This is a genomic window from Terriglobales bacterium, from assembly GCA_035487355.1.
Lineage (GTDB): Bacteria > Acidobacteriota > Terriglobia > Terriglobales > Acidobacteriaceae > QIAW01.
This window is the reverse complement of the sequence record DATHMF010000043.1, coordinates 1-57,671: the sequence shown is the minus strand read 5'-3', so window position 1 is coordinate 57,671 and position 57,671 is coordinate 1. Positions and strand designations below refer to the sequence as shown.

Sequence of the window (57,671 nt, the reverse complement as noted above, 5' to 3'; positions counted from 1 at the left end):
GTGAAGATTGATGGTTCTGCAGTCTTTCGGCTGGCGCACCACCGTTCCCGGTCGGCCGAGTCTTACTGGGCCGAGAGCCGCGCGGCCATCAGCCGCGACGGCCACTATGTGGTATTCGACAGCAACATGAACATCGGTAACACAGGTTTATCCGATTATGCCGATGTCTACCTGATCAAAGTGCAATAATCGCCGGGAATGCCCGTAAATGCTCGTATCCGGATTGCACCGGCGATACTGCATATCTTCAATTCTTATACCTTTAGCCTGCGCACAGAAAACGGTATCAATGCGGCATCAAAAGCTTCATTTTTTGGTAACGGTAAGTCATCATTGAAGAGCGGGTGAGCGTGAATCGAGTGCGCTCAAAGCCAGCATTCCAGAATACAGGTGCCCGTGGGCTCTTTGAAAACTCTAACGACAGTTTGCTGCCGCTTGCCGGAAGCCAATCCTTTCGTTTGTCGAAGTTTACAGTAAAGAAATATCTGAGCACTACTCGAACCACGATCGGCCATCTCCGTATGTCATTGAATTATAGTGATTTATCAATGCTTGGACTACTCCAAGTAATGGGGGGTGGGGGAGTAATACCTTGCAAACGGAGCCCCCACATCCTGCAGACTTGCGCCGCCTCGCTGGGGCTCTTCGCTGCGTCTCCTGGCGCTGGAGATACAGCAAGAACTTAAAAGGTATAGCTGACCCATAATTCGGAAATCTTTCCGAAATGGCGAAACATCCATTTCCACTTTACGTAGTTCTCCTGATCCGAAATGCAGGGTTTTTCTGTACTGCTTCTTCCAAGAAGGAGCATGAACGACTAGCGCTTAAGAGTAAAAAGTTATCCATAGGAACCCGCATTTCACTTTGGAGGATTCCCCGGTCTGGAATGCAGGGGTTCGCTCGTTTCCTGCTTTACGTCTTCATGCTATCTTCTGGCCTGTCATTTGGGAAAGAGCTGCAAATGTGACTCAGAGGGCGGAGCTGTGAGTAGCACCTGCATTTTTCGAAGAAAGAAACCAAAACATAGCACCCGAAAGATTCAACTGGGATAGATTCGAAGGTGAAGCGATGAGTAGCGCCACTCAGACTTTGACTTATGACACTGACACGATACGAAATGAAGCCATTGAACAACCTCACTGGTACGCAGTTCAGACTCGTTCCAGACATGAAAAGAGAGTAGCCGCAGAACTGCAGGAAAAAGGTATTACCACTTACTTGCCGCTGCTGACGCAAGTGCACCGGTGGAGCGATCGGCGCAAGGTGGTTCAGGTCCCGCTGTTCTCCTGTTATGCGTTTTTTTATGCAGCTCTTGTGCCGCAGGTGCATTCAGCAGTCATTCGAATCGGAGGGGTATTGAGCCTCGTGGGGTCGCACAATCAGGGCATTCCGATCCCTGACAGTCAGATTGAAAATATTCGAACCTTGTTGGCCCGTAACGTCGCGCTCACGCCCTACCCGTTTCTTAAAGTCGGTCAGCGAGTTCGCGTTCGGGGAGGAGTTCTGGACGGTATTGAAGGCTTTCTGGTCACCAATGGAGGCCAGCGCCTGGTGATCTCCGTCGAGAGCATCCACCACTCACTCTCCATCAATGTTGAAGGTCATGATGTCGAACCGGTTTAAGAAAGGCACGACGGTATCGGGCCACTCGAAGGGCGCCAACATGAGATCGCACATGAAATTAGCACATCTGATCTTGGCAGTGCTGATTGCCACCGGGATCAACGCCCCGGCATCAGATCAGGCGAAGTCCAAAGTTTCGGACCAAACCAATTCTCAAACCCCGGCCCCGGTCGAAGCAGAAGTGCAACCAGACGGGTATGTAATCGGCGAGGACGATGTGCTCGCAGTGAATGTTTGGAAAGAGCCGGAGATCTCGCGGAGTGTTCCCGTGCGGCCGGATGGCAAAATATCATTACCGCTGATCGGCGATTTACGCGCCAGCGGCCGCACCCCGGTTCAATTGCAAGATGACATCAAGCGGCAGTTGCTTAACTATCTATCGGACCCCGAAGTTAGCGTTATCGTGCAGGAAGCCAAAAGCCAGAAATTTAATATCCTGGGCGAAGTAGAGCGGCCAGGTTCTTACGTACTCAGCCGGTCCATGACGGTACTCGACGCTATTGCCCTGGCCGGTGGCTTTCGGGATTTTGCAAAGACCAGCAAGGTTTATGTCCTCAGGGTGAACGCTGACGGCTCGCGTGCGTGTATTCCATTCAATTACAAGGAAGTCATCCGAGGGCGCAAGCTCTCTCAAAACGTGGAACTTGAAACACACGACACAGTCGTGGTTCCATAAAAGGAATTTAGGACTGTGACAGTCCGATGGCATTTTGGATGTGTGTTCGTTTTGCTGTTTGCTGTGATTGACCCATCAGCCCAAACAGCCCGACCACCGGGGCTGCCCGGTGAGTTGTTCCCGCCAACGCTTGAAGCTGAAGCCCCCAAGACCGATCTGCTGGTGACAGGACTTCGAATTGCCAACGACTTCGACGATAACGCCCTGGATGACAACCATCACAAACAGCCCAACGTTGTGACGGTCATAGAGCCTCACCTGGGCTGGAACCTATCGCATCCTCGATTGGAGTGGAGCCTGGACTACAGCCCGGGTTTTTCCATCAGTCGCCCGTTGCAAAATTATGATTCACGCTCGCACCTGCTCGATACAGTACTGCGGTTAAGGCTGACCAAACGGTTTGAAATCAGCCTCCGTAACAGTTTTCTAACAAGCAAGAATCCCTTTGATCGTCTGCGCCAGTCCGAACTTATGCCGGGTTTCGGCATCCTTGATCGCCCCAGCGATTCCATCCTAGCGCCGACGGCCCGAAGAACCAGCGATCAAGCAGGCTTGGACTTAACCTACGCCTTAGACCGGCACACTATCATCGGCGCAAGCGGCTCGTTCTTCAGTGTCAAGTACAGTTCAGCGGCAGGAACACAGTTACCCCTCCAATTTTTAGAGGACACGAGTTCGATGAATGGACATGCTTTCTATTCTCATCATCTAACGCCCAGTACCTGGGTTGGCTTCGACTACAACGTGCAGAGGCTGATTGTTAGAAGCAGTCAATCACGAGCGCTTGTACAAAGTGTTTTCTATACTGACACCGTTTCGTTCACGCCAAACATAACGGTCTCAGTTTTTGCTGGTCCTGAGCGCTCAGCCACCCACGACGACTTTCCTCTTTTGGTTCTGCCGCTGGAAGGCGAACGTATATCGCGGTCAAACTGGCATTGGGCGGGGGGAGCGACTTACAACTGGAGTGGGGCACACACGGGCATAGTTGCGAGCATATACAGGAAGATCGGCGATGGGGGTGGAGTGTTGGGAGTGGCGAAACTCTCGGGCGCCACGCTAGAATTTCGCCGGCAACTCGCGCGACAGTGGACTGTGGATTTGTTGGCCTCGTATGAAGATAACAAAGCGCTCTCTGGGACTTCTCGAGCACTCACCTACGTTTCGGCCACTGGCGGGTTGACCCGCATGTTGAGTCAGAGCACGTCCCTTGAATTTCGGTATTGGCGAGTACACCTGTCTAGCAATAGCGCTCAAGTGGGGACTTATTTAGCTGATCACAACCGCGTCTCTATGTCGTTGATATACGACCTCAAGCATCCGCTGGGAAGATAAATTAAGGAGATAAAGTGGATCATCATTATCAGGCGAAACCTTCGCGAACATTGGAAGATTACTGGGCGATAGCGCGCCGCCGGCGGTGGTGGCTCATCCTTCCTTTATTCCTGGGTTGGGCATTCGTGGTTGTAGCCGGCCGATTTATTCCCCCGAAGTACCGCTCCGAGACTGTCATCATCGTCGAACAGCAGGGAGTTTCGGAGCGCTACGTACTTGCTAACGTTGCCGTGGATGTTCAGCAGTGGTTGCAGAGCATGACCCAACAAATCCTGAGCCGAACAAGACTGCAAGAAATCATCGGCCATTTCCATCTCTACGGGGAAGATAAGGGACCGGTGGATTCGGACGCCTTGGTAGAGAGGATGCGGCGCGACATCAAAATTGATCTGGTTCAAGCTCCGGGGCGTCCGGGAGAACTATCGGCATTCAAAATCTCTTATTCCGCACCCAGTCCGACGCTGGCCCAGCAGGTCACGAATGAACTGACATCGTTGTTTATTGACGAAAACCTGCGTGACCGGCAGCGCTTGTCGGAAAATACGACCCAATTCCTTGCAAGCCAATTGGAGGATGCCCGGCGTGATTTGACCCAACAAGAAGAGCGCCTTCGCGACTTTAAATCCAAAAATTTGGGAGAATTGCCGGAGCAGTGGCAAAGCACTGAACAAATACTCTCAGGGCTGCAGACCCGTTTGCAGTCCGCAGAAGAGGCGCTCGACGAGGCCAATCAACAAGAGCTCTACTTGGAATCACTGATTCCGCAATATCAAAGCCTGCGGGGCCAAATTGGGAATCAAGATAGTGAAGTGGTCAGTCCGGCAGCTCTGGAAGAGCAGCTTGACAGGCTTAATGCTGAACTCGCTGATCTCAGCACGCGTTACACGGCAAATCACCCTGATGTACGGCGAGTCAAAGAAAAAATTGCAGCCACAGAAAAGTTGAAAAAGCAGCTAGAGACGCAGGCTCAATCTCACGAACCAGCGAAGCCTATTGACGGCAATCGGAGTGTAAGTGATCCGGCGGAGCCTCGAACTTCCTCTTCAATGTTGCCGATTGATGGCCAGCTTAGGGCGAATAAGGTCAAAATTGCGCATCGCGAGCAGGAAGTAAGAAAGCTGGAAAACCAGATCGAGGAGTACCAAAGCCGCCTGAATTTGATGCCTGTAAGAGAGCAACAATTGGCAGACATCACTCGGGACCACGAGCAATCACGCACCAATTATGAATCGCTTTTGGCCAAGAAGACCCAGTCGGAAATGGCCACTAACCTTGAGAAACATCAACAGGGGGAATTATTCAGCATTATTGATCCTCCCAATCTTCCGCTGAAGCCTTATTGGCCCGACCGATTCAAATTGAGCCTGTTGGGTCTGGCTATGGGAGCGTTCCTGGCGCTTGGGATCACCGCTTTGCTTGAGACTCTCGACCCACGCATCTGTCGCGATGAAGACCTGCGCGATCTGGTGACTGCACCTATTCTGGCGAGGATCCCCGTTCTGCAAACAGCGAATGAACAAAGAAAGCTGCTCTGGCATCGCCGGCTGGAAGCGATAGCCGGCTTGGCACTCATAGCCGTTATTCCAGCAATTACTTTGTTCGCTTACTACCGAGGTTGATCAATGGATAGAAACTTTTATGGTTTGACCCGCAATTCGACAGCAGCATATTCACGGGTGACGCAAGACATGGATAGCGATCTGGAAGGACTGAATCCGCTCCCTGAGTTTTCTGTCGCTGTGCCTCCAAATCCTCGTCTGGTGGCCATGATGGAGAAAGAAGGTGTGGGTGCTGAAAAGTTCCGAATGCTGGCCGCCCGTCTAGAGTATTTGCGGAAGCAACGGCAACTCAAGAAACTTGTGATTACCAGCACCCTCAAGGGCGAGGGGAAAAGTGTGATCTCAGCCAACTTGGCCCTCACTTTGGCTCGACGCCAAAGAACACTACTCATTGACGGTGATTTACGCCAGTCAGGATTAAGAGATCTTTTCGGAAATCACGATCTGCTTGGTCTTACCGACTGGTGGGAGGAGGCCGCAGACATCACAGACTTTCTACGGCGCGTCAATGAATTCCCGCTTTGGTACTTGCCACCCGGCGAAGCCACGGGAGAACCACTCGAGATTTTACAGTCTCAGCGAATGTCGGAAATGCTGACTCAAGTCGCGGAATGGTTCGAGTGGGTCATTATTGATTCGCCCCCGCTGGCGGCAGTAGCAGATCCCAATGTTTGGGCCACTCAGGCAGACGGCACACTGTTGGTCGTCGAACAAGCAAAGACACCTAAGAAGCTGCTGGGAAAAACCTTGGAAGGCATTGAGAATTTGAAAGTGATCGGCGTCGTGGTGAATGGATCTCAAGATACGAGTCATCAGTATTACGGGCAGTACTACAAGAATCCCCGAAAATAGCAGAGCAAAGGCTGTGCGCTTCGCGTTTATTGAACGGACTGCGTAGATATGTCTCAAACCGCTGATCACATCTTCTGCAAAACAAACAGCGAGGGTCTATGTGTGGAATAGCCGGTATTGTTGGCGCCCAGCATGACTATTTGGCCGATGCTGCAGACGTTCGCCGTATGTGCGGAACAATTGTGCACCGCGGGCCAGATGATGAAGGGATTTACGTATCGGGCCGCGTTGGACTGGGCATGCGACGATTGAGTATCATTGATTTATCCACCGGCCACCAACCCATCCACAACGAAGACCGGACCATCTGGGTAGTATTCAACGGCGAAATCTATAATTTCCCGGAATTGCGCCCGCAACTGGAAGCTCGCGGCCACCGTTTTTATACGAACTCCGATACGGAGGTGATTGTTCACTTATATGAAGACTACGGGGCCGATTGCGTGCACAGCTTGCGTGGAATGTTTGCATTTGCACTCTGGGATGAAAAACAGCAGCGCCTGTTGCTTGCACGTGATCGCTTTGGCAAGAAGCCGCTACATTACGGGCTAAGCGAAGGGCGGCTGCTGTTTGGCTCTGAAATCAAGGCGTTGCTGGCTGGCGCTCCCGAACTTGTTGACCTTAATCCGCAAGGATTGCTCAACTTTTTCTACTTTGGCTATATCCCAGATCCTCTGACTGCTTTTACTCAAATCCAGAAGCTGCCTCCAGGGCATCTGCTTGAATTTGCTGACGGCGAAATCAGAGTGCGCCAGTATTGGAACTTACCCGCTTATGGCACCTATGAGCCCAAATCGGAAGAGCAATGCCTGGAAGAACTCGAGCATCGGCTCAATGAGGCAGTGCGGATTCGTCTGATGAGCGATGTGCCTCTGGGCGCATTGCTCAGTGGAGGCGTGGATTCTTCAACTGTCGTCGCCATGATGGCCCGCGCGAGTTCGCGCAGAGTCAAGACATTTTCGATTGGCTTTTCCAGTCAGGACTTCAACGAAGCAGACCATGCCCGCACGGTCGCGCGACACTTTGACACCGAACACCATGAATTGTTTGTCGAGCCCAATATCGAACAGACTCTTAATGAGTTAACGCGCTTGCTTGAAGAGCCCTTTGGTGATTCTTCAATCGTCCCTACTTATCACGTTTGCCGCATGGCCCGGCAGCATGTGACCGTCGCCCTGGCGGGAGACGGTGGTGACGAACTTTTTGCAGGCTATGACCGCTATGAGTCCTATCTTCGACGCAGGCGGCTTGGCGTCTTTCCTCCGGGGATGGGCCGTTGGTACCGCAATCGCATTCATCCGCTAGTTCCTACCGGATGGCTCGGTCGCAGGTTCCTGTTCAACCTTTCTCTACCGCTGCGTGATCGTTATTTGGATGAGGTCTCTTTGCTGCCGGCCTGTGTTCGGGAGCGGTCTCTTTTTACGGAGGATTTTATGGATTGGGCTGATACTCAAGTATCGCCATACGATCGCTTCCGACATTATCTGGAAGAAAGACCTGCGTCTGATCCACAGAGTGAAGTCCTTTATCTTGATGCGAAGACCTACTTGCCTGCGGATATTTTGACCAAAGTGGACCGCATGAGTATGGCGACGTCTTTGGAAGTGCGGGCTCCGCTGCTGGACCATTGCTTTGCCGAATGGGCTGCACAATTGTCACCACGCTGGAAGATACGTCTTGGCCAATCGAAATACATTCTCAAAAAACTGGCAGAGCGGCTTGGGGTTCCTCGTGACGTTCTGTATCGCCGGAAACAAGGTTTTTCAATGCCGCTTGTGCATTGGTTCCGGCAGAAACACCAACCAGGTCTCATGGATATTCTGCTCGAACCTAAGACGCTGCAGCGTGGGTATTTCAATGGGAACGAAATAAAACGCCGGCTGCTCGAACATCGGCAGGGAATTCGAGACCGCTCATGGGAGCTTTGGCATTTGCTTATTTTTGAACTTTGGCACCGCAATTTTCTGGAGCCTGCAACCCAGACAAGCGCGACGGCTGCTGTTTGGAACAATCAACATCTGGAACAGAAGCAGCTCCAAACTCCGGTTCTCACCCATTGTTCTACTACGCCAGCAGCCACAGCGCACTGACAACAGCCAACCATGAAGGGTTGGGCTAAGCCCGTGAAAGATTCTCTGTAGTCAGTCTTTCTGACAAAACTGTTTTAAAGCGCACCGATTTTCTAAGCAACTCATGTCCATTACATTCAGCACACGTCCAGCCGTTGTTGCTGCAGACAACGTATTAGCCTTCCCAAGGCCAGCCGATATCCGGCCGACTCTTTCGGTTTCTAAGCAGCCATTGGGTGGCGCCCGCAGACGTGTGCTTTATTTGGTTGATACATTGAACGTGGGCGGTACTGAAACGCAGATGGCGCAAGCCGCGCTTCGCCTGCACTTAGCTGGCCATCATGTGATCGTAGGCTGCCTTCGAGCAGAAGGCCCCTTGCTTGAATTCTTGCAACAGGCGGGTATTTCAATCGTCGAGTTTCGCAAGGCAAAGACGCTTTTGTCGCTCAGCGGGTTTTACCAATTGCTGCGCCTGACCATGTTTCTGCATCGGCAAAAATTTCACGTACTTCACGCGCACGATTTATGGGCAAACCTGCTAGGGGTTCCAGCCGCTTGGCTGGCGCGTACGCCGGTCATCATTTCCAGCCGTCGCTACCTGGCAGATCTGGACTGGCATAGACCTTGGCGCAATAAAGTAATTCGTATGGTCTATCGCCTCTCAACCCGCGTCGTAGTGAATTCCAGCTCTGTGCGTGAACTGCTCACGAGATCGGAGGGCTTGTCTCCAGAAAAAATTCGCGTCATTTACAACGGTGTGGACGTCGAACGATTTGCCCAGACCCGAGGAAGCAGGGAAAAATTGTTGCCGGGTATCGGGAGCCGATCCAAGCTCATCGCTGTTGTAGCCAACATGTACGGTCCGGTCAAAGGCCATACTCATGTGATCTCGGCAGCAAGCAGTGTTTGCCGCGTATTGCCGGAAACGGTTTTTCTTCTGATTGGCGACGGGCAAGAACGATCCAAATTAGAACAGCTTGTAAGAGAAGCAGGACTCGAGAAGAATGTTTTATTTCTTGGCAGTCGCAAAGACATTCCCGAATTGTTGGCGTGTTGTTATCTTTCGGTCTTACCCTCAGAGGCAGAGGCATTGCCAAATGCTCTTCTGGAAGCAATGGCGTCTGGTCTCCCCGTAGTTGCCACTTGTGTAGGCGGAGCCCGTGAAATTATCAACCATGGAATTAACGGTTTGCTGGTTCCACCGCAGAACCCTCAGGCGCTTGCTGCAGCGATTCTACGCATACTCCGAGATCCACTCCTGGCGATGAGGTTAGCGCGGGTTGGGCAAGAGCAAATGCGAACGCGTTTCGGCTTTAGCCGTCTCATTACCGAACTTGAGCAGCTCTATCAGGGTACCCCCACTTGCTAGGTCGTATCGCCCAGTTCATTTCACTATTGAAAGGGAATTATCTCTTATGAAGCGCGTTAGTGTATTCGGCTTGGGATATGTTGGTGCTGTGACTGCAGCTTGCGTGGCACACGCGGGCCACAAGGTGATCGGTATAGATGTTAATCCTGCTAAGGTCAGGATGTTGGAGTCGGGCCAGGCCCCAGTGCTGGAACCGGGACTCGATCAATTGGTTGCAGAGGGCCGCAAGGCCTGCCGATTACATGCGACGACTGACCCAATTTCTGCCGTAGACCAATCAGAAATTTCATTTCTGTGCGTGGGCACACCCAGCTTGCACAATGGCCGTTTGGATTTGAGCAGCGTTGAGCGAAGCTGTGAGGAAGTTGGTAAAGCACTGCGATTTAAAAAAGAATTCCACTGGGTTGTGCTCCGCAGTACCGTGTTACCGGGAACGGCGAAGTCCTTGGTCATTCCGACAATCGAAGCTGCCAGCCGAAAGCGTGCAGGGGCTGATTTTGCCGTATGCGCCAATCCGGAATTTACCCGTGAAGGGTGTGCAGTCTCTGATTTCTTAGATCCCGCAATTACCGTTCTGGGAGCTGACGATCCTGCTCATCTTTTTCCGTTACGGGAGCTTTATCAGGGAATCTCGGGGCAAATTTTTGAGACGTCGTTAGGTGTGGCAGAGATGGTGAAATATGCCTGCAATGCGTTCCACGCCTCGAAAGTCACTTTTGCAAATGAGATCGGAACGTTATGCCAGCAGCTTGATGTAGACGAGCGGGCGGTCATGGAGATTTTCACGTCGGATACAAGACTTAATGTGTCCACGGCCTACCTGAAGCCTGGTTTTGCCTTTGGGGGATCGTGCTTGCCGAAAGATCTTCGTGCACTCACTTACTGCGCGAAGCAACTTGACTTGAATCTGCCTTTGTTGAGAGCCATCATGTTGAGCAATCAGGCCCACCTGGAACGGGCTGTTGAAGCAGTGCTGGCGACGAAACGGAAGAAAATCGGAATTCTCGGCCTCAGTTTCAAACCCGGTACAGATGATCTGCGAGAAAGCCCTTCGGTGCAACTGATCAAACGGCTCCTCGGCGAAGGCCGACAGATTAAAATCTGGGACCGGGATGTTTCTCTTGGACGCCTCGTGGGTTCCAATCGCCAATTCATCGCAGAAGAGATTCCGCACATCGGTGCACTGCTCACCACGGATTTAGAGGAGGTAGTTAAGGGATCGGAAGTTGTCGTCATCGGGACCAAGCCCACAGACGAAATAGAAGAGATTTTGACTGCGCTCGGACCGGATCAGGTCATCATTGATCTAGGTTTTCGTCCCGGTCGTTCCGTAAATACCGATGCCAGGAACGACAAGACAGCCTCGGCCGAGGAATCTTCTTTCCAAGCCGGCCGAGGCCATCTCGAAGTTGCAGTTTCATAAGTGCGACGCCCATGACAGTAAGCTTGCTATTGGGTCTTAACCAAATATACGTCGGTGTAATTCGGTAGTCCGCTGTTTGGAATATCAAAGTTGCTGTCGAATACAACATACTTTCCATCACGACTGATGGAACCACGCGGGATCGCCCAGTAGTATTCCGATGAACGTGAGCGAGTGTGGAACAGGCGATATTTGTTCGTGTTGCCGTTATTGTTGTCAATGCGAACCAGTATGCCTTCTTCCGCGAAATGCACCCAGTTTAAAGTCCAGGAAGGATCTAGACGTGAGAGTGCTGTAGTATCGAAGCAGGAGTACGTTGGGCAGCTTCCCGACTTGAAGAAAGTTACAAAAACCCAGCCTGCGCCGGCGTTGCCATCACGGAAGCTAACTTCGGTATCTGCCCAGTTGGCATCCACCAAACATTGAGGCTTGTGCGATGACATGTTGATTATGTCAATTCCGCCATCCTGGCTTCCCGTCCAGGTAGGACAGGCACCGGCTCCGGTTATTCCTCCTCCCGTATCGGGAATGCGGGCAACAACGCATACTTCATTGCCGCTCAAATCTTTTCCGCAATCGGTGTGGATAGTATTGTCAAACATATGCCAATTGAGCGTGGAATCAGTGTTGTAAATCTCTTGGCCGGCACCAGGACCCGCACCATTGGGGCTCCAGGTCATCAGCATCCGATTCGAGGGCATGATCTGGATCTTGTGCCAACCGTTGCCGCTATCTTTGGTGCCAACGTTCATTGCGGGACCCACGGCGTTCGTGCTGATGGTGTAAAGGAACGCTTTCGTATCGCCAACCAACCAGATGTGGTCGCCATCATCGGAGATATCTTCCTGGTCGGGAATCTGAACACTCGAATACAAACCACTGAAGTTGTGGAGCAGAGTAGAGGTAACGGTGCAATTATGGGCAGAAGCGCAGCCGGGAAGTCCAGTGATATCGGCGCGCTCGATAGACGCACTCGTCGTAAAGTAGAAACGAGTGGGAATCGAGATGTCCCACGGTACTTGCTGAGCGTTATCTTGTGGCATGTTGGGGACAGGAACAATGACCGCGCCGGTGGTATCAACGATTTCCTTGCTGCCGTCCTCCAGGTTAATCATCACGTAAGCATCGTTAGCATTGATGGCGTTGACAGTACCGTAGTTATGATGCGCGGCGGTGCCAAGACGATCGCCCACGGCGTCGGTCAAACGCTCGACGGTGCATCCATACTGAGGGTCAACATACGAGGCTCCCTTGGCAGGCGGCGGAAAGGGATTGTTTCCACAGGGCAGCAGACCGCAACTGTAACTGGGGGGAAGATGAATCAGGCCATCGTCTTGCTGACCGCAGATCTTGCCAGGAGTCGGTGTTACTCCTGTCCCAGACAGGGAAACAGGGGTAGCAGAGATCGAGGCGTCGCTCACGAAGCTAATCTGACCGCTTGGACTTCCGGCGCTAGTGGGTGCAAATACCACAGTAAACGGCATACTTTGTCCTGCTGTAAGCGTCAACGGGAATGTGAGACCGTGCAAAGAATAACCGCTCCCGGTGACGGTTGCGGAAGATACGGTTACACTTCCTCCTGAAGCAGTAATCGTTCCCGGCAAAGTACCCGTAAGTCCGACGGTAACATTTCCAAAGCTAAGTGAACCCGGCGCAGCATTCAGTTGTGTAATGAAGCCTGTACCGGCCATCGAAACTAAAGGATTGTTCGAGGCATTACTGACAAAAGAAATCTGCCCGGAGACGCTGCCTGGTGACGAAGGCGCAAATTTCGCTGTGTAACTTGCGTTTTGTCCCGGAACAAGAGTCAGCGGGGCACTGATGCCGGTGACACTGAATCCGGGACCCGAAGTATTGATGATATTGATCTGCGAAATCGTTATGCTCACATTTCCAGTGTTACTCACCATCCCGGGGTTTGTGCCGTTGGTTCCATCCTTGACGTTGCCGAAGTTCTGGCTTGTTGGGCTCGCAGTGAGTTGTGCCAGTGGTGCGGCGGCGCCTGTGCCGGTCAAAGGTAAGTTATTCGGAGAACCAGAGGCATTGCTGACCAGTGATACGGAGCCTTTAACAGTACCGGTTGTTGATGGTGCAAAATGTACCGTAAATGAAGTGGTTGCTTTAGCCGCTAACGTCAATGGGAGATTGATTCCTGTTACGCTGTAAACCGCGCCGGTTACGTTTGCCTGCGAAATTGTCACACTTGTCCTGGTGTTGTTAACCACCATGACCGATTTTGCCGAGGTAGTACTCACAGCAACGCTCGCAAAATCCAGCGAAGCCGGGCTAAGAAGAAGTCGGCGCGTGCGTGCCCACGGTCTCATGGAAATGGGGGAGTTGGCAGCCGCAATACTAGTGGTGGCCACCAGGGTGCGAGAGAGACCATCGGCACTCTGGGGAGCAACAGCAACGGCCACAGCGGCGCTGAAGCCGGAAGTCGAGTTAAAAGGTAGTGATACTCCGGAAGCACGGCCAGTACTCAGGACAATTACAATCGTGGTAGTAATGGAAAGAACAAAAATAAAGTTGCGTACAAAACATGGATTTCTCAACAGACGGCCTCCCTACATTGGCCTGCTTCTTCCCCAGCTAGTACCCGGCAGTCATTGATCGCCTTTGCGAAGAAACATTGACTACGTTTTCCCAGTTGTTCTTAGTCTTCTCTTGAAGCAATAAAGTACCGGTTTCGGCTATGCCTCAGCCTATTTCGGGAATGCTAAGCATCAACAGAGTGTGTTATCGAGAGATAGTGTATTTCCGAAGAGAAGGAAAAACAGCTGGTCAAAAGCCTTAATGAAGGTCAGGTAGAACTACCTGTCCACAAATCAGGTCTGATTCGGGTAAAAGTAGCTGCTGCTCGACCTATTATCCAAGGCATTACGCCCAACTTTTATCAGGAGGTCTTCCTACGATTAGAAAATATACTGTGCTATCGTTCCATTGAAATGTAGTTTGCCTTTTCTCGGCAAAATCCATGGTGCATCGAGCTGCTCGACAACATAGCTTGAAGGTATGCCTGCTATCGTGGCACCCACTGGTGCTTGGGGAATTCCAACGATTGCTCGCCAAATCCGGGGTTCATCTCAAGACCTATCAACTAGGCCCCCTCGGTGCGACAGAACCGGAGCAAGCACATATTCCGCGGGCAAAAGTATATGTGATTGATGCTCATGCCCCGCGCCCTGCCGCTGAGTCGCTCGTGGCAGCGATTCAGAGACGCTATCCCGAATCGCACTTGCTCGTTGTGGTGGAAAAGTTCGACGAAAACAATGCGTTCGCACTTTTGGCCCTTGGAGTCAAAGGACTATTGCGCTACGCAGACGCCCACGATCAGTTGCCGCGTGCGCTGCAAGCAGTAGCGACGGGAGGCTTCTGGGTGCCCCGGGCGCTGCTCTCGAGTTTTGTAGATTCGATCGTTCGCGCCGGTCACAAAAAACAAACCTCAAACTGGTCTGCACAACTAAGCGCACGCGAGACGCAAGTGCTGGACCGGATGCTCGAGAATTTGTCAAACAAGGAGATCGCCGCCAAACTGGATATCTCCGAGCGCACAGTGAAATTCCATGTTTCTAACGTTCTGACAAAATTCGGCGTTGGCCGCCGCGCCGATCTCATCTTGCTCTGGTATCAGCAACAACGCAGCTAACTGACCCTCTGGATTCTGCGTATCTCAATATGCGCTTAGCCAAAATTGAAGAAGAAGCAGGCCGGCTTCGCAACGACTCGCGGCTCCTCGCTTTGAATACAACTGGGAACTACCCAGATCGCATGATCGAAAGGTGCTCGCGACCGAAGATTCTCCAAGTTGGTAACTATCCACCTCCGGTTTGTGGTTGGGCCATGCAGACAAAGTTACTCGTCGAAGAAATTCGTCGCCGTGGAAACGTTTGTGATGTTCTTAATCTTAATGAAAGCCATACGAAGAAAAGCAGTGAGTATGTAGATGTTCAGAATGGCTTCGATTATTTATATAAGCTCATGCGGTTTGCCTCAAAGGGTTATCGTTTTCAAGTGCACGTCAACGGCCAGTCGAAGACGGGCTATATATTGGCCTTCCTCGCTGCTTTGGTAGGCCGGTTCGCTGACCGCCCTATAGCTCTGAGCTGGCGTGGAGGTTTGAAGCAGAGATACTTTCCTCGATCCGAAGAGTTCTGGCTGCATTGGGCTTATCGGGCGCTCTTTCGATTGTCGGGGCAAATTTCATGCAACAGCCTGCCTGTTAAACAGGCAATTGAGCGCTACGGCATTGACCCGGAACGTGTCGCCGCGATTCCAGGCTTTTCTGCCCAACATCTCGATTTTAAAAGAATGCCGCTTGTCCAAGAAACCGAAGTTTTTCTGAAAACTCACCATCCTGTGTTTTTCTGTTACGTTTCATTTCGTCCGGAGTATCGGCTTCCTATATTGAGGGAGGCAATGTTCCAATTCCGGAAAGCTTATCCTCAGGCAGGATTCATTTGGCTCGGCTTTCCTTCCAAAGAACTACCCGCGGCCAAAGAATTCGTGAACAACTGGCCGGCGGACGAGCGCTCGAGCCTGCTTCTGCTGGGGAACCTGACCCATGACGAGTTCTTGACCTTACTGACGCGAAGCTCAACATATATCCGAACCCCGGTGTGCGATGGTGTCTCCGCCTCTGTACTTGAAGCGCTCGCTCTTGGCGTACCAGTTGTGGCCAGCGAGAACGGCCATCGTCCTCTGAACGTAATTACATACCGTGAAGAGGATGCTGCGGATTTATGCGCAAAGCTTGTTGATGTGACAGAACGGTACAGAGAGCTAAAGGGACAGACACGGCTCCAAGACGCTGAAGATAATATTGCACGAACCGTTGATTGGTTACTTGCGGAATCAATGTGGGAAACAAGAAAAACCAGAAGGGAAGTGGTTCATGCCGGTTAACAATCGCTGGCTCGAGCGCGGCAAGCGACTGGCGGGCATGGGCTGGAAAGAACTACGCGTTCGTTCCTGCCAGGAATTGGCGAAGCGTTACGATCTTGTGTTGAGTCGAATTGGTGTTGATTTCGTCGGGGGCGACTGCAAGCCCTGGCCAGAACGTTCCGGCCGCTTCTTCTTCGAGCGTGAAGAGGTTCCACAGATTGTTGACTACCTTCGTGAACAATGTCCGGAGGTGGTAGAAGAAATCGTCGAACGAACGGAGCGGATCTGCCAGCATCGCTTCGATCTCCTCGGGTACGAAGGCTTGGATTACGGAGAGGAGATTGATTGGCATCTCGATGCCGTGCATGGCAAACGCGCTCCTCGCCTTCCTTGGTTTCAGATCAGCTTTCTCGATTTTAATCAGGTGGGCGATGCCAAGGTCACTTGGGAACTCAATCGGCACCAGCACCTGGTGATGCTTGCCAAAGCCTATCGCTTGACCGGAGAAACTCGGTATGCGCAGGAACTGTTCCGGCAGTGGTATCACTGGCAGGAGCAGAATTCATATGCTATTGGAATCAATTGGGCCAGCAGTCTGGAGGTCGCGTTCCGCAGCCTTTCCTGGCTTTGGGTCTGGCATTTACTCAATGGTTGTTCAGTAGTTCCAAAACGATTCCATGCCGATCTCTGGCGAGCGCTGATGTTGAATGCTCGCCACATCGAACGATTTCTTTCCACTTATTTCTCACCGAATACACACCTGCTGGGTGAAGGAGTAGGACTCTTTTTTATCGGCACTTTGTGTTCCGGGTCTCCATTAGCTCAAGGCTGGCAAGAGCTTGGATGGGAAATTGTCTTAAGCGCAACTGATCGTCAAGTGCGGCCGGATGGCATGCACTTTGAACAATCCATCTATTATCATGTCTACGCTCTTGACTTCTTTCTTCACGCACGAATGCTCGCCCATGCAAATGGGATTTCAATTCCAGCTGCGTTTGACCACACCATTGAAAAAATGCTGGAGGTTCTTTGCGTCCTGGGCAAGGCAGGGCCTCTTCCCCGGCTCGGAGATGATGATGGCGGACGTGTATTTGACCCGCAACGCAACGGTATTGAACATCTGGGTGATCCACTTGCTAGCGGAGCAGTGCTGTTCAATCGCGCGGATTTTAAAACAGTTGCTGGAGGGATTCGCGAAGAAACTGTCTGGTTGCTTGGGGCAGGAAGTGCAAAGCAATTTGAAAAACTGTTATCTCTGCAGCCGGCAGTGACTTCATTTGCTTTGGAATCCAGTGGAATTTACGTGATGTCCAGCTCAAAACCCGCAGCACATCAGCTCATGATTGATGCCGGCCCTCAAGGGGCTGGCCGAGCCGGACACAGTCATGCAGATGCCCTGAGTGTGCAGGTAACTATGGGAGAACAATCATTGTTAACTGATCCTGGAACGTTCGTTTACGTGGATTCTGCTGGCGAGCGAAACCGGTTTCGCGGAACGGCCAGTCACAACACGGTACAGGTTGACGGCTTGAGCCAGACCGAGCCTGCCGGGCCATTTGGATGGCAGGGGCAGCCTGATACGACTGTAAATCGCTGGGTGACCAGGAAGACCTTTGACTTTTTTGCTGGCTCGCACACCGGTTACAGCCGGTTGAAAGAGCCGGTTCAACATCGTCGTTATGTTTTCTACCTGAAGCCGTGTTTCTGGTTAATTCGCGATGTTCTTGAAGGCGCTGGGGTACATCAGCTTGATGTTTCCTGGCACTTTGCGCCAGGCTCACTGTCCACAATTCCGGGAGGCGTCACGTTCTTGGGGAGCAAAAAAGTGGCACTCGCTCTGCTATCCACAGCGAATCAAGATAGTTCACAGGAGATATCCCAGGGTTGGCATTCGCCGGTATACGGAAGGAAAGAATTTTCTCCAGTTCTTCGATTCAGCACTCGAAAGCGTCTGCCTGCAGAGTTCGCAACACTGCTGATCCCCCTTTCGCGGACCAATGCACTTCTGGGTCGCCTCAGTTCATTTGAATCAAGACATAAAGGCGTGTCTGTTCGGGCCTATCAGTACTCAGTGGGCAGTTCCACCGACTACCTGTTTTTCGCGGACGAGGCCGGGAGTTGGCAAGTTGGACGATGGGCAAGCGATGCGCGGTTTTTGTTTTGCTCGACCAGCTCGAGAACCGACCTCTGCCGGTTTGTCATTTGTGATGGAAGTTATTTTGAGATGGATGGCCGGCGGATTCTTACTTCCAAAGTGCCTGTCGTACGGGACGAATGGCTCAACGATGTGCAAGCATCGAGTCTGGCACAGAATGAAATGGCGGCGTTTCAACTAAGATAGTCCGCGATTACCGATGCGATCTGCAAAATATCTAAGAACCTCGCTCTTGGGATTCCGAAACTTGGTTATCGGAGGAAATGCGATGTCACTTCGCTTGCTCTCCAAGCCAAGAGACATGGTGTATTACGCTAGTGAAACCTTGTTCTTATATAAGACTCTCGCAGAAAACAGAAAGCTGCCGCAGAAAAATATCTGGGAAGTACTGCCTTCCAATAACGCAACCCCCTTGGTTCTCGCTGGATTGGCAGAAGATTCGTGGTTTGGCCCAGTTGCTTCATACACCGCTGATATCGTCAGCCTGTGCCTTCTTTGCAGACACCTCAACCCAAAAACAATTTTTGAGATCGGGACGCTTCGAGGATATACCACCTATCATTTAGCGCTTAACTCTGCTGCAGATGCGAAAATCTATACCCTCGACCTTCCTGAGAATCAGATAGATCCACAGTTGCAAACGACTTTAGTGGATGACTGGCACATTGAAGCCTCTCACCGCGACCGCAGATACATTTTTGACGGCACACCGGAAGCACGTAAAATTACACCGTTGTTTCACGATAGCGCATCGTTTGATTTTTCACCTTACCACCAGAAGATTGATTTGTTCTTCATTGATGGCGCGCATTCGTATCAGTATGTCCGCTCCGACACCTTGAATGCGATGCAATGCTGCCACAAGGGAAGCGTAATTGCGTGGCATGATTTTGGCAGAACCGGGGTGAATGGTGTCTCGCGCTGGCTCGTGGAATTTTCAAAAGAACACAGCATCTACGCCATTCCTGGCGGTTCTCTGGCATTCATGATCGTTTGAAGCTGGCTAACGCCAATCCAACTTTTTAATAAATCGAAATTCAGAGAAAAGAAAATAGAACCATGTGCGGTATCTGTGGAATTGTTGATTTACGAGGTCGCAGAGTTCCAGAACAAAACCTGCGGGCGATGTCAAATGTGCTCCGTCACCGCGGGCCTGACGACCAAGGCAGCTTGATCTCTGGTGCGGCGGCGCTGGGGTTCCGCCGGTTGAGCATTGTTGATGTGGCTGGTGGACAACAGCCCATGAGCAATGAAGACGGCACTGTCTGGATTGTCTTTAATGGTGAAATCTATAACTCGCCCGAGCTTCGTCCGATGCTCGAACAGCGCGGCCACCGCTATGCCACCCATAGCGACACAGAAACGATTGTGCACCTGTACGAAGAATATGGAGACCATTGTGTTGATTATTTGCGTGGCATGTTTGCATTTGCAATTTGGGACACACGCCGCAAAAGACTGTTCTGTGCCCGGGACCGCGTGGGGATCAAGCCGTTTTATTATGCAATCGCTGGAGACCGTTTCGCCTTCGCCTCGGAAATCAAGGCGCTCATCGAACTCCCTGGCTTCAAGCCCGAACTCAATCGGCGCGCTCTTCCCGAATTCTTCGCCTTCGGTTACATCTCTTCGGAAGAAACACTGTTCGATGACGTACGCAAACTCTTACCCGGACACCACTTAGTCATTGATCTGGAACGAGGCGATACAGAACCCAGGATCACACAATATTGGGATCTCGATGTATCAGCACCAGAATATCCGCTGAGCGAAGCGGATTATATCGCACAGTTTCGTGACCTGTTTAGCGAGGCAGTTCGGATTCATCTCAGGAGTGATGTTCCGCTGGGGGTCTTCTTGAGCGGAGGGCTCGACTCAAGTTCGATCGCTGCAGAGATGGCGGCTCTTCGAAAGGACTCCATCCAGACATTTTCGGTGGGATATGCTGAAGACCAATATAACGAGCTGCCCTATGCGCGACAGGTTGCGGAACATATCAGGGCAGAACACAACGAAGTAATACTTGGTCCCGAGGATTTCTTTGCCAGCTTGCCACAAGTGATTTGGCACGAAGATGAGCCGGTAGTGTGGCCGTCGAGCATCGCTCTCTTTCACGTTTCTCGTCTTGCCAAAGAGAAAGTCAAAGTTGTGCTCACCGGCGAGGGCGCAGACGAGGTTCTGGCCGGCTACCTGAAATACCGCGTCACGCTCTGGAATCTGCGCAACGGACCGCTTTACAGAAAGTTCGTCCCGCAGCCCATCCGGCAGCTTGCAAAGAATGCACTGGATTCCGGACTTGTTCCCGATTGGGTGCTGCGAAAACTGCGGCACTCTTTTCTCTACTATCCACACACTTTCGAAAAAATCTACTTTGACAATTTTTATTCCGTGTTTCCACAAGACCAACAGCCGCAACTGTTGAGCAGCCAACTCATGAATGAACTCTACGAAGTAGATGCATATGCGAATTCAATGCGGTTCTTTCCGGCCAGGGGATCCAATGGAAATTTGTTGAATCGGCTTCTTTACCTCGATATCAAGACTTATTTGGTCGAACTTCTCATGAAGCAGGACCAGATGAGTATGGCCGCCTCGATTGAAAGCCGCGTCCCATTCTTGGACCACAAGCTTGTGGAGTTTGCATCTCGTATTCCCGCCCGTCACAAGATACGCTCATTTTCGGGGAAGTATTTACTGCGTCGGGTGATGGCCAACCGGCTGCCTGTCGAAGTCCTGCGACGTAACAAGAAAGGCTTTCCCACGCCAATTCGTCCATGGTTGCGGAATCAGTTGTTCGGCAAGCTATCCGCGATTCTCACGGATGGACGGATGGCCGAGCGAGGGCTAATCCAGCCCGCCTATGTGCAGCGTCTACTCAATGCTCATCGGGGTGGCGATTCCGGCGCTACGGAAAGCTGCTGGCGGCTCCTCAATTTTGAACTATGGAGCCGCATCTTTCTCGACCGCGACAGTAGCGTGCTCGGCCCGCAGACACTTGAAGGTAACGAGGCCGTCCTGTGCGCATGAAATTGCGTGATTGAGCTGTGGCCGCTTCTCTAGCATCGTTGATCCCATAAGTGATGAAATTTCTGCTAACACTACCGAGACCGCTTTTTCCGGCGGATACGGGCGGAAAGATACGCTCTCTGAATATCTTTGCACGTTTAGCAAAGAGAGCGGAAATTCACGCTGTTTCTTTTGCCGACCCGGCCTACGATATCGCAGCCATCACAGAAATGAGGCAGATCTTCGCAAGCTACACACCAGTGTTCTGGCGCGAGGCAAAGAAGCACTCGCGAGCGTTCTACACAGAAGTCCTCGCGAACCAATTCAATCCACTGCCGTACTTCCTGGCAAAGTGTAATCGTCCGCACTTTCGTTCGGCAGTGGAAAAGCTGACAGCTTGCCAGCACTTCGATCTGGTTTTCTGCGACTTCCTGCATACGGCCGTACCTCTATTGGAATTCAGCTTCAGGCCGAGGGTGGTATTCGAACACAATGTCGAGTTCTTGTTGCGGAAACGAAAATGGGTGGCGGAAAAACATCCTTTGCGGAAATTGGTATTTGGCACAGAGTGGAGAAAAACGCAAAAAATTGAAGCTAAAGTATGCCGATCGTTTGACCACGTAATCGCAGTATCGAAAGATGATCAGCAAGCCATACAAAATGAATTCGCAGTCAAACGCGTTTCCACGCTTCCAACGGGCGTAGACACAGATTTCTTCCGCCCGGCTGATGACCATCAGCAACATCATCCACAGCCCGGCCGCTTAGTCTTCGTGGGCTCGATGGATTGGGACCCTAATGAAGATGGCATCGTGTGGTTTCTGCGTGAAATATATCCACGAATCCGCCAGGCAGTGCCAAGTGCCAGTCTTGCCATAGTCGGTCGAGGCGCCTCCTCGCGCCTGCGCGCAATCGCTGCCAGGGAGCGTGCCGTAGAAATCACCGGTCTGGTTCCGGATGTTCGCCCTTATCTTTCCCAAGCCGAAGTCGTGGTGGTTCCACTTCGAGTTGGCGGAGGAACACGCATCAAGATTCCGGAAGCAATGGCCATGGCGAAAGCTGTGGTTTCAACGCCGATCGGCGCCGAGGGTCTGCCGTTTCGTGATGGTCGTGAAATTCGCATTGCCGAGCGGCCTAAAGACTTTGCTCAGGCAGTGGTCGAGCTTCTCAAGAGCGTATCTCTTCGAACTTCAATGGGAAAGGCGGCCCGCGAAGAAGTAGTCAGCAAGTATGGTTGGGATGTGGTTGTGGCAAAGATGGAAGAGATCCTGGAGCAAGAGATGTGTTCTCGAAAGCGAACCAGTGTCGCATAGAAAGATAAGGCAACATGCTTGAATCTGTGAGCGAAGAGAGTTTGCTCCCGGTCAACGAATCAGTTTCGAAACAGAACTTCGTTCGTCCACATGTTCGTGGTCAAAGGGCCAAGGCAGGGTTCTTCTTCCTGTGGCTTTTCACGATTTCCGTTTATGCACGGCCTGAGGACATATTTCCATTGTTGGGCCAGCTTCACCTGACGTTCGTTTTCGGTTTGTGCAGCGGCCTGGCATATCTTGGAGCTCTGCTCTCGGGCAATACCCGTCTACTTTGGAGCCGGGAGCTTCAGATTGTCCTTCTACTCACCGGGTGGTATATCGCAGGCATGCCTTTTGCTTTTTGGAGAGGAGGAAGTTTTCAGATCCTCATCAATGTCTGGTTGAAGACGCTCTTCATCTTCTTTCTATTGACCCAGACGCTGGTCACGCTCGAACGAATTCGCAGGGTTCTTTGGGCGATTATCCTTAGTGAACTTTTCGTTACAAGCTTCTCCATCATCCAATCTTCCAGAGTTGTCTGGGTTGGGGGGCGCATGCTCGGAGTCAATCAGGGAATGCTTGGCTGGAATTTCCTCGGCATTGCTGCTGCTATCACGATCCCTTATATCGCCGCAATATTTGTTGTCCACCGTTCTCTTTGGAAGACAGGTTTGCTGGCTGCGACATTTTTTTTGATGTTATGGATGGTAGTGCTGACGGCCTCACGGGGAGGGCTTTTGAATGTCGTGTTGTCCATAGCGTTGACATCACTTCTTGTTTTGCGCGGCAGCTCTCGCGGCAAGATGATTGGAGTTGGAATCGCTTTGACCCTGGTACTTGCTGTCATCCTGGCGCCCCAGGTTTTTTGGCAACGGCTGGGGACTATGTGGAACGGCCCCGATATTTACACAGACCAGGTAGCTGCGTCGGCGGAGGAATCCACAGAAGACCGCTTGGCGGTATTAAGCCGGTCAATTCAGTACACCTTGGAGCATCCAATCTTTGGGTTAGGTCTCGGGAATTTCGAAGTCGCCAGTGGGAACTACCTTGGCCAGCCCAGTGCATGGATGGGGACACATAATACCTTTACCCAGATTTCTTCCGAAGCAGGGATTCCGGCGTTGCTGTTATTTATTGGACTTTTGGCCACTGCTTTACTCAACATGAAAAGAATCAGCGGTGCGTTTTCCAAAGGAAGCGAAGGCCGAGAGCTAAGCCTAATGGCGCGTGCCACGCTCGCGAGCCTGTTGTCATTTGTGTTTGGAGCATTTTTTGCCCATCTTGCCTACGAATACTACATTTTTTATCCCGTAGCCATTGCCGTCGGAACTCAACATGCCGCCCGGACAATGCAGACTTTATCGCTGACGCCGAAAGGCAATTTTGTTTTAGAGTCGCAGGTGCTTGTCGCGCAGGAGAGCTAATAATAATGAAGACACCGATTTGGGAAGTGAGCTTTTGGATCTGCTTGGTCGCGATAGCCTATCACTACGCCGGCTATCCACTCTTGCTCTTCATTCTGTCAGTGCTCTCTCAGGCAAAGTCAGACTTTTTATACTTGATTGGCCGAGGCAACCGCCGTTCTCCGCGTGAGACGGGTACTGCTTCTCGGGTGGCGCTCTTGATATCTGCTTATAACGAAGAAGCCGTGATTCAAGCGAAGGTGAAGAACACCTTGGAAATTGACTATCCAGCAGAACGCCTGGAAGTCCTCGTGGGACTTGATGCGCCCACCGACTCCACCGCCAAGATTTTGGGCGAGATCGAATCCAGCCGGTTGAATGTCTTTCAATTCCGTTCCCGGCGGGGGAAGTTGGCGGTGCTCTGCGACCTTGCGCAGCGTACCTCGGCGGAAGTCCTGGTGTTTACAGACGCCAATACCATGATGGAGCGCAATTGCATTCGCAATCTGGTACGCCACTTTGCTGATCCCAGGGTGGGCGCGGTGAGTGGAGAGGAGATTCGGGTGGTTGCACCCGGCACAGACCCCGGTGCAGAGTCTGTTTATTGGCGATATGAATCAGCCGTGAAGCTCCTCGAAAGCCGGCTGAACTGCTCCCTGGGTGGAAACGGCGGCGTGCTTGCCGTGCGCCGTTCACTGTTCCATCCGAAGAAGCAATCTATCGTTGAAGATTTCCAGATTCCAATGGAAATCCGATTCAAGGGTTATCGTGTTGTATATGATCCGGAAGCAGTCGCGGTTGAGGAGATCGCTCCAACATTCTCGGCCCAATTTGCCCGCAGGGTTCGTATCAGCGCCGGCAACTATCAAACACTGTTTGGAAACCTCGAATACCTCAATCCGTTCAAAGGCTTTTTGGCATTCGCGTTTTTCTCCCATCGAGTGCTTCGCTGGCTTGTTCCGATTTTTCTCCTGGTTGTCTTTTTCTCCAATATTGCGATGATTCCACGGCCCGAATTTGTTACGTTGGCGGCGGCGCAGTGCATCTTCTATTGGATGGCGCTCCTGGGATACTGGTTCAAGAAGCAAGGAAAAAAGCCGGCACGACTGCTCTCCCTGCCTTTGTATTTTTGTTCGATGAATTTTGCCCTGGTTCTCGGATTGTTCGCCTATCTGAGCGGCCGGCAAACTCTTACGTGGAAATCTACTCCTCGTCAGATACAGGCTGAGACGCTCCTGGATAACAGATAGTCCAGCCGAATGCTTCTAGCACTGCAAAATTAAAGGAGACCCTCACAAATGACAAACTCAGAGTCAATAGATGTAGCTGTGCAGCCGCTGCAAGTCAATGCTGCCATCACCAATTTCTACAGCTATTTTGAAAATCATGCGAGTGTTGTTAAGAAATTGCCCTACCACCAGATCGAACAGGTTGCCGATGAACTCTATAGAGCGTACGAGGATGGGCGAAGAGTATTTTTGTTCGGTAATGGAGGCAGTGCCGCATTGGCTTCGCATCTCGCGTGCGATCTTGGCAAGGGAACCACGATAGCAGACAAGCCGCAGCAACGCTTCCGCGTCCTGTCGTTGACTGACAACACGGCACTTATTACTGCCTGGGCCAATGACACTTCTTACGACCAGATATTTGCGGAGCAACTGCGTAACTTTGTGCAATGTGGCGACATCGCCTTTGGCATCAGTGGCAGCGGGTCGTCACCTAATGTACTGCTGGCTCTTAAGGCGGCGCGCGAAGCAGGTGCAATCAATATCGGTTTGACGGGCTTCAAAGGCGGCAAGATGAGAGAGCTCTGCGATCTCTGCATGATCATCCCGTCGGATAACATGCAGATCATAGAAGACTTGCAGTTGAGCATAGCGCACTCCTTGTTCACCGTGATTCACCATCGAATTATGAGTACAGCCGAAACAACCGATGTAGACACGAAAATTCGGAAAGTAACAGCAGCATGAGCTGGTAGTGGTTCCACTGTCCTTTGCTGCCTTTTTGCGCTCTCGGATATTTGTAAACTTCTTCGACGTTCGAACTGGTTTTCATGCTTGCCTCCCGATATAGGTTCGTTCTAGAGAAGAGTTCCTCCCTAAAGAGTGACCACAAAGTAGGTCGTGTTTCCTGTAGCAGGGGCTCGCATCTGCAGCATTTTCTGAAGCGCAGTGTGGATTTGTTTGGGGCATTTGTTCTCATTCTTCTCTTCTTTCCGATTTTCATCATTGTGGGCCTTCTGGTCGTCCTCGAGGACGGCAGGCCCATCATTTACCGCAGGCGCGTTGTCGGTATCTGTGGAGAGTTTGATGCTTTCAAATTCCGCACGATGAGGCGAGATGCAGATTCTATCCTGGCATCCAACCCCGCACTCAGGGCCGAGTTTGAGCGCAACTTCAAACTCAGAGACGATCCGCGTGTGACCAGGGTAGGAGCTTTTTTGAGAAAAAGCAGTCTGGATGAGTTGCCGCAATTATTCAATGTGCTGCGAGGGCAAATGAGCCTAGTGGGGCCGCGAATGATCACCGCTCCTGAGTTGGACAAGTATGGCTTCCACAAACAGCTTCTGCTATCGGTAAAGCCGGGCCTGACAGGTTATTGGCAGGTCTGCGGACGGCAAAACGTTTCTTATGAAGAGCGAGTGACCATGGACGTCTACTACATCGAAAACTGGAGTCTGGGCATGGATATAAAAATTCTAGCCTGTACTCCTCTTAAAGTACTCAAGAGAGAAGGAGCTTTTTAATGGGAGGAATCCTGGTAACCGGCGGTGCGGGATACGTAGGCTCCGCCTGCTGTGCTCAACTCGTGGACCGCGGCTTCCCGGTCGAAGTAGTGGATGATCTGTCAACCGGACATGCCGATGCCATTCCGAATGGCGTAACGCTCCACAGATTTGACCTCGGTGACCGTGATGCGCTTGCAAACCTGCTCGCCTGGAAGAAGTTTGACGTTGTTTTTCATTTCGCAGCAAAGGCCCTGATATCGGAGTCGGTGGTTAATCCCGGCCTTTTTTTTGACGCCAACGTTGCTTCGAGCATAGCCATGCTTGAAGTGCTTAGGACCCATGGCGTTCGTAAGTTTGTTTTTTCTTCCTCCGCCGCGGTCTATGGGACACCCAGAGCTGTTCCTATTGACGAAGACCATGCAACAGAGCCGGTGAATGCCTACGGTGAGAGCAAGTTGATTTTGGAACGAATTCTGAGGTGGTACGCCCTCTCTTATGGTTGGAGCGTGGTTGCTTTCCGATATTTCAATGCTAGCGGAGGCGGAAGGAAGTGGGGCGAGCGGCACGATCCGGAAACGCACATTATTCCCCTTTTGTTGCAAACTGCTTCCGGCCGGCGGGAATATTTTGAAATTTACGGAAGTGATTATCCAACACCCGACGGAACATGCGTGCGCGATTACGTACACGTGATGGACATTGCCGATGCGCACATACTGGCTATGCAGAAGATGGATTTGCCAGGATGTCATGTCTACAACATCGGCACGGGTAGGAGCTATTCGGTACAAGAGGCCTGCCAGGCTGCGGAAGAGGCTACCCGAAAGAGGATCAAGCTCCGCCATGCACCGCGCCGGCTTGGAGATCCTGCCATCCTGTGCGCCAACCCCACGAAACTCATGAATGAATTCGGCTGGGCGCCCTCGCATTCGGAACTCAGAGAAATCATGAAGGGGGCATGGGATTGGGAGCAGGAGCAGTGCAAACACGTTCTTGCAAAGCAAGCTGACTAATCAAAGGAGGCGATGATGAACTGGAAGCTACGGTATCTAATTCTAGGTGCGGACCTGCTGTGGATCACTAGTGCCTTCATGTTCGCACATGTGTTGCGAATCCCACTGGCTGTGAGCAGGGCAGACTTCTGGCAATTTGCCGATGTTCCGGCGATTCTTGTCGCATCTTCTATCTGGACCATTCTTTACTTCAGAAAAGAATTGGAAGGATTTCGTGGAGGCTGGTATTTCCCCAGTGTATTTGCCCAGGTGGTTGTAGGTGTTTTCTACCTGATGAGCTGCTTGTTGGCCTTAGCATTTCTTTTGAACCATCCCTATTCACAGTTAGCTATCTTTTATTTTGCATGTCTTTTGCTTTTGGGTTTCACCATCATACGTTGCCTCGCCTGGTGGTTGGTGATATCGCGGTCGAATGCACGAGCCAAACGGCGGGTTGTAATCCTGGGCAGTGGCCGAATCGTCGACGAACTGGCGCTTAAGATTTTGCGTCACCCGGAAATGTTGATGGAAATAGCAGGTGTTTTGTCTCCATCCGATACAGAAGCTTCGAGACAAACATCGAATTTGCAGCAGGGCACAGTCTCAGTCCGTACTCTGAACGTTCTGAGCATGATGCAAAGGAAAAAAATCCAGGAACTCATTGTCGTGGAGCCGGTACCCCCGGGCCCGGAACCTTTGAAGCTTATCTCGAACTGCCGGAAAATAGGCATGCGTGTCCATCTTGTACCCCAGCACCACGAGCTTTATCTCTCCAAGGCGAAGCTTACGGAAATAGATGATGTTCCTCTGCTCTCGCTGGAAGAACAAACTCTTCCTACGATAGGCCTCGGTTTGAAAAGAGTGATGGATTTGCTGGGTGCATTATTTCTGCTGGTCGTCTGTTTTCCGTTGCTTGTGCTTTCAGCGGTGGTGTTGCATTTGAATAAAGGAACAGCATTCAGGAAAGAGCTTCGCTGTGGTAAAAATGGGCACCCGTTCTGGATGCGCCGTTTAAACATTGATCGTGATGCATCCGATTTGACGACCTATGAGCGAATTCTTGCCCAGTTCAGCCTCACCGAGTTGCCACAGCTCTGGAACGTATTGAAAGGCGAGATGAGCCTTGTGGGTCCCCGACCGGAATCCCCCGAGCGGGTGAAACATTATTCTATGTGGCAGCGTCAACGCTTGAGTGTTATCCCTGGCCTGACAGGGCTTGCCCAGGTCCACGGACTGCGGGAACAACATTCTTCCGAAGAAAAAGCACGATTCGATCTGCAGTACATCTTCCATTGGTCATTGTTCCGGGATATTTCTCTTCTGCTGCAAACTGCGTGGACATTTTTCGTAAGACTGATCGGGGAAGATGGATTCAAAGTTACATCTACCTTCAAACCGGTAGGTGGTAGCAAATTCTTTGTAGCGAGGGTGTTGAATGCTGATAGTACGCAGTCCGGTGCGGATTAGTTTCGGCGGCGGCGGCTCCGATCTGCCTGCATACTATGAAAGGTATGGCGGGGCTGTTCTGAGCACTTCCATCAACAAATATTTCTACACGATCCTGCAAAAAAGGACCGACGGGAAAATCCAGGTAATTTCTTCTGATTTGCGAGTGATGGAGACCTGGCGCGACATCTCTCGCTTGGACATGAAATGCAGCGAGCTGGCCATCCCTCTTGCAGTCATCAAAGATCTTGGATGTGACATCTCCGCAGATCTTTTCCTGGCTTCCGAAATTGTTGCCGGAACCGGCCTGGGATCATCAGCCAGCGTTTGCGTCGGGGTCTTAAAGACTCTGGCAACCTATCTTGACCGTCCGTTTTCAAAGTACGATCTGGCGGAAAGATCGTTCCATATCGCCCGCAATGTTCTTGGCAAACCTGTTGGGAAACAAGATGAATACGCCGCCGCCTTCGGGGGATTGAATTTCATTACTTTCAATCCCGACGGAAGCACTTTGGTTGAGCCCATCATGTTGCGGAGCGACCTTCTCCGTGAGTTTGAGAGCAACCTGATGTTGTTTTTTACTGGAGTCGCCCATAACTCATGGAGTCTTCTTCACGAACAGGAACAATCAACCCGGAAAGAAACTGGTTCGGCTGTCGAGTCGCTGCATGAAATCCGTGAACTTGCAAACCACATGCGGCGTGCGTTGCTGAAAGCCGACCTTCGAACCTTTGGTGCCTTGTTACACGAGGGTTGGGAGGCGAAAAAAAGGATCTCTTCCCAGATTTCTAATCCGTTGATTGATGAAGTCTATGCCTTGGCGCTTGAAAACGGAGCCCTGGGAGGCAAGATCGCTGGAGCTGGTGGCGGGGGCTTTCTACTGTTGTTTTGCGAAGAGCGGCGTCAGGGCAAGGTCCGGGAAGCGATAGCACAACTGGGGCTGCGCGAAATGGCGTTTGGACTGGACTTCCAGGGTGCTGAAGTAGTGGCGAATGATCCGTTCATTGATGGCGACGAAAAGTGTGGCATGCGCTGGACGTTTGCCTCACTCCTGCCCAGCGATATCGAGCAGTTTCTTTAAATCAGGTTTTTCTTCCGCGAAAGATATCAAAAATTACGTCATTGATTTTCCTTGATTCATCTGCAAGTAACTTTGGGCACTTAAAAGGGGACAAATGATATGTGCGCAACTTTCGCAAGTTCATTACCGAATCAGTCATCTGTGATAGATACTGATCAGCAAATCCCGGAGCTGGGGAACGGGATCCAGCGAGATGATTTGCAGTACGAGTGTGTTCCACAATTGGTGGCTGCTCAGGCCGCGACAACGCCAAATGCGGTTGCCGTGACGCACGGGAATCTGTCACTGACCTACAAAGAGCTTGATCAACGGGCTGATCGATTGGCCCATTTTCTGCATACGCTCGGCGTGGGTCCCGATGTCGTCGTGGGAATCTACCTGAATCGTTCTCCCGCGATGATTGTGGCGGCTTTGGCTATCTTCAAAGCAGGCGGTGCATACCTCCCATTAGACCCAAGCTATCCGAAAGAGCGTTTAACATTTTTGCTGAAGGATGCACAAGCTCCAGTCCTGGTGACCGGTCAGTGCATGCTCGACACACTATCTGAACGCCCAGAGCGCGTTGTTGTTTTGGATCCTCAGGGGCAATTCGCTCCCATTCACACAGCCGAACCGGCCATCCTCAAAGCCAAAATGAAAGATTTGGCCTATCTTATATATACTTCCGGGTCAACTGGCCAACCGAAAGGTGTTGAGGTCACCCACGGCGGCCTGCTCAATCTGGTGCGCTGGCACCAGCGCGCGTTCAGGGTGACCCCGGCCGACAGGGCGAGCCAACTATCGGCTTTGGGTTTCGATGCTGCCGTTTGGGAGCTTTGGCCTTATCTCGTTGCTGGAGCGAGCATCCATCTACCTGATGGCGTTACAACCGATCAGCCTGAAGCAATCCGCGATTGGATTGTTTCTCAAGGGATCACCATCAGCTTTCTGGCTACGCCTTTAGCTGAACGTCTCATGACGCTGGAGTGGCCGGCGAAGACTAGCCTGCGCACGATGCTGACCGGTGCTGATACGCTCCACCACTATCCTCCGCGAAAGCTGCGATTCCAATTGGTGAATAATTACGGTCCTACCGAGTGCACCGTAGTCGCGACCTCAGGAACGGTGCTTCCCATCGAGCATCCGGACCGATTGCCAACGATTGGCCGTCCAATTGACAACCTCCAAATCCATATCCTGAATGAAAATATGCAGCAGGTTCCGGATGGCGAAGCTGGAGAAATTTATATTGGGGGCCCAAGCGTAGCACGAGGGTACCGGAATCGGCCCGATTTGACCGCAGAGCGATTCATTCTTGATCCCTTCAGTCCCGAGATGGGCGCGCGTCTCTATAAGACTGGCGATTTGGCTCGTTATTTGCCAGATGGTCAGATCGCATTTCTCGGTCGGGTAGATGAACAAATTAAGATTCGAGGTTTTCGCATCGAGCCGGCAGAAATTGTAAAAGCTCTGGACGAGCACCCGGCCGTGCAATCAAGCATTGTGGTGGCGCGTGAGGTCGCCCCGGGCGACAAGCGCCTAGTGGCATACTTCGTTCCGGCTCCGAGGGCCCAGTCTACACACACGGAGATGCGCAACTTTCTTGCCGGACGTCTGCCCGAGTATTTGGTTCCGGCAACATTTGTGAAATTGGAGGCCATGCCTTTGAACCCGAGTGGCAAAGTGGATCGCGCCGCCTTGCCCGCCCCAAATGCGGAAAACACATTGCGCGACAATGTGTTCGTGGCGCCGCGTAATCCTATTGAGGAGCGGCTGGCAGCGATCCTGGCGCCGTTGCTCGGCTTGGATAAAGTCAGCATGGAAGACAATTTCTTTCTTCTTGGTGGGCACTCTCTGCTGGGCACGCAACTGATTGCTCGAGTGCGCGATGCATTCGGCATCGAGCTCACGCTGCGGACCTTGTTCGATGCTCCGACAGTTGCCAGGCTTTCCGCACAGGTCGAAATGCTCCTCGTTGCCAAGTTGGAAGCCATGAGCGAGGCCGAAGCTCAGCGTCTCCTGGCCGCCTCTGCGTCGGCCTGCACCTAAGGCGAATCAAATGACAGCACAAGCTCAAACTTGCCTTGCCTCCACCGAGTTGAGTGGCTCTCTGAGCCTCTACCACCTACTTGATCCTGAGGTTCTCGCCAATCCTTATCCGCTTTTCCATCGGCTTCGAACCGAAGACCCGGTGCATTGGGATCCCTTCTTGCATGCCTGGGTTGTGACTCGGTACAAGGACGTAGTCCATGTTCTGCACCATTACTCTGCAGAACGCACTCCCACACCAGAGCAACTTACTGCCATGGGCCTGGCGTCGTTGAATCCGATCGCGCAGGTCATGGTCAAGCAGATGCTTTTCCTGGATGCGCCGAACCATACGCGATTGCGCAGCCTTGCGGCCCAAGCTTTTTCACCGGCGCGGGTCGAGGTCTTGCGGGCCCACATCCACGACGTTACCAATAGCCTGCTGGATAAAGTGCAGGCCACGGGCCGTATGGATGTGATTGCTGATCTGGCTGAACCTCTGCCCTGCATCGTGACCGCTGAAATGCTCGGTGTTCCCGTGGAAGATTATGAGCAGTTGAAGCTATGGTCGCAGGATTTTGCTGAGATGCTGGGTAATTTTCAGCACAATCCCGATCGAGTGCCACGAATTCTAAAAAGCGTGCAGGAGATGACTGCCTACTTCCGTTCCGCCATGCATGAACAAAGTCTGCATCCACGCGGCGGCCTTGTGAGCTCTTTAATGAACGCGGAAATTGAAGGCGACCGGCTGAGTGAAGAAGAAGTGATTGCAAACTGCATCGTCACAATGGTAGGAGGCCAGGAAACCACGACAAATCTTATCGGCAATGGCGTCCTCTCGTTGTTGCGAAACCTCGGTCAGCTCGAAAAGCTTCGTTCTGACCTCTCGTTAGTTCCTTCCGCGGTCGAGGAAATGCTGCGCTACGAAAGCCCCAGTCAGCATACCGCACGCCTCGCTCCGGAAGATACTATCCTCGGCGGAAAGCGGATTCAAAAGCGCCAAGCCGTGATTGCGGTGATGGCTGCAGCGAACCGCGATCCGGAGAGATTTCCTGATCCCGACCGCCTGGACATCACCCGCACCGACAACCGGCACGTTGCATTCGGTTGGGCGGCGCATTTTTGCTTCGGTGCTGCACTGGCTCGGATCGAAGGTCAAACTGCCTTTGAACTGATGCTGCGCCGATTCCCCAATTGGACCCTCGAGCCAGAGCCACTCGTCTGGCGAACGAACCTGGGATTAAGGGGTTTGACGAAGTTGCCGATCCGTTTCGATAGCTAGGAGCCGGCGGTGATTTCATCCCAAGGCAGCGTTCAGAAAGGCTTCCCAATGGATAAAAGTGAAATGTCCCCTATGCCAGATGTAGCCCCTCTTTCCGAGGTAAAGCGCAGACTGTTGGAAAAATATCTTCGCTATGACGCAGCACCGATGGCTACTCCGATGTCTGCGATTGTTTCGCGGCCTTCAGGCGAGCCTGCGCCTCTTTCGTTGTCCCAGGAGCAACTTTGGTTGCGCGAAAGAAGTACGCAGGGCATTCCTCCGCTTTACAACGAATGCATTACTCTCCGTATGACAGGCCAGCTCGATGTTCCCATTTTGGAGCGCTGCTTCGCTGAAATCATTCGACGGCACGAAATCTGGCGGACCAGCTATGACATCCGTAACGGCCAGCCCGTCCAATTGGTTCGCTCGCCCTCTGAGGAAGTCCGATTGCCAATGCTCGACCTGCGAAGCCTGCCTACCAGCTCAAGGCGAGAGGCGGAAGCTCGGCGGCTAATTGGCGAGATGGTCCGGCAACCATTTGATTTGAAAGAAGGCCCATTGCTGCGGGCAAGGCTGATCAGGATGGATGATTTCGAGTACCGGTTATTTTTGTGTGCGCACTTGAGTATCGTGGACGGGGTCTCAGTATATCAAGTGTTTCCGTCGGAACTGGCGGTGTTGTACAACGCCTATTCTTCCGGCCGGTCCTCGCCATTGCGTAATTTGGCGGTGCAATTTGGCGACTATGCCTATTGGCAGCGGCAATGGTTGCAAGGAGAAGAGCTGTCGAGACAAGTCGCCTACTGGAGTAAGCAGCTTGCGGGAGAGCTTCCCGTACTAAACTGGCCTAACGACCGCGACCGGCCGCCCAAGGAAATGTTTCGTGGAACGATCAGTCCGTTCGCTATGCCTAAGCAGCTCGGTGAAGCTGTGAAAGCATTGAGCCAGAAGGAAGGCGTTACCCTATTCACGACCTTGCTGGCCGCTTTTGCAACCTTGTTGTATTGCTATACACAACAGGAAGATATCATCGTGGGGACTCTTTCCCCCTCTGGCCGGAAACGAACCGAAGTGCAGAAACTGCTGGGTTACTTCCTCAACCCAGTTGCAATTCGCTTCGACCTGACGGGCAACCCAACTTTTCGCGAGTTGTTGCGACAAAGCCAGAGATTGATCCTCGAAGCTATCTCAAACGACGACGTGCAGCTTGAGTTCTTGGCGCAAGAGCTAAAAATAGAACCCGATCCCAGCCGCAATCTTTTCTTTCCAGTCGGGATTTCACTTCAGCCGCCCATGCCGCAATTGGACCTGGAGTGGAGCGTAACTTCTATGGATATTGAGAGCGGTGGGACTCCTTGGGATTTGTACCTAGCCTTCATTGACAGGCCAGGCGGCATGATGGGCCGTGTCCAATTCAACACGGACCTGTTCGAGGCTGAAACCATTAGCCGCATGTTAGAGCACCTCCAGCGATTACTGGAAAACGTAAGCGCCGATCCAGCGCAACGCATTTCTGAAGTGAAGTTCCTTTCAACCCTTGATCATGCCCCTATTTTGGCGGGAAGAGCAGGATGACCCCGGAGTCAGTTGAGCAGGCCGTGCAGAATTGCTCAGAGTATCGAGCCAGTATTCGACCCGAACTCCAGTGTCTTGCGTTTCCGAGGATTTGACCGTGAATGAAACAACAATCAACGAGTACGAAAACCAACTGAAGTCTCCCGCTACGGAGCTTTCTGAGGCCAAACGCCGCCTTCTCCAAAAATATTTAAGCAGTGAACTGGGAAGGAATAAGGTGGAAGAGGCTCGCATCAGCCCTCGTCCTTCTGGAGAGCTTGCCCCCCTTTCTTTTTCTCAACAGCAAGTGTGGCTCCATGGGCAGATGGCGAGCGACATACCGTTCTATAACGAGCCCATAACGATCCGCCGCCAGGGACCGCTCGATGTAACAGTGATCGAGCGGTGCTTGCTTGAAATCATTCGGCGCCATGAGATCTGGCGGACGACTTTTGACGTCGTAGCTGGCCAGCCTGTACAGACCATACATCCAGTTCCAAAAGCGTTTCCAGTGCCGGTAGCAGACTTGCGCAGGTTTCCGGTAGCAGAGCGCGAAGCTGAAGCCAAACGTCTGGCGACAATAGATGCGCGGCGTCCGTTTGACTTGAAAACGGGTCCATTGGTGCGGGCTCTGCTGGTGCATATGGATGATGAACAGCATCGTCTCTACATGACTGTTCACCAAATTATTTTCGATGCGACAACAGTTTACCGAGTCTTGCTTCCTGAGCTGACCACACTCTATGAAGCCTTTGCGGCTGGCAAGCCCTCACCCCTGCCTGAACTTAGCATTCAATATGCAGACTTTGCTAACTGGCAGCAGAAAAAACTGATGCCAGAAGCTTGGTCGGAACACACAGCATACTGGTGCAAACAGTTGACGGGTGAGCTTCCGGTGCTGCAGTGGCCGAACGACCATCCGCGGCCGCCGGTCGAAACGCATCGCGGCGCAACTCAAAGATTCATGCTACCTATAGGTTTGGTTGAGACGCTCAGGAGCATCAGCCATCAGCAGGGAACGTCGTTCTACATGACTTTGCTGGCAGGGTTAGCCGCGCTGCTCCATCGCTATACTGGCCAGGACGACATCATTCTAGGCAGCTTCAGTGCCGGCCGTAAGCTGGCTGAACTTGAACCGCTGCTAGGTTACTTTGTGAATCCGCTGCCGCTGCGCGTCAACCTTTCAGGCAATCCGACTTTTCGAGAGCTGCAGTCACGTGTGCGAGGAGTAGTTCTGGACGCACTGGCCCATGAAGATGTGCCCTTTGTCCACGTTGTGAAGGAGATCCAACATAGACCTGATCCCAGCCGTAATCCGTTGTTTCAAGTAGTGATTTCGCAGCAGCCTAAGCTGCCGAACATCGCTGCTGGATGGGAGCTGGTGACAGAGGAAATCTGTAACGGAGGTTCAAAGCTTGATCTGGTGGTTGTGGTTGATGATCGCGGTGATAGCGTTTTCGGTCCCATCATCTATAACCCCGACTTGTTCGATGACGCAACCATTACACGAATGATCGGACATTGGCAGACGCTGCTTACGGCTGCAGCAGCGGCTCCGGAAAGTCATATCGCAGACTTGCCGCTATTGACCGACGCCGAGCGAAACCAAATTCTGGTTCAATGGAACAATGCACGGACTGATTATCCAAAGAACACCTGCCTGCATGAGCTCATTGAGACGCAAGCGGAGCGGACACCCGATGCCACCGCGCTCATCTACGAACAGGAGCAATTGAGTTACAGCGAACTGAATGCTCGTGCCGATCAGCTTGCACATTATCTTCGCAAATTGGGCGTGGGTCCTGAAGTGCTGGTCGGCATCTGCATGGAGCGATCCATTGAGATGATCGTAGGATTGCTGGCCATCTTGAAGGCAGGCGGAGCTTACGTGCCGCTCGATCCAGCTTACCCCGCAGCACGTCTTGAGTTCATGATGGATGATTCTGGACTCCGATTCTTGATTACGACGCAGACCTTGGGGTTGAAGGTGATTGGTTTTACCGGGCAGCTAATCTGTGTGGACCGCGATTGGCCGGTGATTTCTCAAGAGAGCAGAGAAAACCCGTCGATGAATGTTGAATCACAAAATCTGGCGTACGTAATCTACACTTCGGGATCAACGGGTCGGCCCAAAGGAGTTCAGATCTCTCATCGCGCGCTCGTGAACTTTCTGGCATCCATGCAATCCCGACCAGGACTTACGCAGCAAGATTCTCTCCTGGCAGTCACGACGATATCGTTTGATATTGCTGCCCTTGAACTTTATCTGCCTCTGACGGTAGGCGCCCGTTGCGTGCTTGCCAGCCGCGAAGCTTCGTCAGACGGGCATCAATTGTGGAAGATGCTGGATGACCATAAGATCACAGCGATGCAGGCGACGCCCTCTACCTGGAAACTGTTGCTGGAATCCGGGTGGCCGGGGAAGGGAAGTTTGAAGATTCTCTGCGGCGGTGAGGCTATGCCGCGAGAACTAGCCGAGCAACTGATTGCGAAAGCATCCTCAGTCTGGAACATGTACGGCCCGACGGAAACTACAGTCTGGTCCACTGTCCATCGCATCACATCTCCGGAAGGACCTATTCTCATTGGGCGTCCCATCGCCAACACCGAAACCTACGTACTGGATCGCAACCTGCAGCCTGTGCCGTCTGGCATTATTGGGGAGCTCTATATCGGTGGTGATGGCTTGGCGCGGGGCTACCTGAATCGTCCCGAATTGGATGCTGAGAAGTTCATCTTGAATCCGTTCAGTGGTGAATCGGGTGCACGTCTCTACAGAACAGGCGACTTGGCACGTTACCGGGCGGATGGGAATATTGAATGTCTCGGGCGCATAGATAATCAGGTAAAAATTCGTGGATTCCGAATCGAACTGGGTGAAGTCGAGTCGGTGTTGCGTGAGCATCGCGCGGTTTCTGATGCTTGCGTGATCGTTCGCGAAGATCTTGCGGGCGGTCCGCGCCTGGTCGCTTATGTTGTGTTGGCGCAAGAGCAGCTCTCGGCACTCGACGACATCCGCAACTTCTTGAAAGAGAAGTTACCGGGCTACATGGTTCCGCTACTTTGCTCGCTCCAGCGGTTCCCGCTAACGCCCAATGGCAAGTTAGATCGGCGCGCGCTTCCTGCTCCCGATAGTACGGAGTTTGACTCCAAAGAAGCTATCGAGGAACTTAACGATCCTATCGAGCAGATGTTGGCAGAAGTATGGACTGACGTTCTTCAAGTTCAGCGGGTGAGTATCTATGACAATTTTTTTGATCTTGGAGGCCACTCACTCTTAGCTACACAGGTGGTTGCCCGGCTCGAGAAGGAACTCGGCCTGCGCATGAAGCCTAAAGAACTTGCCTTCCAAACCCTTGGGCAGTTCGCGGCAAGTTGTAGAGAGCGATTACAGCAGCAATGAAGCCTGTCAGGTCCATGCTGCCCCTCTATTTCGGTCCGCCTAATAAGGCGCTTTTCGGTTGCTATCATGAGCCGCCATCAGAGCGCAGCCGAAAGTGTGCGGTCCTTATATGTCAGCCAGTAGGACACGAATATATCAACAGTCACCGGGCCCTTCGGCAATTGGCGGCGCGCCTATCCGACGCCGGGTTTCCCGTTTTGCGGTTCGATTACTACGGCTGTGGCGACTCCTCGGGTAGCAGCGAAGCGGGAAGGGTTTCTCAATGGCTGGAGAACATCTCGATGGCCATTTCTGAGGTCAGGTACAGAGCAGGTTTGACTCAGGTATGTGTAGTTGGACTTCGGCTCGGCGGAGCTCTATCAGCCATAGCCGGGGCCCAGCGAGGTGATATCGAGAGCTTAGTTCTCTGGGATCCGATTGTGGACGGAAAGAGCTATCTTGAAAAGCTGATTTTTCTGCAAAAAGAGATGCTGCGATTTCGCCCTAAACCCAAGCGTGATCGAAACTCTCAAGGACACATTGATATCCTGGGCTTTCCTCTGTCCAATTTTCTGTGTAGTGAACTTGAAAAGATCAATCTTTTGACGCTGGCCGATAAACCCGCGAAGAACGTGCTCGTAATTCAAAGTGATCAAACCACTGGCGAAGACAGTTTGAACGATCATCTGAGTCGAATAGGGGCCAGGCTGGAGCACCAGCGTCTCGAAGCCTCCCAAATTTGGCTGCCAACAACTGATGGCAGTTTGCTCGTACCTAATCAAGTGCTGCAATCGGTGGTTTCCTGGACTTCACAAATGCACCAATGCCAAACGCACTGCCAAACGCACTAATGAAAGACGCATTCATAAAAAGCAGACCTATGAAGGAAGAGGCGGTTCTCTTTGGGGAAAAGAAATCCCTGGCGGGGGTTGTAACCGACCCACCAACTACAGTCGGGAATCATCTCAGGCCCGCCGTGATCTTGCTCAATCCTGGAATCGTGCACCGAGTTGGCCCGGGACGTATCTACGTGAAAATTGCACGAGCACTTGCCGCGGCAGGCTTTGTAGTCCTGCGCTTCGATTTTTCCGGGATTGGAGATAGTGCAGTACGTCACGACAATCTTCAGTTTGAGAAAAGTGCCATACGTGAAGCGCAAGATGCAATGGATTTCCTGAAGTCAACCAGAGGTATCGAACACTTTGTTTGTCTGGGCGGATGTTCAGGGGCGCTTATTTCGCTTGAGACAGCTCGTTGCGACTCGCGAGCTGTTGGCGCGGTTCTGATTAACTATCCGGTTACCGAAGACGAGGATGGGAGTGCAAACGCTGACTTGGTCAATCGCAGAGCGGCCCACTACTACTGGAATTTTGCCCTGTTTAACCTGAAGAGCTGGCACAAGTTTTTCACAGGTAGAGCAAACTACCGTCAGCTTATGCAAGTTCTGCGACTAGAGGCAAAACGCCAATTTACGTCCAAGAGTGAGATACCTCGCGAGGCCACCGAGTTTGAAGTGAATTTAAGACAGCTAACGGACCGTGGTGCCCGCCTGACTTTCCTATGTTCGCAAGGTGATCCGCTTTTAGATGAGTTACGCAAGGCGGGAGGGAGCGAACTACAGCATTTGTGTGCACTCGGCAAGGTAACACTCGACATCATCCCGCGATCGGACCATACCTTCAGTTCCCTCGATGACCACGAGCAGCTGCTGGAGGTAATTCTCAAACGAATCAACGGGATCACCTGCTCGGGAAAAAAGATTATCAATACGCCTCAAGCAGCCTCTGATGCTGAGGCCGTCAGTGTGGGCGATTCTGTTGGTCGAGTCCTGGACTGATCTCCACTTCACGCCTGTAATCCAATCACAATTTATGTGAAACAAAAACACATGAACAAAACATACAAATTTAAAGAGCAAGTTGCTAATGGCCTCCAGGTAGGTTTTGATCTTTCCAGAACCTTTTCCTTGGAAGAATCCGCTATCTGTGCACAAGACCCCGGATTGCATGTACTAGAGCATGCTCGAGTTGCGGTAAGCGAAGGTTCTGCGAGCGGAAAAATTAGACTTGTCTCGCAAGCCCGTGAACCACTCCCTTCAACGCTTCTAGCGGAGGAGGCCCACTTCTATAGTCAATATCCCTGGTGTCTCAACGCCTTTCCTACTGTCTCGGAAGTGGTGGGTCATCTCGCAGAAGAATTGAGCAAGTTAGACCAGGCGCAGGATAACTGGCAGAGATCTGAAGTAATCATGAATATTTTTCTGCTCGCTTGCACGATAACAGACACAATTGACGACCACCTGCTAGGCAATATCTACGATTTCTCCAAGATTGGCCATGTCCTGCCATTCGCTAATCTTGGCGTTCGCGCTGTGAAAGAGCTGTTTGATGGTGTGGGCCGGCTACGCGCGGCATCGTTGTCTCGGCTACTTCACTGGAGACAGGCATGGGGAGCCGCTGTAACTCAATTTCTAAGACACGCATTGATTGCCCCCAAGCCAGACCATGTTGTTCTTTTGCAAGAGCGCAATCGGGTAGTAAGCTTGCTGCCCCCCAAATTTCCTCGATCTCTATGGAGCCGTCGCCCCAAAGTCCCTGCTTTTTTTCGCTCTCGAGACTTTGCTCCTTTCGATTGTCTTGAACTGGGACGAAAATTTGTTACAGCTTTCCCCGAACGGAAACGCCCCGCCATGGTTATGGGGCTGCGTACCGCTGGATCTTTTTTAGCTCCGCTGCTGTGTGCTTATCTTAGCGATTGGCTTCAAGAGACGGATTGGCTGGCGGTTCGTCCCAGAAAAGCTCTCGCTTTGTGGGAGCAAGCTGCGCTTCGGCAGGCTGCACAAAAGAAAGCACGGGTACTGATTATTGACGAATCAATTCATTCCGGACAAACTCTCGCTCATGCAATCGAACTGCTTCGCCAGACAGGTTTTTCCGATGAAGACATCGTGGTGTTGAATCCAGTGGAACCCGCATTCCCCAAATGGAGAGACTCACACACTTTCCAGTCTCTTCGAAAAATGAATGTCATTACCCTGGAGCCAGCAGAACGTTACAAGCAACGATTGCTCGATTCGAGTGTGGTCGGAGCCTGGCTCGAGAAATATTTCAAAGCTCGTGGTTATGCAAAGGTCCGCGTTGTGGCGAATTCCGATCTCGACCCAAAGATACAGGAATTGAACCAGAGGTGGCGAGCGGAGTCACCCGAGAGAGTGGACGTACGCCTCAAGCGGATTTACGAAGTGCATCTGAGCGATGCTGCCGGTGACAGCGAGGTTCGCTATGTGCTCGCCAAGAGTGTTGGGTGGGGATGGCTGGGCTACCACGCACTTGTGGCCGGAGAAAAACTGGCAAATTTCATTCCTCCGGTACTAGGCCTGCGTGACGGGGTCCTATACACAGAGTGGATTCCCAAAAGGGAACTGCCGCAAGTTGTTGCTCAAGATCGTGAATCGTTGATCGAGTCTCTTGCGTCGTATGTTGCTGCGCGAACGCGGGACCTGAGTTTTGGCAACAATCCCACGCCAGATTTGGCTAATGAAGGTCGTCACAAGGGCTTCGAAATATTGGCGAACTCTCTGAGTCGGGCCTACAACTCGAGGATGGTAGCTGCTTTAAAGCGCTCTCGAATTCAACGCCAACTGTCACATCAAAACTGTTCCGCTTCTGTCATGACTGACAGCAAAATGTCGCCCGGTGAATGGATCTTCGCCGGCTCCAGGCTGATGAAGACCGATTTCGAACATCATTGCCAGGGAAAGAACGAGCTTGGGATGACCGATCCCGCCTATGATCTTGCTGACGCAATTTTTCAATTTGAGCTTTCGGATGAGGAATCTGGGCACCTCATCCGCAGCTATGCGAAGCAAAGCGGCGATGTCAATGTCGAGGAACGGGTTTTCCTCAATAAGCTGCTGGCAGGGATGTGGGGCCAAAATCTGGCTACACTTGGTCTGCAGAATTCCGGGCTTCTGTCACGGCGCAGTGAATTTCATCGGCAATATGTTTCCGCCTGGAATTTCATGGTTAGGGAAACTATTAGAGAATGCGGCAAGCTGTGTCGGCGTCCACGCGAAGTTCGCTGGTCTACCCCTCTTGTAGTGACAGATATTGACGGCGTGCTGGATAGAATGGTTTTTGGTTTCCCTTCCACCACGGCTGCAGGCATCAAAGCGGTCTCCTTGCTCCATTCCCATGGATTTGCAATTGCTGTAAATACGGCCCGCACGCTGCAAGAAGTGAAGCAGTATTGCCGATCATACGGCTTTGTGGGTGGTGTGGCTGAGTATGGAGGCATCGTTTGGGATGCAGTCAGTGATCAGGAACTTGCGCTAGTAAGCCCGGAATCGTTACGGCAGCTAGAGGAAGTTAGGAATGCTCTTCAACGGATTCCCGGTGTTTTTCTGAACGACGATTACAGATATTCGCTGCGTGCGTTCACTTACCAGAACGGCGGAACCATTCCGCTTCCTCATCTTCTAATTCAGGATTTGTTGGCTGGCCTGAAGGCTGACCGGCTTCAAGTGCATCACACAGGACTGGATACGGCTATTCTCGCCAAAGAGACCAACAAAGGCACAGGCCTTCTTTCGCTGTTGGCTTTCGTAGGGGTGCCAACTGCTGAAACGCTGGCCATTGGTGATTCGGAGCCCGACTTAGCCATGTTTCGCGTCGCTCATCGTTGCTTCGCACCTGGAAATGTCTCGTGCCGCCGCGAAGCGCGGTTGCTCCGCTGCCATATCGCTGATCTTCCATACCAGCCTGGGCTGTTGCAGATCGCCCGAAAAATCACTCATCCTCACGGTGGCACTTGCAATGAATGCCGGGCAGTAGAGGCAATCCGACATAATGGCAACAGCCTTTTCGTATCGTTGCTCAGCGCTGCTGATCAGAAGCCTCGCTCACTGCTGCTGCGGAATTTGATAGACCCGTCGGTGCTGGCAATCTTTCGAAAGTAGTTGGGATTAGCTGTATTGACATCCTAAGTTTCCCAAAAGTGTCTTTCCTGACGGCTACCCGAAGAAGATCTGTTGCTTGGAAGTTTCCAGCAGCAGATTACCACTCCCCCCTCCTACACAGGCCAGGAGCTGTTTTGGAAAGAGATATTGCGGGAATGCTTAGGATGTCAATAGAGCTGGCGAGTTCTATGCAGGCAACTGCGACAGGGATTCGTCCGATTATGCTGGAGTTTTGAAAACAGCTTTGATCGCAACCATCAAGAGCTTGTGATGTTTCGCCGCATTTTCCATGCCGCTAACGCGATCGTTTTCGGGCACTCCATTGCTCGAGTGGGTTCGTTGGTTCTGGTTCCTCTTTTCTTAAGGTACTGGTCGGCGAGTTTGTATGGGGAGTACGTGGCGCTTTTTGCCGCTGTGGGCTATCTATCCAGTTTAGACATCGGAATGCAACAAGCGGTAGTCAACCGGCTTACCCAAGCCTATGCGCGAAAGAATCTTGAGGAATATCGGTCTGTACAGCATACGGCTCTGGCCTTCTACGTTGTACTTGCTATTACTGTTACTCTGCTCGTCGCTGGCATCGCATGGCTCTTACCAATTCCGCATTGGATCGGATTGAAACTAACACGGCCCAACATTGCGACACTGGTGATTATTTTGCTTGCCGCTTATGTGATGTGGACGATGCCCATGCGCCTTATCACTGCCACCTATCAAACCATGGGCAATCTGGCGCGTTCACAATGGATTGCAAACACGCAACAGGTAATTGTAGTGGTGCTGTCCGCGCTGGTCCTGCTTTTTGGCGGAGGAATGCTTGGCATTGCCTTTCTGCAAGTGCTGACCGTCGGTATTACCGCGTTGTTCGTGCTTCTTGATGTGCGCTGGCGCTTTCCCGTCCTCTTTCCAGAGATTGCCGGAGCGAAGCTTTCAGTCCTGAAAGAGTTGACTCATCCCAGCATTTTGTTCTGCTTGCTCCTTGTCGGTAATTTGATCGCCTACCAGGGCAGTATTCTCTTGATCTCAGCAGTGATGGGAGGGTTGGCGGTAGCTGTGCTCTCCATTTCCAAAGCTGTAATTGATGTGATCCGTCAGGGGCTGTACAGCATCAGCTTGGCCCTTTGTCCTGATTTTGCCCGGATGGAAGCTCTGGGTGAATTTGAAAAACTGCGCAAAGTTCACCGCATGGTCGTCGCAGGTACCGGCGCCATTACCCTGGCACTGGTTGCCAGTATCTGGTACGAGGGTCCTCAGATCATCAATATGTGGACCCGCGGCCGTATTGAGCCTGATGCAATGCTGTTGCGCCTGTTCCTGGTTTTAGTGGCGTTCCAAACCCCTTGGGCTGCAAGTTCGACAGTGGCTACTGCAACCAACCGGCATAAAGTCCAGGCGATTGGCTACTTCTTCGCCGCAATTATAGGCATTGGTCTGGTCGCAGCCTTGATAAAACCTCTGGGCATTTGGGCTGTGCCTGTGGGACTGACGCTCGGTGAAGCCGTGGGTTGTTATCATTTTGTGATCAAGGCCTCGTGCCAAATCATCGGCGAGCCTTACGGCGCGTTTGCCCGCCGTTTCTGGTTTGGCTTTGCCGTGGTGGCTGCTGCGGTGCTGACGACGGGATGGGCGATTCACTTCATGATGCCCGGCCCCATGCTGTTGCGCTGGATCGCCATGGGCTTGTTCACGTTGACCGTGGCCACGGCATGCGCGTGGGTAGTGTGGTTGACTCCAGAAGACAGAGCATTGTTGCTGCCTAAACTTCACCCGGCGCTTGGAGTTTCCGGGTAAAAGCGGATAGCCACGACTCTTTCAGATCTTGTCACATTCTCCATCGCTTTCAAGTACATCGTATGAAAGCTTTCCTACTGGCAGCAGGCAAGGGCGAACGTTTACGGCCGCTGACAGACATAATTCCCAAGTGCCTGGTTTCAATTCAGAGCATACCTCTATTGGCGATCTGGCTTGAACTGTGTCGCCGGCACGGCATTGGCGAAATCCTGGTGAATACCCATTCTTATCCAGGCATAGTAAAAGAGTTTCTCAGAGAGCACAGTAAGGGTATCGGTGTGCACATCAAAGAGGAAGAAGTTCTGCTCGGAAGCGCAGGAACTTTGCTGGAAAACCGCGATTGGGTCAAGGACGAGCGGGATTTTTGGATCTTTTACGGCGACGTCTTGACCAACATGAATCTCACACACATGTTGGAGTTTCATCGCCAGAGAAACCTGATAGCAACCATGGGAGTCTACGAGGTCCCTAACCCCGAGCAGTGTGGCATCGTAACCGTTGATAGCGAAAATGTGGTTCAAGAATTTACCGAAAAGCCGGCGAACCCTTCCGGCAATCTTGCTTTTTCCGGAATTCTGGTCGCAACTCCGCTGATCTTTGATGCGATCCCGCATCGAATTCCTGCTGACATTGGTTTCGACGTGTTGCCTAAGTTGGTTGGAAGAATAGCCGCTTATCCCATTTCCGAGTATCTCTTGGATGTGGGAACTCCGGCCAGTTACCGGAACGCACAATTAACCTGGCCGGGTTCAGGCGCTTCGGCGTAATAGGAGAGTCACCTATGATCAAGGGCGTGATCTTTGATATGGATGGAGTCGTTGTAGATAGCCATCCCAGCCACATGAGGGTCTGGAGAAAGTTTCTGCTGTCGAAGGGCAGATCAGTAACCGACGCAGAGCTTGAATTTATTCGGGATGGCAGGAAGAAAGCGGAGATCTTGCGATATTTTTTCGGTGACCTGACCGACGATCAGGTTCAGGCATATGGTGACGAGAAGGACAGGCTATTTCAAGAGGAAGTACAAAATCTACAAATGATTGCAGGAGTGCAACAGCTACTTGATGAACTCCATAGCACTGGCATTCCAATAGCTTTGGCATCCAGTGGCAGCTCCAGGCGAGTGCATAACATTCTGGATTCTCTGCGGCTGCGAGATTACTTTGCGACTGTGGTAACCGGAGATGACGTCGCTATAGGCAAGCCGCACCCCGCGATTTTCCGTAAAGCGGCTGCGCAATTGCAGATTCAATCATTCGAATCACTGGTTTTTGAGGATTCTGTTTCCGGAGTTCAGGCAGCAAGGGCCGCCGGCATGAAATGTCTAGGAATCGCAGACCATCACCGAGCGAAAGCACTCCGCGAAGCGGGTGCAGAGCGCGTATTCCTCAACTTCTTAAATGCTTCGCTGGGCCAGATACAGAAGTCTTTGCTTGAAATTCAATGACGGCTCGAATGAACCCCGCTCGCATCTTGCTTGTATCTAACGTCCGTCCTTTACGTGTCTGGAAGATCGCTCGTCGGGTCACACACGAGATACCAGGCGTGGAAATCTGCGGAATCGTGCAACGGCCCATGCAAAAACTCCCACTTGCGCAACAGCGCATTGCGGACGGCGCTACAAGAGCGAAGCATTGGTTCTATTCTCTGGTTGAAGAATTCATGCATTGGGTGTTGTGGTGGACCCACGGCGCACCGCGTAATCTGAACGGCGCAAGAAAATTCACAGTTGAGAGGTTAGCCGAGAAGTGTGGCCAGGCCGGATCGCCGTTCCTGCTGGCGGAAAACATTGGCGATGCGAAGGTTTTAGAGTTCATTCGCCAACAAAATGCAGAGTTGCTCATTGTGCTCGGAGATATTCCACTGAGCTCAGAGCTATTGTCAATTCCTTCACGTGGTGCAATTCGTGCGTATTATGATGAGCACAATCACAATGGAACAAAAGTGGGAGAAAGTCTCCAGATCGAAATTGAACACTTCACGAGAGGTTCAAAGACCGCATTCACCATCGCTCATCTCAAAATGCCGTTGCAGCCTTACGATGGGCTGGCAGGAATCACGCTCAAAAGCGATCTGATAGCCGACGATCTGCTGCTGCAAACTGCTATTGGCCTGCAGACTGCAAGCCAGGTTAAAACCTCCAAAGTCGTGATGGAGTGGATACAAAGAATCTACTCCCCCTACCTGACGCAACTCGAGCCGGTGCCAACTCAGACTGCGCAAGCAAAGCTCTCCCGCCAGCGCTTTCGCTCAGAATGGAAGCTGAGCGTGGAAACATTGTTGTTTTCCCCATTCGCTTCTGCTCGAAACTGGTATCGCCGGTGGCGCGGCCATTATCCCGTGCTGGTTCTGGCACATCATCTCGTTTCGGATCGTCCGCACCGAATGGGTATTTCCACAGAAAATTTCTGGCAAGCTGTCAGCTTTTTGCGGAGACATTATCGAATTGTAAGCCTCGCCGAAGCGGTCGAACTCTTACGTTCCGGCAATGTGAAGGTTCCGACCGTCGTGCTCACCTTTGATGATGGCTATGCCGATAATTTCGTGAATTTGCGAGCAGTGGCTGACGAGGCCGAGATTCCGGTTGCACTGTTTATTACTACCCAACCGGTTGAAATTCAGTGTGAGTTCCAACACGACTTGGCGCACGGAATCAAAGGTGCCCTCCCTTTGACATGGGACCAAATTCAATATTGGGGTTCTCAAGGAGCCGAATTTGGCAGCCACACTCGTACGCATCTTGATTGCGGCTCTGCGGATCGAACGAAATTAGAGTGGGAGATTGTTGGGTCCAAGCATGACCTGGAGGGTCATCTGGGAAAGCCTGTTGGCTTTTTCGCCTTCCCGTTCGGTAACCCTGACAACATCTCTTCCGATGCTGCTAACATGGCGTCGTCCGTGTATTCGCATGTTGCTTCTTGTTCTGGCGGTGAGAATCTGCCTGATAAAGCAGGCAACCATCGCTATCTCGTCCGTAAAAATCTTTATTCCGATCTATGGGAGCTGGAGCTGGAACTGCAGTCTGTATTGGATTGGGTCGAAAGCATAAAACGCCGGTTCAGATTCAAGCGAGTTGAACCTGCCATTTCTTCAGGCAGAGCCACTGCCACTTCTGCTTTAAGCACATACGCGAACAGGTGATCTTGACTATGAACACTTCAATAGTGATCTCTGAAAATCTCAATACCAAGATTGACAACCGCACGGCACGTGTCGGAGTCATCGGCCTGGGATACGTCGGCCTGCCTCTGGCACTGCTGTTTTCCGAGCAACGTTTCCGTGTGACCGGCTTTGATATTGATGTCCGTAAGGTCTCGGCGCTTTGCAATGGGGAGTCTTACATCTTCCGCATTCCACCAACAGACATTCAGGCGGCCAGGCGGCAAAGTTTCTGGGCCACCGCCGATTACAGCCACATCAGCGAGATGGATGCGGTCATCATCTGTGTGCCGACTCCTTTGGATGAATTCCACCAGCCTGACCTCAGCTACATCACGGCTACGGCCGAAGCCATCGCACCCCATCTGCGTGCAGAGCAATTGATTGTGCTGGAAAGTACGACGTATCCGGGAACCACCGAAGAAGTGCTGGTCCCAATTCTTGAGAAAAACAATCTCTCGGGTCTAAAAGCTGCGCGCGGGGAGACCGCCGCGCCGAATGAATTCTTGATAGCGTTTTCGCCGGAGCGGGAAGACCCCGGCAACGACAGCGTAGCGCGGCGCGACATTCCCAAGGTTGTGGGCGGATTGAATCCCACTGCTACCGAGTCGGCCGCCGCACTTTACGGGGCGATCTTCAACCATGTCGTGCGAGTCTCCACGCCGGCTGTAGCCGAGATGACCAAGCTGCTGGAGAACATTTACCGCTGCGTGAACATCGCGCTGGTGAACGAACTAAAGCTGCTGTCACTGCGCATGGGGATTGATATTTGGGAGGTGATCCAGGCAGCCTCGACCAAACCATTTGGCTTCCAGCCGTTCTATCCGGGGCCGGGCTTGGGCGGGCATTGCATTCCCATTGACCCATTCTATCTTTCCTGGAAGGCGAAACAGTTTGACTTCCACACACGCTTCATCGAACTGGCGGGCGAGATCAACACGGCAATGCCATATCATGTCGTTACAACCGTGAGTTCGGCGTTGAACCAGCAAAGGAAAACCATCAATGGTGCGCAGATCCTGGTGCTGGGCGTTGCCTATAAGAAGGATATTGACGACCTGCGCGAATCGCCGGCCCTGACCATCATTGAGCTGCTGCAAAAACAGGGAGCAAAAGTCGGTTATCACGATCCATATTTTCCCCATGTAGGCCGTGGCCGCCACTATGACCTGGGGATGGATTGTGCTTCGCTCGACAATCTTGAGCATTACGACTGCGTGATCATCGTGACCGATCACTCCGATTACGATTACGAAAAGATCGTGCGCGAGTCGCAACTCGTGATAGATACACGGAACGCAACCCGCGGAATTTGCTCGCCCAAAGTTTTCCGAAGCTGAATTCTCGGAACAGAAAAGTTAGATTCGGACCCTTTCTTGATGAAAGTTGCGGACTGAAATCCAGTTACGCACTACCCAGGACCCTTTCACCAACAATTTCTACGAGGATACTCCCATGAAGCGACTCATATCGGCTGCCGCAATGGCATGTCTCTTGCTGTTCTCTGCAATTCCCTTGTTTTCTCAATTGCAAGACCCGGTCGCACCGGTCAACATCATTTTCGATGACGATATGTCCATGTCCGTGGATGACGTCGGCAATCACGCTGTCCTTTGGGGGCTTTCCGACCGCGGCGAGGTCAACGTGCTGGCTCTGATCTGCTCGTCGGCGAACGACTACAGCGCCCCCACCATGCGTGCCATAGCGAACTACTACGGCCACCCCAATGTTCTCATCGGTGCGCACAAGGGCATGACGCCTATTTTGGAAAACTCCGCTACCAGCAGTTACACGCAACAGATCACCAATCAGTTCGGCACTCCTGGCGATACACGCGCCAACTATCCCGATGCAGTAACCGTTTACCGGCAGGCGCTGGCGAATGCTCCCGACCACAGCGTGTATATCGTGGCCAGTGGATACTATCAACCGCTGCAGGCCCTGCTGCAAAGCCAGCCGGATTCCATCAGCCCGCTTACCGGCATGCAGCTTGTGACCCAGAAGGTGAAACGTCTGGTGTCTGAAGCCGGCTGGTTCCCCTCCGGCAACGAGCACAACTTCCGCGTGGATGCCGACGCCGCCAGTTTCGTGTTTGCCAACTGGCCGGGTGAGATTGTTTCGTCAGGGGCCCAAATGAGCCAGGATGTGATAACTGGGCCGTCCTCAACGTCCGATCCAACGAAAGATCCCGTCAAGGACGCCTGGCAACTAGCCAATGGCGGAAACCCCGTGGCAGGTTTTGGCCAGGTGGCCCTTCTGTTTGCCGTCCGCGGCCTGGGAACGAATTTCATCGCTTCGGGCTTGAACGGCCAGACAACCGTTTTCCCCACCACGTCACAGTGCGTGGGCTGCAACAGTTGGTCCCAGACACCCAACATGCAGCAATCCTACCTGAATAAGCAGGCGACAGCCGCCCAACTGGAGGCGATCCTCAACCCCCTGCTGCAGAGTTCTTCGAATATGCCGATCTTGCGAAGTATCTCTCCCACGAGCGTGCCCGCCGGCAGCTCTCAGACGATAACCCTGACCGGAACCAACTTCTTTGCGGACTCGCAAATATTGTTTAACGGCAGCAGCCGTCCTACTACCTTTCTCGGTGGGACTCAACTCAGCGTGCAGCTCAGCGGCAGTGATTTAGCGAACCCGGGAACGCAAACCTTGAGCGTATCGAACCCTGAAGGTGGCGGCTGGCAGTCTGGTTCTCAAAACCTCACTGTTTTCACCACAGCGCCGACCTTGATCGGTATTTCTCCTTCGAGCGCTATAGCAGGCAGCGGTCCACTCACACTCACAGCCACTGGTACGAACTTTACTGCCACTTCGTTGGTCCAGGTCAATGGGGCGAGCCGCAGCACGGCTTTTGTGAGCAGCACCCAGTTGACGGCCACGCTTACCGCAGGTGACCTCGCCAACGCTGGATCCCTCTCCATCACAGTGACCTCCTCCGGTGGCACCAGTGCGCCTCTCATCTTTACCGTCAATAATCCGGTTCCCTCGCTCACCAGCATCTCTCCAAGCACAACCTTCGCGGGCGGCCCAGCTTTTACCCTGACAGTGAATGGAACGAAATTTGTGAATGGGTCAGTAGTCCAGGTCAACGGCTCCAGCCGTAGCACGACCTTTGTCAGCAGCACTCAACTCAGCGCGGCCATCCCTGCCAGTGACATTGCTTCTGCTGGAACTCTTTCCATTACGGTGGTAAATCCCGCACCGGGCGGCGGCGCTTCGGCCGCACTTTCGCTCGTTGTCAATAATCCGCCCCCCTCGCTCACCAGCATCTCCCCAAGCACAACCTTTGCGGGCGGCCCAGCTTTCACTCTGACGGTGAATGGCACGAGTTTTGTTAACGGGTCAGTGGTGCAGGTCAACGGATCCAGTCGAAGCACGACTTTCGTCGGCAACACTCAGCTCAGCGCGGCTATTCCTGCCAGTGACATTGCCTCTACCGGAACTCTCTCTATTACGGTGGTAAACCCGGACGGTGGCGCTTCGGCAGCGTTAGCCCTCGTTGTCAATAATCCGGTTCCCACGCTCACCAGCATTTCCCCAAGTACTGCCTTTGCTGGCGGCCCAGCCTTTACCCTGACAGTGAATGGCACGAATTTTATTAATGGGTCGGTAGTCCAGGTCAACGGCTCCAGTCGAACCACGACCTTTGTCAGCAGCGCTCAGCTCAGCGCGGCTATCCCAGCGAGTGACATCGCTTCTGCCGGAACTCTTTCTATTACGGTAGTCAACCCGGGCGGGGCTAGTGGATCGCTCACCCTTACTGTCAATAATCCGGTTCCCTCGCTCACAAGTATTTCGCCAAGCGCAACTACTGTGGGCGGCCCAGCTTTCACCCTGACGGTCAATGGCTCCAATTTTGTTAATGGGGCAGTGGTCCAGGTGAATGGCTCCAGTCGAAACACAACCTTCGTCAGTGGCACTCAACTCAGCGCAACCATTCCTGCCAATGACATCGCCTCTGCCGGAACTCTTTCCATTACCGTGGTCAACCCTGCGCCGGGCGGCGGTACGAGTGCGCATCTAACCTTCACGGTCAACAATCCCGTGCCTTCTATCTCAAGCGTTTCACCTAACCCCGTAGTTTCTGTGCTAAGCGGCTACACCCTTACCATCAGTGGTTCGGGATTTGTTAGTGGGTCGGTAGTGCTGATTGACGGTGCGCAATATCCGACTACATTTGTAAGCTCCACTCAACTTAAGGCTCAGGTCGCTAACAGCGGTCTGCTGAGTCTCGGGGGACATGCGGTCACCGTCTTCAATCCCGCCCCAGGCGGAGGCACCTCCAATGCAGTGACACTGACTGTGATCTCGCTGCTCTAAAAGTGCCTTGCAGGAGCGGGACAGTAGTCAAATATTCTGGAGGTTGACTTCAACCATTCTTCCTAAAATAGGATGATCTGATCAAAACACGAGAGGCGTTTTTAGCCTTGCGTATCAACGGTGGGACGCCTCTCGGATACCGCAAACATCCGCTCGGCTTAGGTTGAGTAGATTACGTACGCACCGGCGGCGCTGGACGAGCCTCATGAAACGATTCCCGGACTACGAACAGCTCGGCTTTTTGCTGAAAAAAGACAAGGGGCCTCTCTCCGCTGAGGAAGAGGAAGAAGCTTGGATTCAGAAATATCTTGATTTGGCCGACAAGCTGCTTAAACCAGAACCACATGTTATTTTTCGAAGAATCAAAGCGAAGAGATCTTAGCGTTGCTCCTTGCTAAGTAGCGGAGATGAAGGACTCCACACACAGAAAAACATCGAAGAAAACGAAACAGTAGCATCACATTAGGTTAGTCAAACAGGGCGTTGCCGACTTTAGTTGGCAGCGCCCTTGTATTTTTGCCGAGATGCTAGGATTTCATGTCTGAAAGTCCGGTTTCGGTTAGTATGAAAATTTTCTTGATTTGCTAAATGGTCACAACAGTCATTAGATCAACATGTACTCCGAGGTTAGCCACATTGTGTATTGTGCGCACCCAAGCTAAGTCCTTTGTTTATGGCGGAGAGAGTGGGATTCGAACCCACGATACGCGTTAACGTATACACGCTTTCCAAGCGTGCGCCTTCAGCCACTCGGCCATCTCTCCGGATGAGTTGCGCTCAGGAAGGGAGCATCACTAGCTCCTGATTCATTCTACAGTATCAAAAGAAAAGCTAACCACAAGGCCCAGGTAGCGCCGGCGTCCCGCCGGCTGTCATGTGGGGCATCTTGCCCACATGATCTTCCACCATCATTAACTACTTTCTGGGGTTACGCTCGTCGCTGCTAATCACCCCGTCTTTGATGTAGATTACGCGGTGGGCGTAAGCAGCGATGTCGTGCTCGTGGGTCACCAGAATAATGGTGTTGCCCTGGGAGTGCAGTTGATCGAACAGGGCCATGATCTCTTTGCCGGTTTGTGAGTCCAGGTTTCCCGTGGGCTCGTCGGCGAGGATGATCGAAGGATGGTTCACCAGCGCGCGCGCAATGGCTACACGCTGGCGCTGGCCGCCGGAAAGCTCGTTAGGCTTGTGATGCATGCGTGGTTCCAGGTTCACAATGCCCAGCGCCGCCTTGGCGCGTTCGATGCGTTCGTGCGCGGGTGTGCCGTTGTAGATGAGCGGCAACTCCACGTTGTGCAGGGCGGTGGCGCGGGCCAGAAGGTTGAAGGTCTGAAAGACAAAACCAATTTCCTTGTTGCGGATGCGCGCCAGCTCGTCATCATCCAACTCGCTGACCAGTTGGCCGTTGAGCCAGTATTGTCCCTGGCTGGGCGTATCCAGACATCCGATCAGGTTCATGAGCGTGGATTTGCCTGAACCCGAGGGGCCCATGATGGCCACGTACTCGTTGCGTCCAATTTGCAAATGGAGGCCTTGCAGAGCGTGCACCTGCTGCTCTGACCCCATATCGTAGGTCTTCCAGAGATTCTGGGTGTAGATGATGCAATCTGTCGGGGGCGCTTGCGTCGTAGGATCAATCATATTGGCCAATTGGGTAGACATAAATCCTTTTCCGGTTCGTCTGGTTCCTGTTCACGTTACGAAGAGATCACGACTTTTGTTCGTCGGGCCGCACTTCGCTCGTATCTTGTTTGACTCTTGTCCCGTTGCGCAGGGTCCGCAACACTTTATAGCTGCCGGTCACAATCGTGTCGTTTTCCTTGAGCCCACTTAAAACTTCGATGTCCGTAACTGCGGAAACGCCAGTTTCTACCGTGACAAACTTAGCTTTATTGTTCTCCACCACGAAGACGCCCTGCAACTCCTTCTTGCCGGGGTCGTCTTTACCTTGGTTGTCCGAGGCAGGTCCTGCTGCCTGCACGTTGTTCTTTTTGTCGGCGTTGTCTTGCAGGTCCTTGGCTTGCCGAATGGTCAGGGCCTGCAGCGGTACTGCAAGCACGTGCGAGCGCGATGCTGTCGTGATCTTGGCCGTGGTGGAAAGGCCGGGACGCAGGTTCGCCGGCGGGTCGCTCAATGTGACGACAACCTTGAAATCCTTGGCTTCTTCGGTGCCGGTCGTGCTCTGCGAGGTTGCCACACCCGTGGAGCGGATAATGGCGTTGTCGCCAATCTCAGTCACCGTGCCATGAAAGACCTTTTTAGGAATGGCATCAATGGTGACCTCCGCCGGCTGTCCCAGCTTGACATTCACAATATCAGTCTCATCAACCCTGACCTCCGCCGTGATCACAGAAAGATCAGCCAGCGTCATAAGAGTGCTGCCCGGGGAGTTCTGTATTCCCATCACCACCGTCTCTCCCTCATGTACTGGCAAATTGGTGATTGTGCCGTCAAAGGGAGCGGTATAAACGGTCTTATTGAGCAGATCGCTGAAGCGGGTGAGGGTGGCGCGCGCCGAGGTTACGTGCCCTTGGGCGGAATCCCGCTGGGCTTTGCTTTGGGCAATGCGCGCCTCAGATTGAGCAACGTTGGCATCCGCGGTTTCATAAGCCGCCTTGCGCGCGTCGTAATCCGCCTTGGAGATTAGTTCAGACCGGTAAAGCCCTTCGGCGCGGTCGTAGTCCAGCTTTTTCTGCCCCAAATCAGCCTTGTCCCGGTTCAGTTGCGCAATTGACGTCTTCAGTCCGGCGTCGGCCGCAATCGCATCCGCTTCATTGGCCGAGAGCATGGCCCGTTGCGCGCCCACGTCGGCCGTGGACTGCACGTTTTCCAGTTGCGCCAGTTTTTCGCCTTTCTTGATCTGATCGCCCTCTTTTACATAGAGCTTGGTGATCTTGCCCATGGCATTGGCGCCGATATTGACAAAGGTCTTAGGCGTAATTTGACCCGATGCGGTTACCGTTGAAGTCAGGTCTTGAGGTTTCACCTTGGCCATCTGGACCCCAACCACTCCCTGGGCGTTGTGCACCACGGTAATGCCTACCATAAGTACTACAGCCAAGACGATTCCGCCGATAATCAGGAGTTTCTTCAGGTTCATGATTCCTCAATCAGTTACGTTGGTTTGTTCTGAAAAGTTCCCTGAAACCGTCCCCGGGGCACACCTCAACCACATTTGGACGTTCCAGATTTAAAAGAGTCTTGCCCCGTCGAAAATTATATTCGCATTTGCCGGTCAAAGGAAGAAACCGGCAGAACAAAAAAATGCCGCAGTTCTATTTCGAGACCCTGGTGCCCATTAGGACCTGCCGCTAATACATATGACGTTTGAAATAAGACATGATGAACAATCCAGGTACCAGGGAGGGGCTTGCATCGGACGGATGCAATGTAAGTAATCACTTGCTTCGAAGATCATTTGAAACTACAATTTTCGAGTCCATCTAAGCTGTTTTCTGGAGCAACCTCTTATGACAAGTGTTCGTTTTCTCTCCCGCTTTTCTGCCATTGCTTTAGGATTGCTGATCTTCACCGCGCTGGTCTGGGCCCAGTCCTCTACTGATACCACCAAGGAGCAAAGCTCTGACCAGAAACAGGTCACCGGAAAACAGAGCGCGGCCGATCCTTTAAAGCGCCCGCTGAGCAAGAAACAAAAAGAGAAGAACGCGAAGGCCCTGAGGGAGGAGTTAGCTAAGCCTTACAAGCAGTTCCTGCAGGATGTTATTTACATTATCACCCAGGAAGAACTGGATGCTTTCGCAAAGCTCTCGAACGATGAAGAGCGTGACCAGTTTATCGAAATAGTTTGGCACCGCCGCAACCCCACACCAGATAGCCCGGAAAACGAGTTCAAAGATGAGCACTACCGGCGCCTCACCTACGCCAACGAGCACTTTGCCGCCGGAATCCCCGGATGGAGGACCGATCGCGGCATGATTTATATTAAATTCGGTAAGCCTGATGAAATCGAGTCGCATCCTTCAGGAGGCACTTATCAGCGTCCCATTGAAGAGGGCGGTGGGATGACTTCAACCTATCCTTTCGAAGACTGGCGCTACCGTCACATTGACGGCATCGGCGACGATATAAACATCGAATTTGTGGATGACTGTCAGTGCGGCGCCTACCGCATGACCATGAATCCCGAGGACAAAAATGCACTTGCCCATGTGCCCGGCGCCGGCCAGCAGCCCATGGCTAACGGCCTGCAAAGCCAGCAAAACAGCAAGGAGTTTGATCGGCTGGAGCAATATGTTGGACTTCTACGGCAAGCGGAATTCAAATTCAAGGGCTTGAAGGAACACGTATCCCACATCATCGGTACTGGCCCTATGCCCTTTGATGTACGGACTGATTTTGTGAAGACCGGCTCAGATGCCGTGCTGGTTCCCGTCACAATTCAGGTGCGGAACAAAGACATCACCTTTGAAACCAAAGATGGAGTGGCGCGCGGCGTGGTGAATATTTCCGGAACCGTGAGCACGATGACGCAATTTGTCGCCCAGACCTTTGGGGATACTGTAAGCGTAGAGGTTCCCGCCGAATTGCTGGAGAAGACCACGCAAAACCGATCCATATACTGGAAGGCAATCCCGTTGCACCCGGGCCGCTATCTCATGGATGTTGTCGTGAAAGACATGAAAGGCGACAGGATAAGCAGTCTCAGCAGAGCACTTACCGTTCCCGAGTTCGGCGATGACAAGCTGGCCTCTTCCAGCTTGATCCTAGCAGACCGAATTGAGAAAGTTTCGACCAAAAGCGTGGGCGCTGGCAACTGCGTGATTGACGATACTAAGGTGTGTCCGCGCGTGGAACCTTCCGACGGCAAGCCTGCCGGTTTCCGCCGTGACCAGAAAATGAATTTCTGGATGCAGGTTTACAACCTGGGGATTGACGAGCAGAGCAAGAAACCCTCTGCCACTATCGAATACGATGTGGTGAACATCGCCACCAACAAGCCAATAGCTCACATGGTAGAGTCCACCGACACGATGGGCAAAGTTGGTGACAAGATTACTCTGGAAAGAAGCATGCCGCTGGCTTCGCTCGAGCCGGGAACCTATCGCCTGACGATTAAAGTGAACGACAACGTCTCCAAGCAAACCATCACGCCTTCAGCCAATTTTGCTGTGGAGTGATTCTGTAGAACCCGAATTTATTCATAGGTGCGACAACGATGGTAAGACGATGTGCCAGCGCCGGAGGCGCGGCGAAGAGTTTAGCCCAGCGCGGAAGCGCTGGGTAAGCTGAAAATACAGTACGAGCCCTGGAGGGGCGACACAAACTGCAGACACCGCCTAAAATGCAAATTGGAACTCATGACTACCCCCAAACAAGTGCT

General features: G+C 52.4%; 40 protein-coding genes and 1 tRNA gene (1 of these 41 running past the window's edge). 37 read left to right on the top strand and 4 right to left on the bottom strand.

Going from position 1 to position 57,671, the window contains the following annotated elements; translation table 11 throughout:
* The 9 genes from VK738_09740 to VK738_09700 form a co-directional block, all read left to right on the top strand.
* Nucleotides 1–189, top strand: partial view of a hypothetical protein gene (locus tag VK738_09740; protein HTD22923.1) — the end only. It extends 1,185 nt beyond the left edge of the window; the window shows 189 of its 1,374 coding nt (coding positions 1,186–1,374); its start codon lies off the left edge, out of view; it ends in the stop codon at nt 187–189.
* Between the two features lie 879 nt (nt 190–1,068).
* Nucleotides 1,069–1,623 carry a UpxY family transcription antiterminator gene (locus tag VK738_09735; protein ID HTD22922.1) on the top strand — a complete coding sequence of 185 codons (555 nt, stop codon included), beginning with the start codon at nt 1,069–1,071 and terminating at the stop codon, nt 1,621–1,623.
* Nucleotides 1,624–1,675: 52 nt separating this feature from the next.
* Nucleotides 1,676–2,299 carry a polysaccharide biosynthesis/export family protein gene (locus VK738_09730; GenBank protein ID HTD22921.1) on the top strand — a complete coding sequence of 208 codons (624 nt, stop codon included), beginning with the start codon at nt 1,676–1,678 and terminating at the stop codon, nt 2,297–2,299.
* A gap of 15 nt (nt 2,300–2,314) precedes the next feature.
* Nucleotides 2,315–3,634 (top strand): hypothetical protein, encoded by a 1,320-nt coding sequence (locus tag VK738_09725; GenBank protein HTD22920.1) that lies wholly within the window; start codon nt 2,315–2,317, stop codon nt 3,632–3,634.
* 14 nt (nt 3,635–3,648) lie between these two features.
* On the top strand, nt 3,649–5,253 hold the full coding sequence (locus VK738_09720; protein HTD22919.1) for an XrtA system polysaccharide chain length determinant: 1,605 nt from the start codon (nt 3,649–3,651) through the stop codon (nt 5,251–5,253).
* A 3-nt stretch (nt 5,254–5,256) separates the two neighbouring features.
* Complete coding sequence (locus VK738_09715) at nt 5,257–6,045, top strand: CpsD/CapB family tyrosine-protein kinase (GenBank protein HTD22918.1); 789 nt, start codon at nt 5,257–5,259, stop codon at nt 6,043–6,045.
* Nucleotides 6,046–6,143: 98 nt separating this feature from the next.
* Nucleotides 6,144–8,135 (top strand): asparagine synthase (glutamine-hydrolyzing), encoded by a 1,992-nt coding sequence (gene asnB, locus VK738_09710; GenBank protein ID HTD22917.1) that lies wholly within the window; start codon nt 6,144–6,146, stop codon nt 8,133–8,135.
* A 103-nt stretch (nt 8,136–8,238) separates the two neighbouring features.
* Nucleotides 8,239–9,483, top strand: a complete 1,245-nt coding sequence (locus tag VK738_09705) for a glycosyltransferase (protein ID HTD22916.1) — start codon at nt 8,239–8,241, stop codon at nt 9,481–9,483.
* Entirely contained in the window at nt 9,395–10,906 is a 1,512-nt protein-coding gene (locus VK738_09700; protein HTD22915.1) for a UDP-glucose/GDP-mannose dehydrogenase family protein, read from the top strand. Before VK738_09705 ends, VK738_09700 begins: the two co-directional genes overlap by 89 nt.
* A gap of 26 nt (nt 10,907–10,932) precedes the next feature.
* Here the strand turns inward: VK738_09700 and VK738_09695 are convergent, their stop codons facing one another.
* Nucleotides 10,933–13,458 (bottom strand): choice-of-anchor D domain-containing protein, encoded by a 2,526-nt coding sequence (locus VK738_09695; protein ID HTD22914.1) that lies wholly within the window; start codon nt 13,456–13,458, stop codon nt 10,933–10,935.
* Between the two features lie 506 nt (nt 13,459–13,964).
* On the opposite strand from VK738_09695, the gene VK738_09690 reads away from it, so the two are divergent.
* The 27 genes from VK738_09690 to VK738_09560 all read left to right on the top strand — a co-directional run bounded on the left by VK738_09690 (nt 13,965) and on the right by VK738_09560 (nt 52,712).
* Nucleotides 13,965–14,552 (top strand): response regulator transcription factor, encoded by a 588-nt coding sequence (locus VK738_09690; protein HTD22913.1) that lies wholly within the window; start codon nt 13,965–13,967, stop codon nt 14,550–14,552.
* Between the two features lie 194 nt (nt 14,553–14,746).
* A complete protein-coding gene (locus tag VK738_09685; GenBank protein HTD22912.1) occupies nt 14,747–15,808 on the top strand; it encodes a hypothetical protein in 1,062 nt (353 codons plus the stop codon).
* Nucleotides 15,798–18,128, top strand: coding sequence for an alginate lyase family protein (locus tag VK738_09680; protein ID HTD22911.1), 2,331 nt, complete (start codon nt 15,798–15,800; stop codon nt 18,126–18,128). The genes VK738_09685 and VK738_09680 overlap by 11 nt, the downstream gene beginning before the upstream one ends.
* A 61-nt stretch (nt 18,129–18,189) precedes the next feature.
* The gene (locus VK738_09675; protein HTD22910.1) at nt 18,190–18,939 is read left to right on the top strand and encodes a class I SAM-dependent methyltransferase; all 750 of its coding nucleotides are present in this window, start codon (nt 18,190–18,192) and stop codon (nt 18,937–18,939) included.
* Between the two features lie 62 nt (nt 18,940–19,001).
* Complete coding sequence (gene asnB / locus VK738_09670; GenBank protein HTD22909.1) at nt 19,002–20,966, top strand: asparagine synthase (glutamine-hydrolyzing); 1,965 nt, start codon at nt 19,002–19,004, stop codon at nt 20,964–20,966.
* A 53-nt stretch (nt 20,967–21,019) separates the two neighbouring features.
* Entirely contained in the window at nt 21,020–22,258 is a 1,239-nt protein-coding gene (locus VK738_09665) for a glycosyltransferase (protein HTD22908.1), read from the top strand.
* 14 nt (nt 22,259–22,272) lie between these two features.
* A complete protein-coding gene (locus VK738_09660) occupies nt 22,273–23,661 on the top strand; it encodes an O-antigen ligase family protein (protein ID HTD22907.1) in 1,389 nt (462 codons plus the stop codon).
* 5 nt (nt 23,662–23,666) lie between these two features.
* A complete protein-coding gene (locus tag VK738_09655) occupies nt 23,667–24,890 on the top strand; it encodes a glycosyltransferase family 2 protein (GenBank protein HTD22906.1) in 1,224 nt (407 codons plus the stop codon).
* Nucleotides 24,891–24,938: 48 nt separating this feature from the next.
* Nucleotides 24,939–25,613, top strand: a complete 675-nt coding sequence (locus tag VK738_09650; GenBank protein HTD22905.1) for an SIS domain-containing protein — start codon at nt 24,939–24,941, stop codon at nt 25,611–25,613.
* 203 nt (nt 25,614–25,816) lie between these two features.
* The gene (locus tag VK738_09645) at nt 25,817–26,389 is read left to right on the top strand and encodes a sugar transferase (protein ID HTD22904.1); all 573 of its coding nucleotides are present in this window, start codon (nt 25,817–25,819) and stop codon (nt 26,387–26,389) included.
* Nucleotides 26,389–27,384 (top strand): UDP-glucose 4-epimerase GalE, encoded by a 996-nt coding sequence (gene galE, locus VK738_09640; protein ID HTD22903.1) that lies wholly within the window; start codon nt 26,389–26,391, stop codon nt 27,382–27,384. Before VK738_09645 ends, galE begins: the two co-directional genes overlap by 1 nt.
* Nucleotides 27,385–27,396: 12 nt before the next feature.
* Complete coding sequence (locus tag VK738_09635; GenBank protein ID HTD22902.1) at nt 27,397–28,830, top strand: sugar transferase; 1,434 nt, start codon at nt 27,397–27,399, stop codon at nt 28,828–28,830.
* Entirely contained in the window at nt 28,799–29,890 is a 1,092-nt protein-coding gene (locus tag VK738_09630; GenBank protein HTD22901.1) for a hypothetical protein, read from the top strand. The genes VK738_09635 and VK738_09630 overlap by 32 nt, the downstream gene beginning before the upstream one ends.
* 141 nt (nt 29,891–30,031) lie before the next feature.
* Entirely contained in the window at nt 30,032–31,918 is a 1,887-nt protein-coding gene (locus VK738_09625; protein HTD22900.1) for a non-ribosomal peptide synthetase, read from the top strand.
* Between the two features lie 10 nt (nt 31,919–31,928).
* Complete coding sequence (locus tag VK738_09620) at nt 31,929–33,179, top strand: cytochrome P450 (protein ID HTD22899.1); 1,251 nt, start codon at nt 31,929–31,931, stop codon at nt 33,177–33,179.
* 63 nt (nt 33,180–33,242) lie between these two features.
* Complete coding sequence (locus VK738_09615; GenBank protein HTD22898.1) at nt 33,243–34,736, top strand: condensation domain-containing protein; 1,494 nt, start codon at nt 33,243–33,245, stop codon at nt 34,734–34,736.
* A gap of 97 nt (nt 34,737–34,833) precedes the next feature.
* Nucleotides 34,834–38,118, top strand: coding sequence for an amino acid adenylation domain-containing protein (locus VK738_09610; protein HTD22897.1), 3,285 nt, complete (start codon nt 34,834–34,836; stop codon nt 38,116–38,118).
* The gene (locus VK738_09605; protein HTD22896.1) at nt 38,115–38,948 is read left to right on the top strand and encodes an alpha/beta fold hydrolase; all 834 of its coding nucleotides are present in this window, start codon (nt 38,115–38,117) and stop codon (nt 38,946–38,948) included. The genes VK738_09610 and VK738_09605 overlap by 4 nt, the downstream gene beginning before the upstream one ends.
* Nucleotides 38,949–38,977: 29 nt before the next feature.
* Nucleotides 38,978–39,934 (top strand): alpha/beta fold hydrolase, encoded by a 957-nt coding sequence (locus tag VK738_09600; protein HTD22895.1) that lies wholly within the window; start codon nt 38,978–38,980, stop codon nt 39,932–39,934.
* Between the two features lie 51 nt (nt 39,935–39,985).
* The gene (locus tag VK738_09595; protein ID HTD22894.1) at nt 39,986–43,054 is read left to right on the top strand and encodes an HAD hydrolase family protein; all 3,069 of its coding nucleotides are present in this window, start codon (nt 39,986–39,988) and stop codon (nt 43,052–43,054) included.
* Nucleotides 43,055–43,393: 339 nt separating this feature from the next.
* Nucleotides 43,394–44,845 (top strand): lipopolysaccharide biosynthesis protein, encoded by a 1,452-nt coding sequence (locus VK738_09590; GenBank protein HTD22893.1) that lies wholly within the window; start codon nt 43,394–43,396, stop codon nt 44,843–44,845.
* 62 nt (nt 44,846–44,907) lie between these two features.
* The gene (locus tag VK738_09585) at nt 44,908–45,612 is read left to right on the top strand and encodes a nucleotidyltransferase family protein (protein HTD22892.1); all 705 of its coding nucleotides are present in this window, start codon (nt 44,908–44,910) and stop codon (nt 45,610–45,612) included.
* A gap of 14 nt (nt 45,613–45,626) precedes the next feature.
* On the top strand, nt 45,627–46,289 hold the full coding sequence (locus tag VK738_09580; protein HTD22891.1) for an HAD family phosphatase: 663 nt from the start codon (nt 45,627–45,629) through the stop codon (nt 46,287–46,289).
* A gap of 128 nt (nt 46,290–46,417) precedes the next feature.
* Nucleotides 46,418–47,983 carry a polysaccharide deacetylase family protein gene (locus tag VK738_09575; protein HTD22890.1) on the top strand — a complete coding sequence of 522 codons (1,566 nt, stop codon included), beginning with the start codon at nt 46,418–46,420 and terminating at the stop codon, nt 47,981–47,983.
* Between the two features lie 8 nt (nt 47,984–47,991).
* Nucleotides 47,992–49,341, top strand: coding sequence for a nucleotide sugar dehydrogenase (locus VK738_09570; GenBank protein HTD22889.1), 1,350 nt, complete (start codon nt 47,992–47,994; stop codon nt 49,339–49,341).
* Between the two features lie 115 nt (nt 49,342–49,456).
* The gene (locus tag VK738_09565) at nt 49,457–52,330 is read left to right on the top strand and encodes an IPT/TIG domain-containing protein (protein ID HTD22888.1); all 2,874 of its coding nucleotides are present in this window, start codon (nt 49,457–49,459) and stop codon (nt 52,328–52,330) included.
* A gap of 205 nt (nt 52,331–52,535) precedes the next feature.
* Nucleotides 52,536–52,712 (top strand): hypothetical protein, encoded by a 177-nt coding sequence (locus VK738_09560; protein HTD22887.1) that lies wholly within the window; start codon nt 52,536–52,538, stop codon nt 52,710–52,712.
* A 292-nt stretch (nt 52,713–53,004) separates the two neighbouring features.
* Here the strand turns inward: VK738_09560 and VK738_09555 are convergent.
* The 3 genes from VK738_09555 to VK738_09545 all read right to left on the bottom strand — a co-directional run bounded on the left by VK738_09555 (nt 53,005) and on the right by VK738_09545 (nt 55,430).
* Nucleotides 53,005–53,094: transfer RNA gene (locus tag VK738_09555), tRNA-Ser, on the bottom strand.
* Between the two features lie 151 nt (nt 53,095–53,245).
* Complete coding sequence (locus VK738_09550; protein HTD22886.1) at nt 53,246–53,992, bottom strand: ABC transporter ATP-binding protein; 747 nt, start codon at nt 53,990–53,992, stop codon at nt 53,246–53,248.
* Nucleotides 53,993–54,038: 46 nt separating this feature from the next.
* A complete protein-coding gene (locus VK738_09545; GenBank protein HTD22885.1) occupies nt 54,039–55,430 on the bottom strand; it encodes an efflux RND transporter periplasmic adaptor subunit in 1,392 nt (463 codons plus the stop codon).
* A 370-nt stretch (nt 55,431–55,800) separates the two neighbouring features.
* On the opposite strand from VK738_09545, the gene VK738_09540 reads away from it, so the two are divergent.
* Complete coding sequence (locus tag VK738_09540; protein ID HTD22884.1) at nt 55,801–57,468, top strand: GWxTD domain-containing protein; 1,668 nt, start codon at nt 55,801–55,803, stop codon at nt 57,466–57,468.
* Nucleotides 57,469–57,671: the final 203 nt, after the last annotated feature.

Excerpts from the sequence above, each read along its gene's own strand:
- VK738_09650 (HTD22905.1), top strand. The coding sequence starts at position 24,939 with ATGACAAACTCAGAGTCAATAGATGTAGCTGTGCAGCCGCTGCAAGTC.
- VK738_09595 (HTD22894.1), top strand. The coding sequence starts at position 39,986 with ATGAACAAAACATACAAATTTAAAGAGCAAGTTGCTAATGGCCTCCAG.
- VK738_09600 (HTD22895.1), top strand. The coding sequence starts at position 38,978 with ATGAAGGAAGAGGCGGTTCTCTTTGGGGAAAAGAAATCCCTGGCGGGG.
- galE (HTD22903.1), top strand. The coding sequence starts at position 26,389 with ATGGGAGGAATCCTGGTAACCGGCGGTGCGGGATACGTAGGCTCCGCC.
- VK738_09605 (HTD22896.1), top strand. The coding sequence starts at position 38,115 with ATGAAGCCTGTCAGGTCCATGCTGCCCCTCTATTTCGGTCCGCCTAAT.
- VK738_09635 (HTD22902.1), top strand. The coding sequence starts at position 27,397 with ATGATGAACTGGAAGCTACGGTATCTAATTCTAGGTGCGGACCTGCTG.
- VK738_09575 (HTD22890.1), top strand. The coding sequence starts at position 46,418 with ATGCAAAAACTCCCACTTGCGCAACAGCGCATTGCGGACGGCGCTACA.
- VK738_09665 (HTD22908.1), top strand. The coding sequence starts at position 21,020 with ATGAAATTTCTGCTAACACTACCGAGACCGCTTTTTCCGGCGGATACG.
- VK738_09620 (HTD22899.1), top strand. The coding sequence starts at position 31,929 with ATGACAGCACAAGCTCAAACTTGCCTTGCCTCCACCGAGTTGAGTGGC.
- VK738_09550 (HTD22886.1), bottom strand. The coding sequence starts at position 53,992 with ATGTCTACCCAATTGGCCAATATGATTGATCCTACGACGCAAGCGCCC.
- VK738_09715 (HTD22918.1), top strand. The coding sequence starts at position 5,257 with ATGGATAGAAACTTTTATGGTTTGACCCGCAATTCGACAGCAGCATAT.
- asnB (HTD22909.1), top strand. The coding sequence starts at position 19,002 with ATGTGCGGTATCTGTGGAATTGTTGATTTACGAGGTCGCAGAGTTCCA.
- VK738_09685 (HTD22912.1), top strand. The coding sequence starts at position 14,747 with ATGCAGACAAAGTTACTCGTCGAAGAAATTCGTCGCCGTGGAAACGTT.
- VK738_09735 (HTD22922.1), top strand. The coding sequence starts at position 1,069 with ATGAGTAGCGCCACTCAGACTTTGACTTATGACACTGACACGATACGA.
- VK738_09565 (HTD22888.1), top strand. The coding sequence starts at position 49,457 with ATGAAGCGACTCATATCGGCTGCCGCAATGGCATGTCTCTTGCTGTTC.
- VK738_09570 (HTD22889.1), top strand. The coding sequence starts at position 47,992 with ATGAACACTTCAATAGTGATCTCTGAAAATCTCAATACCAAGATTGAC.
- asnB (HTD22917.1), top strand. The coding sequence starts at position 6,144 with ATGTGTGGAATAGCCGGTATTGTTGGCGCCCAGCATGACTATTTGGCC.
- VK738_09705 (HTD22916.1), top strand. The coding sequence starts at position 8,239 with ATGTCCATTACATTCAGCACACGTCCAGCCGTTGTTGCTGCAGACAAC.
- VK738_09585 (HTD22892.1), top strand. The coding sequence starts at position 44,908 with ATGAAAGCTTTCCTACTGGCAGCAGGCAAGGGCGAACGTTTACGGCCG.
- VK738_09560 (HTD22887.1), top strand. The coding sequence starts at position 52,536 with ATGAAACGATTCCCGGACTACGAACAGCTCGGCTTTTTGCTGAAAAAA.
- VK738_09580 (HTD22891.1), top strand. The coding sequence starts at position 45,627 with ATGATCAAGGGCGTGATCTTTGATATGGATGGAGTCGTTGTAGATAGC.
- VK738_09545 (HTD22885.1), bottom strand. The coding sequence starts at position 55,430 with ATGAACCTGAAGAAACTCCTGATTATCGGCGGAATCGTCTTGGCTGTA.
- VK738_09660 (HTD22907.1), top strand. The coding sequence starts at position 22,273 with ATGCTTGAATCTGTGAGCGAAGAGAGTTTGCTCCCGGTCAACGAATCA.
- VK738_09655 (HTD22906.1), top strand. The coding sequence starts at position 23,667 with ATGAAGACACCGATTTGGGAAGTGAGCTTTTGGATCTGCTTGGTCGCG.
- VK738_09730 (HTD22921.1), top strand. The coding sequence starts at position 1,676 with ATGAAATTAGCACATCTGATCTTGGCAGTGCTGATTGCCACCGGGATC.
- VK738_09680 (HTD22911.1), top strand. The coding sequence starts at position 15,798 with ATGCCGGTTAACAATCGCTGGCTCGAGCGCGGCAAGCGACTGGCGGGC.
- VK738_09630 (HTD22901.1), top strand. The coding sequence starts at position 28,799 with ATGCTGATAGTACGCAGTCCGGTGCGGATTAGTTTCGGCGGCGGCGGC.
- VK738_09615 (HTD22898.1), top strand. The coding sequence starts at position 33,243 with ATGTCCCCTATGCCAGATGTAGCCCCTCTTTCCGAGGTAAAGCGCAGA.
- VK738_09540 (HTD22884.1), top strand. The coding sequence starts at position 55,801 with ATGACAAGTGTTCGTTTTCTCTCCCGCTTTTCTGCCATTGCTTTAGGA.